Source organism: Arenibacter sp. S6351L (assembly GCF_023016025.1).
Lineage (GTDB): Bacteria > Bacteroidota > Bacteroidia > Flavobacteriales > Flavobacteriaceae > Arenibacter > Arenibacter algicola_B.
Genome location: NZ_JALKBB010000031.1, coordinates 1 through 57,671, shown reverse-complemented (window position 1 = coordinate 57,671; position 57,671 = coordinate 1). Strand labels below are relative to the sequence as shown.

At 39.8% G+C, this 57,671-nt stretch carries 48 protein-coding genes (1 of these 48 running past the window's edge); 27 read left to right on the top strand and 21 right to left on the bottom strand.

The features are described from left to right. From MWU82_RS20245 to MWU82_RS20225, 5 genes are all read right to left on the bottom strand, one after another. Positions 1-2,789: the 5' portion of an efflux RND transporter permease subunit gene (locus tag MWU82_RS20245; RefSeq protein ID WP_215949392.1), read on the bottom strand. Its footprint begins 511 nt before the window's first position; only the first 2,789 of its 3,300 coding nucleotides appear in the window; it begins with the start codon at positions 2,787-2,789; the stop codon falls past the left edge of the window. Beyond that, positions 2,789-3,925, bottom strand: a complete 1,137-nt coding sequence (locus tag MWU82_RS20240; RefSeq protein ID WP_247097711.1) for an HlyD family efflux transporter periplasmic adaptor subunit — start codon at positions 3,923-3,925, stop codon at positions 2,789-2,791. The genes MWU82_RS20245 and MWU82_RS20240 overlap by 1 nt, the downstream gene beginning before the upstream one ends. A gap of 156 nt (positions 3,926-4,081) precedes the next feature. Next, positions 4,082-4,987, bottom strand: coding sequence for a hypothetical protein (locus MWU82_RS20235; RefSeq protein ID WP_215949394.1), 906 nt, complete (start codon positions 4,985-4,987; stop codon positions 4,082-4,084). Positions 4,988-4,999: 12 nt separating this feature from the next. Then, complete coding sequence (locus MWU82_RS20230; RefSeq protein WP_247097710.1) at positions 5,000-5,878, bottom strand: hypothetical protein; 879 nt, start codon at positions 5,876-5,878, stop codon at positions 5,000-5,002. 166 nt (positions 5,879-6,044) lie between these two features. Continuing rightward, on the bottom strand, positions 6,045-7,961 hold the full coding sequence (locus MWU82_RS20225; protein ID WP_247097709.1) for an ABC-F family ATP-binding cassette domain-containing protein: 1,917 nt from the start codon (positions 7,959-7,961) through the stop codon (positions 6,045-6,047). A 65-nt stretch (positions 7,962-8,026) separates the two neighbouring features. On the opposite strand from MWU82_RS20225, the gene MWU82_RS20220 reads away from it, so the two are divergent. Continuing rightward, on the top strand, positions 8,027-8,419 hold the full coding sequence (locus MWU82_RS20220) for a DUF983 domain-containing protein (RefSeq protein ID WP_215949397.1): 393 nt from the start codon (positions 8,027-8,029) through the stop codon (positions 8,417-8,419). Here the strand turns inward: MWU82_RS20220 and MWU82_RS20215 are convergent. The 8 genes from MWU82_RS20215 to MWU82_RS20180 all read right to left on the bottom strand — a co-directional run bounded on the left by MWU82_RS20215 (position 8,409) and on the right by MWU82_RS20180 (position 19,514). Further along, positions 8,409-9,464, bottom strand: coding sequence for an FAD-dependent oxidoreductase (locus MWU82_RS20215; protein WP_247097708.1), 1,056 nt, complete (start codon positions 9,462-9,464; stop codon positions 8,409-8,411). The genes MWU82_RS20220 and MWU82_RS20215 overlap by 11 nt on opposite strands. Positions 9,465-9,650: 186 nt before the next feature. Further along, positions 9,651-10,553 (bottom strand): gliding motility protein GldN, encoded by a 903-nt coding sequence (gene gldN / locus MWU82_RS20210; protein WP_215949399.1) that lies wholly within the window; start codon positions 10,551-10,553, stop codon positions 9,651-9,653. A 106-nt stretch (positions 10,554-10,659) separates the two neighbouring features. Further along, positions 10,660-12,228, bottom strand: coding sequence for a gliding motility protein GldM (gldM, locus tag MWU82_RS20205; protein WP_247097707.1), 1,569 nt, complete (start codon positions 12,226-12,228; stop codon positions 10,660-10,662). 58 nt (positions 12,229-12,286) lie between these two features. Beyond that, positions 12,287-12,937 (bottom strand): gliding motility protein GldL, encoded by a 651-nt coding sequence (gldL, locus tag MWU82_RS20200; RefSeq protein WP_215949401.1) that lies wholly within the window; start codon positions 12,935-12,937, stop codon positions 12,287-12,289. Between the two features lie 85 nt (positions 12,938-13,022). Further along, positions 13,023-14,378: a gliding motility lipoprotein GldK gene (gene gldK, locus MWU82_RS20195; protein ID WP_247097706.1), complete on the bottom strand. Its 1,356-nt coding sequence runs from the start codon at positions 14,376-14,378 to the stop codon at positions 13,023-13,025. 116 nt (positions 14,379-14,494) lie between these two features. Continuing rightward, the gene (locus tag MWU82_RS20190) at positions 14,495-15,652 is read right to left on the bottom strand and encodes a formimidoylglutamase (protein ID WP_215949403.1); all 1,158 of its coding nucleotides are present in this window, start codon (positions 15,650-15,652) and stop codon (positions 14,495-14,497) included. A gap of 1 nt (position 15,653) precedes the next feature. Further along, positions 15,654-18,149, bottom strand: a complete 2,496-nt coding sequence (topA, locus tag MWU82_RS20185) for a type I DNA topoisomerase (RefSeq protein WP_247097705.1) — start codon at positions 18,147-18,149, stop codon at positions 15,654-15,656. Between the two features lie 117 nt (positions 18,150-18,266). Continuing rightward, entirely contained in the window at positions 18,267-19,514 is a 1,248-nt protein-coding gene (locus MWU82_RS20180) for a hypothetical protein (protein ID WP_247097704.1), read from the bottom strand. 156 nt (positions 19,515-19,670) lie between these two features. Between MWU82_RS20180 and miaB the strand changes: the two genes are divergently transcribed. The 7 genes from miaB to groL all read left to right on the top strand — a co-directional run bounded on the left by miaB (position 19,671) and on the right by groL (position 26,397). After that, entirely contained in the window at positions 19,671-21,116 is a 1,446-nt protein-coding gene (gene miaB / locus MWU82_RS20175; RefSeq protein ID WP_215949759.1) for a tRNA (N6-isopentenyl adenosine(37)-C2)-methylthiotransferase MiaB, read from the top strand. Between the two features lie 3 nt (positions 21,117-21,119). Then, positions 21,120-22,388: a sigma-54 dependent transcriptional regulator gene (locus MWU82_RS20170; RefSeq protein WP_247097703.1), complete on the top strand. Its 1,269-nt coding sequence runs from the start codon at positions 21,120-21,122 to the stop codon at positions 22,386-22,388. 32 nt (positions 22,389-22,420) lie between these two features. Continuing rightward, positions 22,421-22,939, top strand: coding sequence for an LptE family protein (locus MWU82_RS20165; RefSeq protein WP_215949407.1), 519 nt, complete (start codon positions 22,421-22,423; stop codon positions 22,937-22,939). Between the two features lie 3 nt (positions 22,940-22,942). Further along, positions 22,943-23,872, top strand: a complete 930-nt coding sequence (locus MWU82_RS20160; RefSeq protein WP_215949408.1) for a hypothetical protein — start codon at positions 22,943-22,945, stop codon at positions 23,870-23,872. A 3-nt stretch (positions 23,873-23,875) separates the two neighbouring features. Continuing rightward, the gene (gene secG / locus MWU82_RS20155) at positions 23,876-24,244 is read left to right on the top strand and encodes a preprotein translocase subunit SecG (RefSeq protein ID WP_215949409.1); all 369 of its coding nucleotides are present in this window, start codon (positions 23,876-23,878) and stop codon (positions 24,242-24,244) included. Between the two features lie 142 nt (positions 24,245-24,386). Further along, on the top strand, positions 24,387-24,665 hold the full coding sequence (locus tag MWU82_RS20150; RefSeq protein ID WP_072860635.1) for a co-chaperone GroES: 279 nt from the start codon (positions 24,387-24,389) through the stop codon (positions 24,663-24,665). A 103-nt stretch (positions 24,666-24,768) separates the two neighbouring features. Next, positions 24,769-26,397, top strand: a complete 1,629-nt coding sequence (gene groL, locus MWU82_RS20145; RefSeq protein WP_215949410.1) for a chaperonin GroEL — start codon at positions 24,769-24,771, stop codon at positions 26,395-26,397. Positions 26,398-26,488: 91 nt separating this feature from the next. Here the strand turns inward: groL and MWU82_RS20140 are convergent, their stop codons facing one another. The 3 genes from MWU82_RS20140 to MWU82_RS20130 form a co-directional block, all read right to left on the bottom strand. Continuing rightward, entirely contained in the window at positions 26,489-26,845 is a 357-nt protein-coding gene (locus MWU82_RS20140) for a metal transporter (RefSeq protein ID WP_215949411.1), read from the bottom strand. Between the two features lie 40 nt (positions 26,846-26,885). After that, positions 26,886-29,087 (bottom strand): TonB-dependent receptor, encoded by a 2,202-nt coding sequence (locus MWU82_RS20135; protein WP_247097717.1) that lies wholly within the window; start codon positions 29,085-29,087, stop codon positions 26,886-26,888. Between the two features lie 120 nt (positions 29,088-29,207). Further along, positions 29,208-29,624 carry a hypothetical protein gene (locus MWU82_RS20130; protein WP_247097702.1) on the bottom strand — a complete coding sequence of 139 codons (417 nt, stop codon included), beginning with the start codon at positions 29,622-29,624 and terminating at the stop codon, positions 29,208-29,210. A 161-nt stretch (positions 29,625-29,785) separates the two neighbouring features. Here MWU82_RS20130 and MWU82_RS20125 point away from each other — a divergent pair, with 161 nt between their 5' ends. From MWU82_RS20125 to rodA, 7 genes are all read left to right on the top strand, one after another. After that, complete coding sequence (locus MWU82_RS20125; RefSeq protein ID WP_215949412.1) at positions 29,786-30,238, top strand: GAF domain-containing protein; 453 nt, start codon at positions 29,786-29,788, stop codon at positions 30,236-30,238. Between the two features lie 93 nt (positions 30,239-30,331). Next, positions 30,332-31,864, top strand: a complete 1,533-nt coding sequence (purH, locus tag MWU82_RS20120; protein ID WP_247097701.1) for a bifunctional phosphoribosylaminoimidazolecarboxamide formyltransferase/IMP cyclohydrolase — start codon at positions 30,332-30,334, stop codon at positions 31,862-31,864. 55 nt (positions 31,865-31,919) lie between these two features. Beyond that, positions 31,920-32,948, top strand: coding sequence for a rod shape-determining protein (locus tag MWU82_RS20115; RefSeq protein ID WP_069858480.1), 1,029 nt, complete (start codon positions 31,920-31,922; stop codon positions 32,946-32,948). Positions 32,949-33,064: 116 nt separating this feature from the next. Beyond that, positions 33,065-33,886, top strand: a complete 822-nt coding sequence (mreC, locus tag MWU82_RS20110; RefSeq protein ID WP_215949414.1) for a rod shape-determining protein MreC — start codon at positions 33,065-33,067, stop codon at positions 33,884-33,886. Beyond that, a complete protein-coding gene (gene mreD / locus MWU82_RS20105; RefSeq protein WP_215949415.1) occupies positions 33,873-34,382 on the top strand; it encodes a rod shape-determining protein MreD in 510 nt (169 codons plus the stop codon). Before mreC ends, mreD begins: the two co-directional genes overlap by 14 nt. Then, positions 34,379-36,247: a penicillin-binding transpeptidase domain-containing protein gene (locus MWU82_RS20100; protein WP_215949416.1), complete on the top strand. Its 1,869-nt coding sequence runs from the start codon at positions 34,379-34,381 to the stop codon at positions 36,245-36,247. The genes mreD and MWU82_RS20100 overlap by 4 nt, the downstream gene beginning before the upstream one ends. Then, a complete protein-coding gene (rodA, locus tag MWU82_RS20095; protein ID WP_215949762.1) occupies positions 36,237-37,520 on the top strand; it encodes a rod shape-determining protein RodA in 1,284 nt (427 codons plus the stop codon). The genes MWU82_RS20100 and rodA overlap by 11 nt, the downstream gene beginning before the upstream one ends. Here the strand turns inward: rodA and MWU82_RS20090 are convergent. Continuing rightward, positions 37,517-38,329 (bottom strand): DNA/RNA non-specific endonuclease, encoded by an 813-nt coding sequence (locus MWU82_RS20090; protein WP_247097700.1) that lies wholly within the window; start codon positions 38,327-38,329, stop codon positions 37,517-37,519. The two genes, rodA and MWU82_RS20090, sit on opposite strands and share 4 nt — an antisense overlap. Positions 38,330-38,524: 195 nt before the next feature. Between MWU82_RS20090 and msrB the strand changes: the two genes are divergently transcribed. From msrB to MWU82_RS20065, 5 genes are all read left to right on the top strand, one after another. After that, positions 38,525-38,989 (top strand): peptide-methionine (R)-S-oxide reductase MsrB, encoded by a 465-nt coding sequence (gene msrB / locus MWU82_RS20085; protein WP_247097699.1) that lies wholly within the window; start codon positions 38,525-38,527, stop codon positions 38,987-38,989. Further along, positions 38,979-39,530 carry a peptide-methionine (S)-S-oxide reductase MsrA gene (gene msrA, locus MWU82_RS20080; protein ID WP_215949419.1) on the top strand — a complete coding sequence of 184 codons (552 nt, stop codon included), beginning with the start codon at positions 38,979-38,981 and terminating at the stop codon, positions 39,528-39,530. The genes msrB and msrA overlap by 11 nt, the downstream gene beginning before the upstream one ends. 195 nt (positions 39,531-39,725) lie before the next feature. Then, complete coding sequence (locus MWU82_RS20075; protein ID WP_247097698.1) at positions 39,726-40,022, top strand: GNAT family N-acetyltransferase; 297 nt, start codon at positions 39,726-39,728, stop codon at positions 40,020-40,022. 7 nt (positions 40,023-40,029) lie between these two features. Beyond that, positions 40,030-41,598 (top strand): protein adenylyltransferase SelO, encoded by a 1,569-nt coding sequence (locus MWU82_RS20070; RefSeq protein ID WP_247097697.1) that lies wholly within the window; start codon positions 40,030-40,032, stop codon positions 41,596-41,598. Positions 41,599-41,625: 27 nt separating this feature from the next. Then, positions 41,626-41,877 carry a peptide methionine sulfoxide reductase gene (locus MWU82_RS20065; protein WP_215949421.1) on the top strand — a complete coding sequence of 84 codons (252 nt, stop codon included), beginning with the start codon at positions 41,626-41,628 and terminating at the stop codon, positions 41,875-41,877. 70 nt (positions 41,878-41,947) lie between these two features. Here MWU82_RS20065 and MWU82_RS20060 read toward each other — a convergent pair whose 3' ends face one another. Further along, entirely contained in the window at positions 41,948-44,116 is a 2,169-nt protein-coding gene (locus MWU82_RS20060; RefSeq protein WP_215949422.1) for a carboxy terminal-processing peptidase, read from the bottom strand. Positions 44,117-44,471: 355 nt separating this feature from the next. Between MWU82_RS20060 and surE the strand changes: the two genes are divergently transcribed. The 5 genes from surE (at position 44,472) to MWU82_RS20035 (ending at position 49,494) form a co-directional block, all read left to right on the top strand. After that, positions 44,472-45,251, top strand: coding sequence for a 5'/3'-nucleotidase SurE (gene surE, locus MWU82_RS20055; protein WP_247097696.1), 780 nt, complete (start codon positions 44,472-44,474; stop codon positions 45,249-45,251). Continuing rightward, a complete protein-coding gene (locus MWU82_RS20050; protein WP_215949424.1) occupies positions 45,244-45,525 on the top strand; it encodes a hypothetical protein in 282 nt (93 codons plus the stop codon). Before surE ends, MWU82_RS20050 begins: the two co-directional genes overlap by 8 nt. Before the next feature lie 67 nt (positions 45,526-45,592). After that, the gene (gene lpxB / locus MWU82_RS20045; protein WP_215949425.1) at positions 45,593-46,717 is read left to right on the top strand and encodes a lipid-A-disaccharide synthase; all 1,125 of its coding nucleotides are present in this window, start codon (positions 45,593-45,595) and stop codon (positions 46,715-46,717) included. A gap of 190 nt (positions 46,718-46,907) precedes the next feature. Further along, positions 46,908-47,468, top strand: a complete 561-nt coding sequence (locus MWU82_RS20040) for a C40 family peptidase (protein WP_215949426.1) — start codon at positions 46,908-46,910, stop codon at positions 47,466-47,468. Continuing rightward, positions 47,437-49,494 carry a ComEC/Rec2 family competence protein gene (locus tag MWU82_RS20035; protein WP_247097695.1) on the top strand — a complete coding sequence of 686 codons (2,058 nt, stop codon included), beginning with the start codon at positions 47,437-47,439 and terminating at the stop codon, positions 49,492-49,494. Before MWU82_RS20040 ends, MWU82_RS20035 begins: the two co-directional genes overlap by 32 nt. On the opposite strand, the gene MWU82_RS20030 is transcribed toward MWU82_RS20035, so the two are convergent. From MWU82_RS20030 to MWU82_RS20020, 3 genes are all read right to left on the bottom strand, one after another. Then, on the bottom strand, positions 49,495-51,279 hold the full coding sequence (locus MWU82_RS20030; protein WP_247097694.1) for a peptide MFS transporter: 1,785 nt from the start codon (positions 51,277-51,279) through the stop codon (positions 49,495-49,497). Positions 51,280-51,409: 130 nt separating this feature from the next. Continuing rightward, a complete protein-coding gene (locus MWU82_RS20025; protein WP_247097693.1) occupies positions 51,410-52,768 on the bottom strand; it encodes a peptide MFS transporter in 1,359 nt (452 codons plus the stop codon). 16 nt (positions 52,769-52,784) lie between these two features. Continuing rightward, positions 52,785-54,890, bottom strand: coding sequence for a S9 family peptidase (locus MWU82_RS20020; protein WP_247097692.1), 2,106 nt, complete (start codon positions 54,888-54,890; stop codon positions 52,785-52,787). A gap of 280 nt (positions 54,891-55,170) precedes the next feature. Between MWU82_RS20020 and MWU82_RS20015 the strand changes: the two genes are divergently transcribed. Both MWU82_RS20015 and MWU82_RS20010 read left to right on the top strand, forming a co-directional pair. Further along, the gene (locus tag MWU82_RS20015) at positions 55,171-56,493 is read left to right on the top strand and encodes a hydroxymethylglutaryl-CoA reductase, degradative (RefSeq protein WP_247097691.1); all 1,323 of its coding nucleotides are present in this window, start codon (positions 55,171-55,173) and stop codon (positions 56,491-56,493) included. Further along, positions 56,490-57,413 (top strand): GYDIA family GHMP kinase, encoded by a 924-nt coding sequence (locus MWU82_RS20010; protein ID WP_247097690.1) that lies wholly within the window; start codon positions 56,490-56,492, stop codon positions 57,411-57,413. The genes MWU82_RS20015 and MWU82_RS20010 overlap by 4 nt, the downstream gene beginning before the upstream one ends. The last annotated feature ends 258 nt before the right edge of the window (positions 57,414-57,671 follow it).

The window sequence follows — 57,671 nt, the reverse complement described above, 5'->3', positions numbered from 1 at the left end:
AAAACGTTGATAGGAAAATCATGGATCCAGTGACCCCAGGCCACAGCGGTAATACTAAACGGCACTAAAATAATCAACATAAGGGGTTGACTAAAACTCCTGAAGGTAAAGGCTATGGTAATATAGATCAACAGCAAAACGGATAGGCCCACAAATTTTAAAGATCCAAAAAGCTTGGCGGTCTCCCTGTTCTGACCTTCATAGGATGCAGTTACCGTGGGATATCTAGAATGGATATCCGGCATTATAACCGTCCTTATTTCGTTCATAATATCGGTAGCACTAGTGGTCTTATCATCCTTAATATCTGCCGAAACCTGAATTTCGCGCTGACCTTCCAAATGGTTAATGGCAACATCCCCCCGTACTATTACGTAACTTGCAATTTCCTTTAACGGAACCTTACTCCCACTGGGAGTGCTGATCCTCATATCGTCCAAATCGTTGATAGACGATCGGTCAGAGCGGTCGTAACGCACCCACACCCTAATTTCATCCTGCCCACGTTGAAAGCGCTGAGCCTGGGCCCCAAAAAATCCGGCCCGCACCTGATTCATAACACTTCTTAAGTCCAATCCCATTAAATAGGCATTCTCCTTCAGCTCCAATCGTATTTCCTTGATTCCCGCCGGATCATTGTCCGCGACATCCTTTAAAAGGGCATTATTCTGCAAAATGGCCTTAAGCTCTTTTTTTGCTTCTTTTAATTCCACTATATTATTACCCAATAGGGAAACCGAAACGGGGCTACCCCCAAAATTGCCACCCGAACCATAGATCAGACTTTCAACCCCAATAACCGGACCTACCAATTCCTGCAATCTATTGGTAATCAAATCCGACCGTATTGCGTCTGGTCTTTCTTCCCCAGGTAAGAGGTTAATATCCAGCGAGGCCGTGGAGGAACCAGGTCCCACTTTCCTTATCATGTTTTCAAAAAGCTTTTTACCAGTCCCCTTTAAGTACTTTTCCGTTAGCTCCTGGTCCACAATTTTGGCCTTTTCCTCAATTAAACTAATAATGGAATCGGTTACCCTTTCATGTGTCCCATTAGGCATTAGCAAGTCTACGGACACCCGGTCACTTGCCACCCGTGGAAAAAACGCAGTTCTGATAATTCCGCCCCCTATGGAACCGAAACTCAAAAACAATAACATTACGAATATAGAAAACATCAGAATTTTATAGCGGAGCGAAAAGCGCAGAACCGGCCCATATAATTTATCGCGCATCCATACCATAAAGCTATCGCCCCATTCATTGATGACCCTTAATTTCGCAAACAACTTGGCTATTCCCGTTTTAGGTTTGTTGTCCAATGGCTGAAGGGCTTTGGAATGGGCCAAATGCGCTGGTAAGATAATTAAGGCCTCGATCAAGGACACCACCAAGGTTAAAATTACAATTACCGAAACTTCCCCAAAAAATTCCCCTATCCTACTATCCAAAAATAGGAATATGGAAAATGCCAATATCGTAGTGATGATGGCCGAAATAATAGGAGGCAGTACCTCCATAACACCATCTACCGCTGCTTGTATGGGGGGCTTACCCTTTTCGTAGTTCTGATAAATATTTTCGGCTATTACAATACCATCATCCACCAAAATACCGATTACGATAATCATTCCAAAAAGGGACAATACGTTTATGGTTACGTCAAAGAATCCTGCAAACACAAACATTCCCAAAAATGCAACAGGTAAGCCGAAGGCCACCCAGAACGCCAATCTGGTATTAAGAAACAGTGAAAGGAAGATGAGTACCAAAATCATCCCCATAATGGCATTTTCTGTCAACAATTGCGTGCGTTGCGTGAGTGTTACGGACTGATCGCTGACCACACTCAACTTTACGTTGTTATGCTTTTGATTATACTCTTCTATATATTCCTTTACCTTTTCGGATGATGTTATTAAATCTTCGGTATTGGTACTTGTAATGGCTATATTTACGGCTAGATTTCCATTAAAATAAGTAGCATTGGGCGTTTCTGAAAACCTATCCCTAATAACTGCCACATCCTTTAGCCGTACCGTTTGCCCGGAAGCATTTGCCCTAACGATTACATTTGATAATTCATTTCCATAATACGACCTATTGTTGGCCCTGATTAGAAATTCCTCAGCGCTAGTCTTAATATTACCCCCGGTAACCAAAATATTGGCATTAGAAACGGCTTGGGCTACCTCCTCAAATGACACATTATAAGCCAAAAGGCTATTCTCGTTCACGGCAATCTCTATTTCTTCGGCAGGATATCCGGTAATACTGATCTGGGAGATGCCCTCCATAGCCCTGATATCGTTCTCCACCTGCCTGCCTATCTGCTTCAAAGCAGACAAACTTATATTTTCACCACTAATAGCAAAACTAATGGTTTGCCGTACCGCCTCCAACTTGGAGACCACCAAAGGCTCCATACCCGTTGGGAACGAAGGCACCCTGTCTACGGCATTTTTAACTTCCAAGAGCATAAAGTCTATATCCCTGCCCTTCTCTATCTCCACATTTATAATACCGCTGTTTTCCCTTGAAGTGGAAGTAACCCGGTCCACACCCTCCAAACCTTTTAGGTTATCCTCTATCTTAAGTACAATGCCCTCCTCCACTTCTTGGGGGGAAGCACCTGGATAGGTAACATTTATAGTAATGTTTTTAGAGTCGGTTAGTGGAAAATACGAGGATTTTAATGATAAGGCCCCTACGATACCAAAAATAAGGAAAGCCACAATTATGACATTTACGGCCACGTGGTACTTTATAAAATAGGCTATAATATTCCTCATTATTCCTGGTTGTTGGTTACTTGGTCATTAAATACTTTTACCAACATTCCAGCATAGGCTCCCATAACCGGTTTTGATAGAATTGTTATTCCGTCTGGCACATCCTTTAAAACCACCCTGTTATCCGAAAAATAAACCGGCTTCACCGGTATTAAATCCAATACAGAGTCCCTGACCACAAATATTTCTTCGGTTTCCAGCAATAAACTCCTATTTATCTCAATAGCATTTGGCTCTTCCTTGGCTTTAAGATGGGCCTCAAGGTACATCCCCTCCCTAAGGTCCGGATCCTTTACCTCTATAAAGGCGGTAATGGTCTGGGAAGCCAAATCTACACGGCCATTTATCCTTGTAACTTTCCCTTGGTAGGTTTTGTTTCTATCTATACTTTTTAGTTCCACCACCTCGCCAACATTCAGTAGATCGCTGTAGGTTTTGCTAATGGCAACCTCCAGTTCATAATCGTTGGTATTGATAAATTCGCCCAATTTTTGACCAGACCTGACCAAGGTACCCTCTGTGACCAATGCTTCGGTCAAGACCCCATTAAAAGGTGCCGCTATAGTGTATTTGGCCAATCTTTGCTCTAAATTTTTTATGGTGTAGTAATTGGTCAAAATTCCTCGCCCGGAAATAAAATATTTTTCCTTGTCCATAGACATTTCAGGAAGGGGAGGAATATTTTTGTTTATATCAAAATTGGCCAGAAATGTTTGCCATTTATCAAACACCTCCGGATAGTCCAACCGAAGGTCCGGCATTATGGAAGTGATTAAATTGTATAAATTACTTTTGGAAGATTGAACGTTGGCATAATATTCGGCAGCATCTATTCTTATAAGTATTTCGCCTGCCCTATATTCCTGCCCGGGTTTAAATAATTTGTTTCCAGCTTTAAAAACACCTTGGACCTCCGCGTATAGCTCCACCCTTCTTTTGGCCACAAGATTTCCGTTTGCAGGAACAATAATTGGCACATTACCATTCTTGACCTTCTCTACAACAACTGTCTTTACTACTTTTTCTGGTCGTGGTTTTGGAGTGGTCTTACTATTGATAATATATTTTGCACCAAAAAAGGAGCCTATTATTAGGAGACCCCCAATAATAGATAATGCAATTTTTCTAGAGTTCATAAAGGGTCTATAAGTTGGTTTGACTGCAAAACTATCTATTAGTTTAAGGGATTCTTGTTAAATGTATCTTAAAGTTCCTAAATACGATGATAATCAAAAAAAAAGGAATACAAATTGTATTCCTTCTAACCAAACCAACTTATTTTTAAGTAATTACTATTCCTCCATTTCATCCTCAAACTTCGTATCTGCCATTCTTGTTTTAATGACATCAAAATCCTTATACTTATTTTCTTTTTCTACTTCTACCTTATCATAATCAAAGACAAGGAATTGACCAGAATTCATGCTTTCCATATTATCAAAAGAGAAAATATTGTTATTCTGAATTTGAAGGACTTTTAGGCTTGACAATTGTCCAAACTCCTTGGGAATTTCCCCACCAAGTTCATTGTTCGCCAGCACCAACTCCTTTAATTCACCCAATTTCCCCAATTCTCCAGGAATAGAACCGAACAATTTATTTTCAAAAAGTCCCAAACTCTCCAACTTAGAAAGCTCTCCCAATGAATTTGGTATACGCCCCGTAAGATTATTGCTGGATAAATTAAGTTCTTTTAGGGTTTGAATGTTTCCAAGACTTTCGGGTATTCTTCCGCTTAGGAAATTATTAAAAGCAGAAAGTTTTACCAACGATTTCATATCCCCTATTTCTGAAGGTATTTCGCCTTCCAACCTATTCATCTCCAGTTTCAACACCTCCAATTTACTTAACTGGGCCATACTTTTCGGAATTTCCCCACTTATGACATTGAAAGCAAGGTTTAGATTCACCAAGTGTTTCAAATCCCCTATACTTTCCGGTAGGCTACCTACAAGGTTATTCCTAAAAAGGTTTATTTCCACCACATGCCCGTTTTGGACCGTCACCCCAAACCAAGTATCAACAGGGGCATTAACATCCCATGTAGTATTCCATTTTTGGCCTTGGGTACTTTTGTAAAGTTCCAATAGTACGTTTTTTTCGCTCTTTGGAACCATGGCATTCACCGCCGTGGTAAATACCAAACAAAATACAATCACCCCAAAAACGTAAGCTCTATGTAATTTTTGTTGTATCATATACATATTCTTTTAATTAAAACTATCTTCAAATCTGGTATCGGCCGTTCTAACGTCCTTATCACTATTTATTTTATTAAGATCAAAGTTCCTGTGATTACTTCCATCAAAATCAAAAAGGGCAAACTTATTTTTACCAGCATCGTTACTGAAATCATTTTCGCCAAATCTATTATTTTGAAGTTGTACCAATTTTAGATTAGGAAGGCTCAAGATATCCTCCGGAAATTCCCCCCTGAATCGGTTTTCCGCCAAAACAAGCATTTTAAGCTTGGTCAGGTTTTCCAGACTATCCGGCACTACCCCACTAAAATTATTATCGCCCAACTCCAAACGCTCTAAATCTTTTAAATTTCCAAAGGTTAAAGGAATAGAACCACTTAATCCGTTATGGGAAAGTAAGATTACCCTTAAACTTTTGATCTCACCCATGCTTAGAGGCAATTCTCCAGAAAGGTGGTTATAAAATAGATCCAACACAAGAAGCCTTTCAAGGCTTCCAATATTTTTAGGAATCATCCCTGTTATCTTATTTTTACCCAACCTTAGTACAACCAATTTTTTTAATTCCGTTATACTTTCTGGGATACTCCCACCAATATTATTCAAGGCAAGGTTCAATACTTTTAAATTCTTTAGGTCCCCTATTGAATTTGGTATGCTCCCCCTAAGGTTGTTATTCATTAAATTAATGGAAACCACCTTATTGTTCTCCAGGGTTACACCCTCCCAGGTAGAAACCGGGGCATTTAGATCCCAACTTTTAGTCCAGGTATCACCCTTTGCACTGTTATAGAGGTCTATAAGTACATTTTTTTCCAGACCGGTAACCTGCCCTGACAAAAATTGCCCAATTAAAACCACAAATAGCATAAGTATGCTTTTTTTCATATATTTCACTTTTATCCTAAATAACGAATAAGAATTGTCCTACAAAATAAGATTATTGTTCGTTAAACAGCAAAAATATTCGATGAAATAAGCCCGAAAGGCCCATATTTGTTGTGAAAGTGCAAAAAGTTGTGGTGAAAGAAATTTGTCCTCCTAGTTTTTTTTCCTACAAAGAGAATTCTTCAAGTTCCAAAGTGATATTTTCCCACGTTTTCATTAGGTTTTCCAGGTTCTTTTTTTTCTTCTGATAAGTGTCGAAAAAATTGGCCTTTGCAATTGTTGCGTCGTAATTCATGAGTAGGTCATGATCAATTCCCGCTATCTCCTTTTCTAAACGGGCAATATCACTTTCCGTTGAACTTAACCTATTTTTTAGGGATTTTATCTTTTTTTGATCTTCGAAATCGATGTGTTTCTCCTGGGATTTTTCTTTCTTTTGGACTACTGTTTGTTTCTTTTCTATTGCCCGGAAATCCTCAACTTTTCTCTGTTCCAAATAGAAATCGATATCCCCAAGATATTCCTTAATACTACCATCTTTAAATTCATAAACCTTGTTGGTAAGTCCCTGTAAAAAATCCCGATCGTGACTCACTAATATCAAGGTTCCATCAAAATTCTGAAGGGCCTGCTTTAGGACATTCTTGGATTTAATGTCTAAATGGTTTGTCGGCTCATCCATAACCAACACATTAAAAGGCTGTAGCAACATTTTTGCGAGGGCCAATCTGTTCCGCTCACCTCCGGATAGTACTTTTACATATTTCTCCACCTCATCGCCCCTAAATAAAAAAGACCCCAATATATCCCTTACTTTACTTCTGTTCTTTTCATTTGCCGCATCTATCATGGTATCCAAAATAGTCTTTTCCCCATCCAAATATTCTGCCTGATTTTGTGCGAAATAGCCAATTTGAACATTATGCCCTAATTTTAGATGCCCCTTATGGTCCAAATCTCCCACCATTATTTTTGCCAGAGTGGATTTCCCTTGGCCATTTTGTCCAACAAAGGCGGTCTTGGAGTCACGCTCTATCAACAGGTCTATTTTCTTTAGTACATGGTTATCCCCATAGCTCTTGGACAAGCCTTCTATTTCCGTTACAACTTTACCAGGGGTAACGGAAATTTGAAATCTCAAGTTCATTACACTATTGTCATCCTCATCAACCTCTATCCGCTCCATTTTATCGAGCTTCTTGATCAATGACTGTGCCATGGAAGCCTTTGTGGATTTGGCCCTGAACTTTTCAATCAATCTTTCTGCCTGCTGTATTTCCTTCTCTTGATTCTTCTGGGCATTTAATTGCTGTTGCTTTATTTCGTTCCGAAGCACCAAATATTTGGAATAGGGCTTATTGTAATCATATATTCTTCCCAAGGAAATTTCAATGGTCCTATTGGTAACATTATCCAAAAACATCTTATCGTGAGAGACTATCATTACACCCCCCGCATAATTCTTCAGGAAATTCTCCAACCAAATTATTGATTCTATATCCAAGTGGTTTGTTGGCTCATCCAACAAAAGCACGTCATTACTCTGTAATAAAAGCTTGGCCAATTCTATCCGCATCCGCCAACCTCCGGAAAAGGTTTCCGTTTTACGATCAAAATCTTCACGTTTGAAACCAAGGCCCAACAATACCTTTTCCGTTTCGCCCTGATAATTGTAACCTCCCAATATCTCATAGTGGTGGGTTACATCGTTCAAGTCTATAATTAACTGATTATAAGCCTCACTTTCATAGTCCGTACGTTCGGCCAGCTGATGGTTAATTTCATCCAACCTAAGCTCCAAAGCCTTTATCTCCTCAAAGGCCTGATGGGCCTCTTCCTGAACCGTCCTTCCAAGATCAAAATCGATATCCTGCCGTAAGAATCCCATTTTAATATCTTTATCAGAGGCTATAGTTCCAGAATCTATGGGCATATCCTTGGATAAAATTTTCAAAAGCGTAGATTTACCCGCCCCATTTTTTCCTATTAGACCAACTCGATCCCCGGAATTTAAACGGAAAGATATTTCTTCAAACAGATATTCTCCTCCAAAAGAAACGGAGAGATTGTGGATATTAAGCATATTTGGTGACTAATGTTACACTGATTAATGCTACAAAAATGTAATTTTGTAGAAACTTTTTGCAAATGTTAAAAAAAGGAAACAAACTCTACAGCATTTTAACAGGAACTTGTCCTAAATGTCATGAAGAGAGTATGTATCAGGACAAAAACCCATACCATTTGGGCAATATCTTCAAAATGAACGAGCGTTGCTCGCATTGTGGTACCAAATATAAAATAGAACCCTCTTTTTTCTACGGGGCCATGTATGTTAGTTATGGTGTAGGTGTTGCCTTTGCCGTAGCGGCTTTCGTGATTTCCTTTTTATTTTTCAACGCCACCTTGATAAACACCTTTATTGCCATCATTGTTACAATGATCGTATTTATGCCTTTTATTATTAGGGTTTCAAGAAACATATGGATCAATTTTTTTATAAAATACGACCCAAAGGCCAACACCAAGGTCAGTTCCTAAAATGCTTCTTGGTAAAACGGGATAGGTCCATTTCGGGCACCATAGCCTCTTTATTTTCAATTAGAGCATAGAGATGCCTGGACGCCATTGGCGCAATCATGACCCCACGGGAACCTAAACCATTGAGCAAATACATGTTTTCATGTTCCGGATGCCTGCCTACAAGAGGTTTCCTATCACTTACCGTTGGCCTTATTCCAGCTACATGGTCAACAACTTCATATGGACATTTTAGGAAGGTGTCCAACTTTTGCAAAAGCTCCTGTTTGCATTCTTCAGTGGGAGTATTGCTTTTATCTTTCCATTTATAAGTAGCTCCTACCCTATACAGATCCTTGCCCAAGGGAATAATGAAAACAGAGGATTTTATAACCCGCTCCTCTTTTAAAGCCGGCGCCTTAATGGTCAACAATTCACCTTTGGTACCATTGAGCGGCAAATAATTGAAATATGGATTATTTTTTATCCCAAACCCTGTTGCAAAAACTATGTTCTTAGCCTTTGAACCACGGTATTCCACAGATCCACCTTGTAACTTTAGGGCTTCGAAATCAAAGGTTTCCCTAAGCAATAAATTTTTATTCCCCAGATACTGCCCGTAGTGCCTTAATAAAACAGCAGTATCTATCCTACCAGTATGCAATACTTCCCCATAGCCATATGGCGCTTCAATGTTGGGATTATGGTTGGAAAGTATTTTTGGGGCCACAAAATGGCCTAAATTAGGTTTGTCCGAAGCCTCAAACCAAAGGTTCTGTTCATTTATACTGGCAAAACGCCTTAGGATCGGAATCTTGTAATCCAATTGGATCTCTAATTTCTTTTCCAATTCTGAATAGAAAGGTATGGCCAGATCTAACTGTTCTATGGCATTCCAGGCTAATGTAAAACGTTTAAGGGTAACCGGATTATATAGCCCCCCTGCTACCACGGAAGAAGTTTGGGAATCATCACTGATAACTTTAAACGATTTTTTATTTTTCTCCAATACTTCACAAAAGGAAATACCGGCCAAACCCAGACCCACAATTAGATAATCTACCATTTTGCAAAAGTAGAGAAGGAAATCCAAATCTTCATCAAATTGAAATAATAATCATAATCCGCAAAACAAGCACATTTTAATATCTAGTCAAAAATTCAAAATCCTCCTCAAAACAAAACAAAAAAGAAGCGCCACATCTTAGGATGTGGCGCTTAGCTTTATATGTGAATTGGAATATTATTAAGGCTAGTAGGCCCACATATCTTGTTCCCTATCTCGGATAACCTCCTTAATTCGTTTGGATTCCAATAATTGGAACAAGGCATTATCAGCAATATAGTCCTTAACCTCACGGTCTCCATGCACGTTATCTTCTTTATAGATCGTTGCATTGAATCTTCTTGCATTCAGCAACATATCAAAAGAAATAGGCTGCGCGGAATTCCGTTGGTTAAACACTTTGGCCTCATGTAATATTTGTCTTGCACTAGGATACCATACCCAGAACAATGGAACTTTTGCCTCGGCCAAATCCATAGACTCATCATCTATAAAGTTAACATCCGGAGCTACAGGTGCAATACCCAACAATCGGTATTTTAATTCACCCAATCTTTTGTCGAAATACCAGATTCCTTTAATAAGGTACTCTTCCAAATCGGCAGCAGTAAGGTTCCTACGATTGATATATTCAGGAGAAATAGGCTCTCCCGCATTATACTGCTCGTAACCGTAGTCTGTAGTATCCACTTTTTGCAAAGTTGCAGCCAAATCGCTGAACTTTCTTTTTTCTGTAAAATAGGAATCTACATAAACATCTTGCAATTTTCCGTTTTTGATATTTTTGATCAACACATCGTACAAGGACCTTCTGTCCGGACCTATATCAATGGTGTCCAAAGGATAATACAGTGGAAAGTTTACACGCTCGTCCAAGTCGATTACCTCCCAAACGGTTTTGGACCAGAGAATATCCCTGTCGTCCACATAGGCGTAAGGTAAAGGAGCGTCGTTATCCTTAGCAATTTGCGCTTCTGTCTTCTTCCCTATCTCTTCCGGTAATTTGGCATTTAGAATATTTGCCTGGGCGGAAATAGACAATGGTAACAGGACCACTACTCCAATTAATAAAACATTTTTCCAATTCATCTGTTTAAATTTATTGTTTTTAATCTTCAGTCCTACCAAAGTTTGACTGGTGAATTAGCCATGGTAAACATTCTTCATTTGCCATGGCCATTTCACAACATTTTTACTAGTTTGTTATCTCCACAACAACAGGAGATACCTTTTTAAGCTTATAGCCTTTGTTATTTGTAATGTAAGCCTCGATATCGAATATCTGAACGGCATCGCCACGGCTTGCTCTTTTAAGGGCAGACTTGGCTCTAGCATCCAATTTGTTACCGTTTACATCTACAGTTGGCTGTCCTGGAACTTTAAATTTGAATCCACTAACCGCAAGGTTAAGATCAAAATCAAAGTCTTCCAATAAAGCTCCAATAGTAGAGATCTCTAGGTTGTTTTTACCCATTTTAGCGCTTCCGGATTCTCCTCTTACGGATCCTGAAGGTCTTGGAATATCCTTAATCCTAAACTCAGATGAAGTTTTGATCATTTGTCCATCAGGTAATTTACCTGAAGCAGTTATAGAAACGGTTCTTCCTGTACCAGGATTCATAGCGTATTTACTTCCACTCTGCTTACTAAGTCCTGGAGCAGATGCAGTTACGTTGTTATCAGGTATACCAGGTATGGATATGGTTATAGGGTTTGAAACACCACGATAAACAACATTCATCTTATCAGCTGAAATTACAGCGGCATTTGGTTTGGTAATAGTGGCAAATGTAGAGGATACTGGCACTTCTGTACGCTCTCCATCCTGCATAAACACCAAGTTACCTTCAATCTTATGATCACCAGCACTTCCAGCACTTACGGTTAACCTTACCTTACCGTCCTCGATTACATAATCGGAACCTTCATTTAACTTTCTACCATCTAGGGTCAAGTTAACTTCATTAGGTTTTGTAGTGGCATCTTTACGACCCAATACAATATTTCCTGCAAATTTTTCACCTGCATAAAAGGCAGATTTTTCTTGCTCCAACAAAGTGGTATAATTGGTCATGGAAACCTCACTGCTCAATTGTCCTTGAAGCATTGCTTTTAGGGCATCTTCTTCTGTGGCTTTAATATCTGCCTGAAGAGAAGTGATCTTGGTCAATGATGCAACCAAAGGATAACCTTCAAAGTTATAGTTCAACCAATCTTGCTTGGAACCATCCCTTTTTGTAACCTTACCGTTCTCATCTCCAGTTTCGAACCTAGAATTTACGGAAGACTTTACAGACTCCAATTCTTTAGGCATTACTGCAGCAATCTGGGTACGATAGTTCACCAAGCGATCCAAGAACTCTTTACCATCTGCTCCAAGTTGGTCTCCCTGGAAAAAACGTTGATCTAAATAATCGGTCTTGTCCATTACTTGATAATCTTTTGGATCCTCAACATCGGCCATCATCTCCTTTTTCAAGTTTTCCAAGTATAGGTAATACTCTGCGGACAATTCCTTTATTTTCTTGGCGTCCTCCAAAAGAGGGCCAAATTTCTCAGCATTTTCAGATGCTTTGGTTTCAAGACCACTTAGGAAAGCAGTATTGTTTTCCGTGGTTTTTATGTTAGAAGCTTCTAACTTTTCGTTCATAAGACCGAAAGCCGATAGAACTTCTTTTCCCATATTTAGGGCCAACATCGCGATGAAGATCAAGTACATTAGGTTGATCATCTTCTGACGTGGTGTTGCTTTTCCTCCTGCCATTTTTCTAATTAGTTTTAATTATTAATTGATTTGGGTTTGGTTATTGAATTGTAACTAATTAGTTTCTATTCATTGCAGATAACATACCACCGTAAACTCCGTTCAAAGAAGAAAGGTTGGTTGCCAAAGATTCCATTTGCTCTTTAAGGGCACTTGAATTCTGCACCACTTCCTCGTTGATAGATGCTTGTCTGCTTGCGCTTTCCAATTGTACTTTGTAAAGACTGTTCAAAGATTCCATTTGAGCGGCAGCTTGTACCATTTCATCAGAATACTTTTTAGTAGATTCCATAGCATCAACAGTAGGGGCTATACCTTTGGCAGCACCTTCAAAGTTTCTAATGCTAGATCCAAGACTTTCCATAAGGTTGGCATCTACACCGGCTTCTTTTAACAAATCATCCAATTTTTTGGATAAAGAAGCTTCAGCCTCCTTCATTTCAGCATTGGAATTTGATTTCCCTGAGGCAGCACCTCCGTTTAATTCCGGGTATACCAATGACCAATCGTATTCGTCATCTACTGGCTCAAATGCACTGATGGCAAAAATTAATGCTTCGGTAATAAGTCCGATTGCCAATAATAATCCTCCCGTAAGTGGGCCAAATTGCCAGTGAAGGATCTTAAATAATGCTCCTATAATTACTACAGATGCACCAAGGCCGTAGGCCATGTTAAATAATTTCTTAGTTGATTTTGACTGTGCCATAATTTTAAATTTAATTAAGTAATGTTAATAATAAGTATTTGGTTTAACGTTTGATTCAATATAAAGGTCTTCTTTATTTTATATTCTAATTGGTAGAGTCTTCCTCTCCCATGTAATCCTGTACGGTTCTAAAACCGATATAACTACGTGCCGAATCCTGGTATTCGTAATCCCTGGTGCTTACCTGTAGGAAATAAGCAACATCTTTCCAAGATCCACCTCTAATAACTTTTCTTGCATTTTGTGTAGATTCCGCATTTGGGTTCATCGTAGACACATATTCATAGGAATTTGGGTCATAACTACTGTTGGTCCATTCGGAAACGTTACCTGCCATATTATAAAGGTTATAATCATTGGGCTCGTAGGCTTTTGCCTCTACCGTATACAGGGCTTGATCCGCTGCATAATCTCCTCGTTGTGGCTTAAAGTTGGCCATAAAACAACCAGTATCACTGATCACATAAGGTCCACCCCATGGGTATGTTCCTCCTTCTATACCTCCTCTTGCAGCATATTCCCATTCCGCTTCGGTCGGTAGTCTAAAACGGTTGACAAATTGCTTGCCCCTACTTTTTTGATCGTCGTTCTTAAATTTAGTTCTCCAGTTACAAAACGCCTGGGCCTGTTGCCAAGAAACACCCACTACAGGATAATCACTATAGGCATCATGCCAGAAGTAATCGTTGTGCATTGGTTCGTTATAAGAATAGGCAAAATCTTTTATCCATACCGTAGTATCCGGATATATTTCCAATTCTTCTTGTTTTATGAAATTCTTTCTACTTCCCTTTTTGGCACGAGCTGCTGCTTCAATATCCATCCAGGTGTATTTGTATTTCAATTTGGTAACATCTATATGGCGTTGGCCATTATAGGATTCCTCTTGGGAAATATACAGGGAGTCCATTACCTCGGCATAATACTCATCCGGATATTTGGAAGTATCCCAGGTTAAGCTCTGTTTTCTATTCAATGCCCTGCCTTCGTAGCCTGTTTCTCCCATACCGGCATAATTGTTCAGCATGTACTTATCGTAGGCAGACAATTTTGTGGTATCGGCATCCTTGAAGGCGTAGTCCCCTATACCTCCATCTTCTGGCCCCAATCCCAACTCATCGGCCAAGATAGCCAAACGGGTTCTTGCAATGGAGTCTTTTACCCATTCTACAAATTGACGATATTCACTATTCGTGATTTCCGTATCATCCATGTAGAAAGATCGAACAGTTACAGTCTTTGTCGGGGCGTTTAGTACCTTAGCCTGATCTTCCTCACTCTTACCCATGATGAATGCTCCTCTTGGAATCAATTCCATACCATAGGGTTTTTCAGGATACCACTTTTTTCCTTGAGCTCCGACCAGCTCTCCTTTTGTTTTGGACCCACAACTTGAGAGTAAAAAAACAAATGCTATAGATGACAACAATAGCTTCTTCATACGTTAGGTTAAATTTCGATTATGATTATAAATGCAAACACAAGTATTATTCTCTAAAACTTATTTTTAAATAATTTATTGTATAAATATTGTTTTTATACCCTAAATTTATTATTTCAATTAAACCCTTTTTTGTAGGCTTTAAACCACCGCTCAGGAATATTTTGATTACATGCATCCAGATAATCCAATTCAGTGCATGGTAATAACGCGGGTGAATTTGTTTTAGTATGTGAAGTTAAAATTGAAGGTACCTCTACCCACCATCTTTCGCTGAGATGGCTTTTATAAAAGACGAGGGATTCATCCTCGGTAGGTACGGTATACTTGGTGAAGTCGTTACTATTACTATTGGGGGACTCTTGAATCCTAAAGTTTAGGCCCTCTATAAAATACCATATTATTTGGGCAACAAGTTGAAAGGATTGATTGCTATTTTCGCATTCGTAAATCCCAAAAACGGATACGTTGTCGCTAATTCCGGCATATCTTGAAATGGCACAAATTTCCCTTCCGTTAAATCCGTTGGGAGAAAAGTTTCTGGAATACCCCATATCTGCAGCACGTATAGCACGCGCATCCAAACTTACCACATGGGCATTTCTAAGCACGGGCTCCGCCAGGGTTATATTGGAAATTAATTCCCCCAACCTATAGGAATCAAAGAAAAGGCGCTCCATAAGATCCATTTCTTCTTGGGAATTAAAATAACTTTGATAACCAATATTCGAGAAGTTAAAAAGATTGTTGGGCTTGTCGGTAATTATTTTACTCATATAGGAATGGGAAGAAATAAGCTCTTCGTCCATCCCAAAGTCGAACCTACTGTCTATGGACACTAGATTAACCATATTCTTAAGACCGTCAAAAGCCCTATATGTAGGGTAGGTCAGATCTTGGGTTGCGCCAATGACAATGGGAATAATATTTTCTTCCAGCAGCCCGGCAACAATTTCCTTGACTACGAAATAGGTATCCTCTACGGTATCACCTTCCTCTATATCGCCCAAATCTATGATGGAGGAATTCCAGTTCCCCATCATCAAATTATACAACTGAAGTCTAATTTCGGAAATATCCAGGCGCTCCGGTTTTTTCTCAAAAGCATTTCTGGATTCATTGACCCCTAGTATAGCTACACTTACATTTGCCAGCACGGGCAGACCATGCCGCGCAGTGTGCATGTAAATGTGTTTCCCCAATGCTTGGGCCGGAAGTAATTCGCAATGGGCCAATACCCTGTCACTTACGGGTACTAAAAAATCGAATGCCATATTATTTTTTAGCCTTAGGTTTTGCTTTTGCTTTTGTTTTTTTCTTAGGTGTCTTTTTCTCAATTAATTCCTGCGCATCCTTAAGGGAAATCTTGGTAGCATCCACATCTTTGGAAACTTCCACCTTAATCTTACCCTTAATAATGGTATGTCTTCCCCATCTCGCTTTTTCAATTCGGATACCTTCTTCTGGCCATTCTTGGATCAATTTATCGATCTCTTTTTGTTTTTTGGCCTCTATAATCTCTTCAATATCCTGTTTTGAAAGGCTATCAAAATCATATTTCTTACTAACATTAATAAACATTCCGTCCCATTTAATAAATGGACCAAATCTTCCTACCCCTTTGGTAACGTCCTTATCCTCATAAATTGCAATAGGGGCATCGGCCTTTTGTTTTTCTTTGATAAGTTCTACGGCCCTATCCATGTCTATCTCCATAGCATTTTCATCCTTGCCCAGTGAAACAAACTTTTTACCAAACCTTATATAAGGACCAAAGCGACCTACATTGGCCTCTACATCTTCCCCTTCATAAACCCCGAGCTTTCTTGGCAATTTAAACAAGTCCATAGCTTCTTCGTAGCTGATGGTATTTAAGGACTGGTCTGGCAAAAGACTGGCAAACAATGGTTTTTCCTCGTCATCTACGGTACCTACCTGCACCATAGGCCCAAAACGGCCCAATCTAACCGAAACCTGTCTTCCAGTTTTTGGGTCTGTACCCAAAACGCGTTCACCACTTGCCCTATCCGCATTTTCCTCAACATCCAAGACCTTGGGGTGAAAATCCCCATAAAAATTCTTCAATACTTTTTGCCAATCCTCATTACCTGAAGCAATCTCATCAAAATCCTCTTCCACTTTGGCGGTGAAATGATAATCCAAAATTGTTTCGAAATGTCCTACCAAAAAGTCGGTTACTATTATTCCTATATCCGTAGGCACCATTTTCCCTTTGTCGGAACCTACATTTTCCTTTAAATCTTTAGTAGTAAGCTTATCGGATTTCAGCAGCAGCTGTACATAATTTCTTTCCGTGCCCTCTATGGTTCCCTTTTCTACATAGCCCCTATTTTGAATAGTGGAAATTGTAGGCGCATAGGTAGAAGGTCTTCCTATTCCAAGCTCTTCCAGTTTTTTAACCAAAGAAGCTTCTGTAAATCTATAGGGTGCCCTGGAAAAACGCTCTGTTGCTGTTATATAATTATTAAGGAGTTTTTCACCTTCTTTCATTGCCGGAAGCATTCCTTCCTGCTCTTCACTTATATCCTCCTCATCGGTACCTTCCAAATAGACCTTCAGGAACCCATCGAATTTAATTACCTCTCCGTTGGCAGAAAATTCTTCCTTATGGGTATTGGCCTTTATTTTAACATTGGTACGCTCCAATTCTGCATCACTCATTTGTGAGGCCAAGGTACGCTTCCATATAAGCTCGTATAATTTGGACTGATCCCTTTCCAAAGAAGGGGACTGATTGGTCATCTCCGTAGGGCGGATAGCCTCATGAGCCTCCTGGGCTCCTTTGGATTTCCCTGTAAAATTCCTGACCTTACTGTATTCCTTACCATAATTACTTATAATGGCATCCTTTGCGGCATCTATAGCATCCTGGGATAGGTTAACGCTATCCGTTCTCATATAGGTTATCAAACCAGCCTCGTACAGACGTTGTGCCACCTGCATAGTCCTTGATACCGAAAAATATAATTTCCTTGAAGCTTCCTGCTGCAATGTTGAAGTTGTAAATGGTGCTGCGGGCGATTTTTTGGCCGGTTTCTTATCCAGATTGGCAATCGAAAAATTTGCTCCAATATTTTCCTTTAGGAAAGCTTCCGCCTCTTTCTGGCTGGCATAGGTCTTATTTAACTTGGCCGTAAAAATACTTCCCTCGTTAGTTTTAAACTCGGCAGATATCCTAAAAGCTGCTTCAGGATTAAAAGCTTCTATTTCCCGTTCCCTTTCTACAATTAATCTCACCGCAACGGATTGAACCCTACCTGCAGATAATCCCGGCTTAATTTTTTTCCACAAGACCGGAGAAAGTTCGTATCCCACCAATCTATCCAGAACCCGCCTTGCCTGTTGGGCGTTCACCAAATCGTAATTAATTTCCCTGGGATTTTCAATGGCCTTCTGAATGGCCGATTTGGTAATGGAGTTAAAAACTATCCGCTTCGTTTTATCCTTGTCCAATTTCAACTCCTCTGCCAAGTGCCAGGAAATTGCCTCCCCTTCACGGTCCTCATCACTGGCCAGCCATATGGTATCCGCTTTGTCCGCCAAATCCTTAAGCTTTTTAACAAGGGCCTTTTTATCCTTGTCAACAATATATTTAGGAGCAAAATTATTATCCACATCCACTCCCAATTCTTTGGAAGGCAAATCGGCAATATGTCCAAAACTGGACTCTACCTTATAATCCTTTCCTAAAAATTTTTCAATTGTTTTTGCTTTAGCCGGAGACTCTACGATTACTAAATTCTTTGCCATTAACTAGTTTTTGGTGACACAAAAGTATATCAATTTTTTTATTTAATGGATTTTCATTTGTGCCACCATAAAAAAACACCCCTATTTTAAGGGGTGTTTTAATGTATTTCGAAAGAATTAATTAAGTTTAAATGTGCTGATAAGCTTGATTTTATTCCCCAGATATTCATATTGATAAAGAACTTCTTCCCCGATCATCAATAAATTATCCTCCATGGGAATAACATCAAAGGTATCTATATCCTTAAAATGGTTAAGTTGTACCAAATTCTGAACATTGGTCTTATCATAAACTTTAAGTCCTGAAGCCCCATCGCACACAAATAGTTTTTCATCTTTTACTCCCAGACCATAAGGACCGTCCATGGGATAGGTCTTTACCAATTGAGGGTTGGTGATATCCGAAATATCTACGATAAAGAGGCCACTCTCCGTAGCACCGCACATATTACCGCCCCTTAAGGTTACATAGGCATAATCACCATCAACTACCACAGGATCACAGGCCGTACCGTGTTCAAATTCGGAAATCAAGCTAGGCGTGGCCGGAGATGAGATGTCATAGATATACATACCGCGCATACTGCCTAAAAACAATTGATCTCCCCTGTTAAAAATGGTTTCAATATCAAAACCGGCATAGACGTCATCCAGATCCTTGGGGTTTTCCAGATCTTCAATGTTGAATACATTAATATTATGACTGTCCACGGCATATAAATAATCATTTACGATCTTAAAGCGTGCCAAGGACCCTCCCTGACCTGTTGGGGCGGAATTTTGGGCGGCATTGGACAGCATTACATCAAACTCACGTGAAAAATCTATCTGCTCTTCTTCTATCAACCTTCTCTCCTTTACGGTTTCCCATCCAATCACAATATCATTGTCATAATCTATATCCTGCCACTCATAAATATCTACCTCAAAAGGAAAAATCACGTTGTCCCTCAGAACATTTTCCAAGCGGTTGACCATTTTAATATTATTGATGTCCGATATATCCATTACGATCAAATCCGTAATACTATCGGCATATAGGTAATTGCCCTTTACAGAAACATCTACGTTGCCCGGTATTTTAATAAAGGCTATTTTTTTGGGAGCTCTGGGGTCGGAATTATCAATGACATGAACCCCTTTATATTTCTCATTTACAAATATATAATCATCATAAACATAAATTTTACCGGATTCATCCAAGGGAATAGGAGCTATGACATCTATAGCCGTTTTAAAATCGGCCTTACTCATCTTTAACGGTTTGGCCACCACGTACTCCGCATATTTACCGTCATCCTCGTCATTACAGGAAACAAACCCAAGGGAAGTCAGCATAAACAAAAGTAGAATTGTTCTTCTCATACCAATATAATATTACGGGGTCACCTTTAGAGAGATGCCCCTTAACCCAAAAAGTTGCGTTCATTTTTGATAAATATTTAACTGTCAATATGTCATATTTAGCCATATAATACTATCTTTGCACACTCTTAAAGATGAGGTTGAATGCACAATAAAATGGAGAAGATTATAGATGAATCGGTACAAGGAACTGCCATAACCCTTGCGGAAAACGAAAATAGCACCAGAAAACTATACATAGAAAGCTATGGCTGTGCCATGAATTTTTCGGATAGTGAAATTGTTGCCTCCATACTGTCCAATGAAGGCTTTAGTACCACCCAAGAGTTGGAGGATGCCGACTTGGTTTTGGTCAATACCTGTTCTATTCGAGAAAAGGCAGAGCTTACCATTCGCAAGAGATTGGAAAAATTTAATGCCGTAAAACGGCACAGGCCACATATGAAGGTGGGGGTACTTGGATGTATGGCCGAAAGGCTAAAAACCAAATTGCTGGAAGAAGAGAAAATTGTGGATATGGTGGTTGGCCCGGACGCCTACAAGGACTTGCCCAATCTTATCCAAGAGGTGGACGATGGCAGAAATGCAGTAAACGTAATCCTATCCAAAGATGAGACCTATGGGGATATATCGCCGGTACGCCTCAACACCAACGGCGTAACCGCCTTTGTATCCATTACCCGTGGTTGTGACAATATGTGCACCTTTTGCGTAGTACCCTTTACACGGGGACGGGAACGCAGCAGAGACCCACAATCCATACTGGAAGAAGTAAACGACCTAGCCCATAAAGGATTTAAGGAAATTACCCTGTTGGGACAAAATGTGGACAGCTACCTTTGGTACGGTGGCGGATTAAAAAAAGGGTTCGAAAAAGCGTCCGAAATGCAAAAAGCCACCGCTGTAAATTTCTCGAACCTATTGGAGATGGTAGCTTTGGCGCAACCAAAATTACGTATCCGCTTTTCCACTTCCAATCCGCAGGATATGAGCTTGGATGCGGTTCGGGTCGTAGCAAAATATCCAAACATCTGTAACTATATTCATTTACCGGTGCAAAGTGGCAGTGATAGGATCCTAAAGGAAATGAACAGATTGCACACCAGGGAGGAGTATCTTGAACTGGTAAGGAATATCAAGGAAATAATTCCAGATTGCACCGTTTCACAGGACATGATCACGGGATTTCCGACCGAAACAGAAGAAGATCATCAGGATACTCTTTCCTTAATGAAAGAGATCAAGTATGATTATGGTTATATGTATGCCTATTCCGAAAGGCCCGGGACGGCTGCAGCAAGGAACATGAAAGATGATGTGCCTCAAGAGGTCAAAAACAGAAGACTAACGGAAATCATTGCCCTTCAAAGGGAGCACAGCCATTTTAGGAGTAAGCAGCAGCTCGGAAAAACAGTTGAAGTTCTGATCGAGGGATCCTCCAAAAAATCGGATTTGGATTGGATGGGCAGGAACTCCCAAAGTTTTGTAGTGGTATTTCCGAAGGAAAACTACAAAATAGGCGACTTTGTGAATGTCGAAATTACCGATTGCACCTCCGGCACCTTAATAGGTAGGCCGTTGGGGCTATCCAATAACAATTAAATAATGGAATCGATTCAATCAATAAAACAACGCTTTGAAATCATTGGCAATGATGTAAAACTTAATCGTGCCATTGAAAAGGCCATTCAAGTGGCACCTACGGACATCTCTGTGTTGGTTACCGGGGAAAGTGGCGTTGGTAAGGAGGCCATTCCAAAAATTATACACTCGCTTTCCCATAGAAAACATGCCAAATACATTGCGGTCAACTGTGGAGCCATCCCCGAAGGCACCATAGACAGTGAACTTTTTGGTCACGAAAAAGGGGCTTTTACAGGAGCAACAGCCACTAGAAGCGGATATTTTGAGGTAGCCGATGGCGGTACCATATTTTTGGATGAAGTTGGAGAACTCCCCCTAACCACCCAAGTACGTCTTTTAAGGGTTTTGGAAAATGGGGAATTTTTAAAAGTAGGATCTTCCCAGGTCCAAAAAACAGATGTGAGAATAGTGGCCGCTACCAATGTTAATATGTTCGAGGCCATACAGAAGGAAAAATTCAGGGAGGACCTGTATTATCGACTAAGCACTGTAGAAATCAACATTCCCCCATTGCGTGAACGCAAGGAGGACATCCACTTACTATTTCGCAAGTTTGCATCGGATTTTGGGCAGAAATATAAAATGCCCACGATTCGCCTGGATGACGATGCCGTGCAATTGCTTTTAAAGTACAGATGGCCTGGAAACATTAGGCAGTTGAGAAACATTGCAGAACAGGTTTCCGTCTTGGAGGAAAGCAGGCTTATTTCCCTTGCCACCTTAAACGGTTACCTTCCCAGTTCCGGAAATACCAATCTCCCCGCCATTGTAGGCAAGGAAAAAAAAGAGGGCGACTTTAGCACGGAAAGGGAGATATTGTACAAGGTCCTTTTTGATATGAAAGGTGATCTGAACGATTTAAAGAAATTAACACTGGAATTGCTTAAACACAACGACAGCGAGAAAGTACAGGAAGAAAACGAAAATCTTATCCGAAAAATCTACGGGGATGACGAGGAGGAATATACGGAACAAGAGGAAAGCCCTAGCAAAATTTTGCAGCTTCCCGAGCCTTATATAGAAAAACCAATAGTTAAAACACCGCAAGAGGACAAGTATCACTTTGCGGAAGAAATAGAAGAGGAAGAAACCCTATCTTTACAGGACAAGGAAATAGAGCTCATAAAAAAATCCTTGGAACGAAATAAGGGTAAAAGAAAAGCTGCTTCTGCAGAATTGGGCATCTCGGAACGCACCCTGTACAGGAAAATAAAACAGTACGACCTTTAACAGTAGTCAGTAAAAAATACAAAAAGAAATTAATGATCAAGAGTAAACATATTATTTTAATGCTTGTACTAGTGGTAAGCATTTCTGGATGTGGTATCTATAACTTTACCGGGGGCGATGTGGGAACCGCCAAAACCTTTCAGGTCAATTATTTTCAGAACTACGCTTCCCAGAATCCAGGATCTACCTTTGAACCGGGAATGGACAGGGATTTTACACTGGCCCTACAGGATCTGATATTGAACCAGACCAGTTTGGATCTAGTTAAATCCAATGGGGATTTATTGTACGAAGGTGAAATTGTGGAGTACAGAATTTCACCTATGACGGCCACCTCCCAACAAACTGCGGCGCAAAACAGGCTAAGCATAGGGGTTAATGTAAGGTTCTTTAACAACACCAAGGAGGATGTAGATTTTGAACAACGATTTTCCTTCTTCTACGATTATCCGGCCAATTCCCAATTGGCGAGTGTTAAGGATGAGGCCCATCAGGTAATATTTGAACGTATTACCCAGGACATATTTAATAAATCATTGGCAGATTGGTAATTTATGAATGTACAGGACTTTACATATTTATTACAAAACCCTGATGAGGTGGTTTCCCCTGTGCAGACCAATCAACTGGAGGATGTATTGGCAGAGTACCCCTATTTCCAAGCAGCAAGGGCCATGCATCTAAAAGGCCTTAAGAACCTCAACAGTTTTAAATACAACAATGCCCTTAAACTAACCGCCGCTTATACTGCGGACAGGGATATTCTTTTCGATTTTATTACCTCCATAGATTTTCTGCAAAATACTATCGCCGATTCTATTTTGGGCAAATCCACCACCTTAAATGATACGCCAACAATTTCCGAAGAGATCGTATCCGAATTTAAAAAGGAAAGTGCACTTATAGAAGAATCGGATGACGAGCCCCTACCAAGGACAGTAAAGGATGCAGATGATATTTTGGATCCCTCCCTTTTTTCCTCCAAAGACCCGAAAATAGACAAGTCTATTTCGGACAATAAAAAAAAAGCTGAAGAGACACTGGAAATCGGGAAACCTTTAAATTTTACCAAAAAAGAAAAATATTCCTTTGGGGAATGGCTTCAATTAACCTCACATAAGCCAAAAAAGCTAAAATCCGAACCCAATACCACAAAAAAAGGAGTTGCCAAAACCAAGGTAGAACCCATTGCAAAGGTGGATAAACTAAAAAAGAAAAAATTTGATCTGATCGACAAATTCATTGAAACAAACCCCAAAATTGTACCCAAAGAAAATACCGTAAAAGTAGCAATCAAGGACTCCCTGAGCTTTGATAAAAATGAATTGATGACGGCCACTTTGGCCAAAGTATATTTGGAACAAAAGAAGTATAAAAAGGCTATTCAGGCCTACAAAATTTTAAGTTTGAAATATCCAGAAAAAAGTAGTTTCTTTGCAGACCGAATTAAAGCGGTAGAAAAGATACAACAAGAAAATAATTAAATAATGAATACAACATTTACAATATTCTTGGTCCTGATCATCCTAGTTTGCATCCTATTGATGCTCGTAATTATGGTGCAAAACCCTAAAGGTGGCGGATTGTCCTCATCCTTTGGCGGAAGTGGCAACCAAGTTGTAGGAGGCGTAAAGAAAACTGGAGACTTTTTGGATAAGAGTACCTGGACATTGGCAACCATATTGGTTGTCTTAATTTTACTTTCCAATGTAGCAATAAAGGGCAGTTTCAGTGATTCCGATTCAAAATTGCTTAACGGCGACCCAATTGAAACAACTGCACCGGATGCTTTGCCAGAAACTCCAATCCCTGCACCTGCCACTAATGGCACAAGCACCCCTGACAGTGCTGAATAATAAGAGAAAACACATTTAAAATATAAAAAATGCCAGCTTAAGTGACAAGCTGGCATTTTTGTTTAACAAAGTGTCAGTTTTTAGGCAATGGCATAATTTCTGCCTATTAAAATCAAACTTAAAAACATAAAATCTAAATAATATGGCTAAAGTTAGCATTAAACCATTAGCAGATAGAGTTCTAATAGAACCTATGGCTGCTGAAACAAAGACTGCATCTGGTCTTTACATCCCTGATACCGCAAAGGAAAAACCACAAAAAGGCAAGGTAGTTGCCGTTGGCCCTGGTACAAAAGATGAAAAAGTGACAGTTAAAGTTGGAGATACGGTGCTATATGGCAAGTATGCCGGTACTGAGCTAAAGCTTGAAGGTACCGAATATCTTATGATGCGCGAGAGCGACATATTAGCAATTATATAAAATTGCTCTTGTTCCCTGCACGCTGGGAAAATTCCAAACAACAAACTAAAGAGTATAACTAATTTCATTCCGTTTTATTTGGAATGATAAATGAAATTAAATTATGGCAAAAGATATAAAATTTGATATCGATGCAAGAGACGGCCTAAAAAGAGGTGTCGATGCATTGGCTAACGCAGTAAAAGTAACTTTGGGACCTAAAGGTAGAAATGTAATCATCAGTAAATCGTTTGGAGCTCCAAACATTACTAAGGATGGTGTTACCGTGGCCAAAGAAATTGAATTAGCGGACCCTCTTGAAAATATGGGCGCCCAAATGGTAAAGGAAGTTGCTTCCAAAACCAATGATTTGGCGGGTGATGGTACCACCACTGCGACCGTTCTTGCACAAGCTATCGTAAAAGAAGGTTTAAAGAACGTAGCTGCAGGTGCCAATCCAATGGACCTAAAAAGAGGTATCGACAAAGCAGTAGAGGCTATTGTTGAAGATTTGGCCAAGCAGACCAAAAAAGTAGGCGACTCTTCTGAAAAAATCAAACAAGTAGCAGCAATTTCTTCCAATAACGATGAAACTATTGGTGACCTTATTGCCCAAGCTTTCGGAAAAGTTGGTAAAGAAGGAGTAATTACTGTAGAGGAGGCCAAAGGAACTGATACTTACGTTGATGTTGTAGAAGGTATGCAATTCGACAGAGGATACCTTTCTCCATACTTTGTTACCGATTCTGAAAAAATGACAGCCGATTTGGAGAATCCTTACATATTATTATATGATAAGAAGATTTCTTCCATGAAAGATTTGTTGCCTGTATTGGAGCCGGTAGCACAATCCGGAAAACCTCTTTTGATCATTGCAGAGGATGTTGATGGAGAAGCTTTGGCTACATTGGTAGTGAACAAATTAAGGGGATCTTTAAAGATTGCTGCTGTTAAGGCACCAGGATTTGGGGACAGAAGAAAAGCTATGTTGGAGGATATAGCTATCCTTACAGGTGGAACCGTAATAGCCGAGGAAAGAGGCTTTACAATGGAAAATGCCACCTTGGATATGCTTGGTACCTGTGAAAAAATTACCATTGACAAGGACAATACAACCATTGTAAACGGTTCAGGTGTTCCAAAAACTATTAAGACAAGGGTTAACCAGATCAAATCCCAAATAGAGTCTACCACTTCGGATTACGACAAGGAAAAATTACAGGAGCGTTTGGCCAAATTGGCCGGTGGTGTTGCTGTTCTTTATGTTGGTGCTGCTTCTGAAGTAGAAATGAAAGAGAAAAAAGACAGGGTAGATGATGCCCTTCACGCTACAAGAGCTGCAGTTGAAGAAGGAATCGTTGCCGGTGGTGGTGTTGCTTTGGTAAGAGCAAAATCTGTACTTGCCAAAATCAAGACTGAAAATGCCGATGAGGAAACAGGTGTACAAATCGTTGCAAGAGCTATAGAAGCTCCTTTGAGAACCATCGTTGAAAATGCTGGCGGGGAAGGATCTGTAGTAGTTGCCAAAGTTTTGGAAGGCAAAGGCGATTTTGGATATGATGCCAAATCGGAGAAATATGTGGAAATGATCAAAGCGGGTATTATTGACCCTAAGAAAGTAACTAGAATTGCATTGGAAAATGCGGCATCTGTTGCTGGAATGATCTTAACTACAGAATGTGCATTGACCGATATTAAGGAAGATGCTCCTGCAGGTCCACCAATGGGTGGCGGAATGCCAGGAATGATGTAAGTTTTAAAATTTACAACAATAAAAAAACCGCATTTGGAATTCCAAATGCGGTTTTTCGTTTTTTGTTAAGCCCGTAAAAAAAACAATGCTATTAATGATGCTGCCCATCATCGGTATTATCCTCACGATACTTGCAACAAGGATGTACACTTTCATATGCTTCTTCCGTAGCCTTTAATTCCTTGGTATCATGCCCTACCCCGACTATGGCGGATTTTATTTCCATGGAATTTGTTTTTCTCTCATCAATGATCAACGATAATTGATGGGTCGGAATATCCCATAATGCGTATTTAACCCCTTTTACCGCTAAAGCTGCTTCCTCTATTCTCTCTTTGCACATGGCACATTTGCCATTCACCTCGAAACTCATTTTCTTATTTTTCTCTTGGCCGTAGCCAACTGCCGTTAAAAAGACAAACACGGCTCCTAAAACTAAATTTTTCATTGCTATACTCTTTAAGTTGAATAATTGTTTTTATATAAAACTATAATTTATATCTAAATCCTGCATAAAACATCCTGCCCATTATAGGCGCATACACCATGGTGGTATCAAAATTGGTACCAAAAGGGTCTTCGGCACCTACCACAGGGTTATCCTGCATAAAATTAGTCAAATTTTCCCCTCCCACATATATTTCAAAATTATTGTTGAACACTTTGGTAAGCTGCGCGTTCATTAAACTGTAGGATGGCGAATACTCTCCGGAACTATTGGCGGTATATGGCAAACGCTGTCTTCCCAAGGTATGCACCGTATAATCCATGCGCCATTGGGACCCGTTTTCCTTAGGAACAGTAGTATATCCCAGATTGGCAAAAAATCGATGTTGGGCCTGCAACGGTTTTTGAAGGGTGCCGCTTAAGTAATCGGTTTCCACATCATAAAATTTGTAAGCCGTCCTTAACTCAAAATTCTTTAAAGCATTATAATTTATTTCAAATTGAAAGCTTTTGGCCAAACTCTTTCCCTCCAGGTTATAAAATGACACTTCCAAAGGGTTCTCCCAATCCACCACCACTTGATTTTTAAAATTGGTAACGTAATAATCCAAGGTTATGTTACCCGTTTTACCGAACAAATTAAATCCCTGTATATAACTTGCACCATAATTCCAGGCATCTTCGGGATCCAACCCGTAAATACTGCTATTATCCCCTAGAACCCTTATCTGTCTAGAGGAGGCAAATAATTGTTGGTTTTCCGCAAAGATGTTGGCGGCCCGTTTTCCACGGCCAAAAGACCCCCTAAAGCTCCCTCTTTCCCATGGCATATAGCGCACATGCAATCTGGGTGTAACAAAAGTCCCCAAATTATTGTGGCTGTCCACTCTTATGCCAGCAGTTAAACTCCACTCCTTTAAATTGTCATAACTATACTCAAAAAAAGCTCCAATGGATTTGTCCACCCTAGAAAAATCCTGGGTATTCACCATTTCCCCATAACCATCATAGGCAAAGGTAATGCCTGTTTTAAATTTGCTCTTGGTATCCCCAATTATTGAATTGAACAGCAGGTTGGAATAAATACTTTCGTGATCAATATTATATTCATTAAAGCCAAAATAAGAATCCTGTTTGTGGATATTGTAGGCCGTTTGAAAACCAAGACTCTGAAAAGGTAGCTCCGGAAATACATAACCCAATTTTAAAGAAGTATCAAACCTTCTGGTATTTATTTCGCCCCCCCATGAATTGGTAGTGAATTTATCGGTAATAGGATCAAAATTTGTCTGCCCCACCTGTTTTTCATCATTTAGAAAACGAAGATTGATGAAACTCACCCAACCGGTACTTGGGTTTTGGTATTGCCACCTGTTCAAAACGTTTATTTGATTGCCCAAGGGAGCATCCAGAAACCCGTCCCCATTACCATCTTCCTTGGCGTCCCTCCGGTTGGTATGGAGATAAAGCCCTGTACTCCATTTATCCGTCAACTTCTTATTCAAATGGGTATTTAACTCCAACCTGCCATTCAAATTGGCATACCCATTAACAAATAAGGCCTTATCCGTTAGAGGTTTTACCAATTCCGTATTTATCTGACCCGAAATACTTTCGTAGCCATTAACCACACTACCCGCGCCTTTTGTAATCTGTATACTCTCCACCCAAGTTCCCGGGGTAAAGGTTAGCCCATAGGCCTGGGAGGCACCCCTTACCATTGGGATATTCTCTTGTGTTATCAATAAATAAGGACTGGTAAGTCCCAACATCTGTATTTGCTTTGTACCTGTCAGTGCATCCGAAAAGTTGACATCTATAGCCGGATTGGTTTCAAAGCTCTCGGACAGATTGCAACAGGCCGCTTTGAGTAATTCGGCACTATTTATGGTGACCACGTTCTGTGGGCTGAAATAGGATTTCTGTACGGCATCACGCTTCTTTTGAACCACTACCTCGTTTAAGGCATTGGAGGGTTTTAACCAGTGATTTACCATTTTAGGGGAATCAATGAACAAGGTGTCCGACTCAAAGCCCACATAGCTGATGACAAGTTGATTATACTCCTTTTTGAATGGAATTACAAAACTTCCATCCGTCTTGGTAATGGTTCCTGTTTGGGAATTCAACCAATAAACATTGGCTCCCGCTAGACCTAGGTGCTTATTTTCAGGATTGTCCTCCATGACCATACCCTCAATATTGTTCTGGGAGATAGCCAATAACGGAATCCATAAAAACATACTTACAAAAAAATTCTTCACTTATAATATTTTAATATTAGCAGATAATTGAAATCAAAAAAACCATCGGATTATCCAATTTCAAAAAATGGAAAACCGGGGTTACTACCAATAAAAAAATCAAATGAGGAAAACCTGGTCCAAGACATGTATATCTCTGACCAGTACGGGCGGTGGGTAATCGGCATGGGGAACATAGTGCTGCTCCCTTGGCTGAAATAGATTTATATAATAAGAAGCAAAGGCCACCAAAAATTGCTGCTGGCCCAAACTAAGATCATCATTGGAAATACTTAATTCGTCCTGTCCCTGAACAGAAATAATTTCGTCACTGCAGCAACCGTTGGAATCCTTATTCAGGGCTGCATTATCATTTAACAAAGGCATTTCCATACCACAGGTATCCGCTTCATGAAAAAAAGCAATATCCACCAAGGAGCCAAAGCAAAAATGCTTCTCTACTGTCCAGGAAACGGTGGAGACCAGCATAAAAAATGCCATTAACAGGGCCAGTATTTTATGGATCATTACTTTCATCAAGGCAAAAATAATCAAAAGTTATAACTCTATATTTTCCTTCCACAACATTAACTAAAATTTAGGGCAAAAATTGTCCAAATCAACAACAGATTGGAAGTTTAAGGAGGTTATGGCCCAAAGGATTTGGAAATAGCCTTATTTTTGCAAAAAATTATCCTATGCTCAGCACATTAAGACCAAAGGTTTCGGCAATTACAAACAGTACCCAAAAAAGTACAACCGAAAAAATGCAGGCCATATGCGAATTGCTAAAAGAGAATGTTCCCCATTACGATTGGGTAGGTTTCTATTTCAGAAACGGAAATAAAGAAGAGCTTAAATTGGGTCCGTATGCCGGCACCCCCACAGATCACACCATAATTCCGTTTGGCAAAGGAATTTGTGGGCAGGTAGCGGTCTCCAACCAAAACTTTGTAGTTCCCGATGTAATGGCCCAGGACAACTATATAGCATGCAGTATAACCGTTAAAGCGGAAATAGTAATCCCGCTATTTCTAAATGGCGAAAATATTGGCCAAATCGACATCGATTCCAATACTCCGGACCCATTTTCCGAAGAGGATGAGCACTTTTTGGAATACGTAAACCAAGAGGTGTCCAAAATTCTTTAAAACTTTAGGGCGATTGTTAATAAACGTGCTGATTTTTAAGCACAAAAAAATTACTTTTGTGTCCTTATAATCCATAACAACAATCACAACAAAATGAGTACCACTAAAAAAGCTTCCTCAGCCTTAATATCTGTTTTTCATAAAGATGGCCTAGAGCCATTGGTTAAAAAGTTTAATGAATTGGGAATTACCATCTATTCTACAGGCGGTACGGAAACATTCATTAAGGATTTAGGAATTGATGTAGTACCTGTAGAGGACGTTACCAGCTATCCATCCATATTGGGCGGTAGGGTTAAAACATTGCACCCTAAGGTATTTGGTGGTATTTTGAACCGTCAGGACAATAAAAGTGATCAGGAACAATTGAAGGAATTTGAAATTCCCCAATTGGATATCGTCATTGTAGATCTTTATCCTTTTGAAAAAACTGTTGCCAGTGGGGCTTCCGAACAGGATATTATTGAAAAAATAGACATAGGTGGTATATCTTTAATACGTGCGGCCGCCAAGAATTACAAGGATACGCTTTGCGTTTCCTCCATGAACGACTATGATGAAGTTCTGGATATGATTACCAAAGGAAATGGCAGCACTACTTTGGAAGACCGCAGACTTTTTGCGACAAAATCTTTCAATGTGTCATCCCATTATGATTCTGCCATCTTTAATTATTTCAACAAGAACCATGAAGAAGCTGCATTTAAATTAAGTGAAACCAACGGGCAAGTCCTGCGCTATGGTGAAAACCCACATCAAAAAGGTTTTTTCTTTGGTGATTTCGATGCGATGTTCAACAAACTTCACGGAAAGGAACTTTCCTATAACAATTTGTTGGATGTGGATGCCGCAGTCAACCTTATCCAAGAATTTAAGAACGATGCCCCCACCTTCGCCATATTAAAACACAATAATGCCTGTGGCCTTGCAACCAGACCAACAATTCACCAGGCCTATGTTGATGCCTTGGCAGGAGATCCTGTTTCGGCCTTTGGAGGAATATTGATCAGCAACGTTGAAATAGACAAGCCAACAGCCGAAGAAATACACAACCTGTTTTGCGAAGTGGTGATTGCCCCTAGCTACACTCCAGTGGCCCTAGACATCTTAAAAGGCAAGAAAAACAGAATTATTCTGGTACAGAATGAAGTTGACCTTCCAAAAATGACGGTTAGAACATGTTTGAATGGAGTTTTAGTGCAGGAAAAAGATGAAAAGACCGATAAAATTTCCGACCTTACCAATGCTACCAATAAAAAACCTACGGATAGGGAACTGGAAGATCTGATCTTTGCTTCAAAATTGTGTAAACACACCAAAAGTAACACCATTGTTCTTGCTAAAAACAAACAATTGTGCGCCAGCGGAACAGGCCAAACTTCTCGTGTAGATGCCCTAAACCAAGCTATCCACAAAGCCCAGTCTTTCAATTTTGATCTAAATGGAGCTGTATTGGCCAGTGATGCCTTCTTTCCTTTTCCAGATTGTGTAGAGATTGCGCATAAAAGTGGGGTAACCAGCGTTATACAGCCTGGAGGTTCCATTAAGGATCAACTTAGTATCGATTATTGTAATGAAAATGGAATTGCAATGGTAATGACTGGCACACGTCATTTTAAACATTAATTTTATTACTTTTAACGTTCAAACTGACATTTAAACCGAAATATAACAACATATAATGGGATTCTTTGATTTCTTAACCGAGGAGATTGCAATAGACTTAGGTACTGCCAACACCCTCATCATTCACAACGACAAAGTGGTGGTAGATAGTCCATCTATTGTAGCCAGGGACAGAATAAGTGGCAAAATCATTGCCGTTGGCAAGGAAGCCAATATGATGCAAGGAAAGACCCATGAAAATATAAAGACCATACGTCCTTTAAAGGATGGGGTTATTGCCGATTTTGATGCCTCTGAAAAGATGATCAATATGTTCATCAAGAACATACCCGCGCTAAAGAAAAAATGGTTTCCACCAGCCTTGAGAATGGTTATCTGTATCCCTTCGGGAATTACAGAGGTTGAAATGCGTGCCGTTAAGGAGTCCGCTGAACGTGTTAACGGAAAAGAGGTTTACCTTATTCATGAGCCAATGGCAGCTGCTATTGGTATCGGCTTGGATATAATGCAACCCAAAGGGAACATGATTGTTGATATAGGGGGTGGTACAACTGAAATTGCAGTAATTGCCCTGGGCGGAATTGTTTGCGACAAATCGGTGAAGATTGCAGGAGACGTTTTCACAAACGACATTATCTATTACATGCGTACGCAACACAACCTTTATGTTGGAGAGAGTACCGCAGAGAATATAAAGATTACCATTGGATCCGCCACAGAAGATTTACAGACCCCTCCGGACGAGATGTCCGTTCAAGGTAGGGACCTTCTAACCGGTAAACCAAAACAAGTATCCATTTCCTACCGCGAAATAGCCAAGGCCTTGGATAAATCCATTCTAAGGGTAGAGGATGCCGTTATGGAAACCCTATCACAAACGCCTCCCGAACTGGCAGCTGACATCTATAATACAGGTATTTATTTAGCTGGTGGCGGATCTATGCTCCGGGGACTTGACAGACGTTTGTCCCAAAAAACAGATCTACCGGTTTATATAGCGGAAGATCCACTAAGGGCAGTTGTAAGGGGTACTGGTATTGCTTTAAAAAATTTGGAGCGATATAAGAGTATTTTAATTAAATAGTTTATTTAATACCCTACCATCGGCACTACCTTTTTAAAAGGTTACAAATAGCAAACAGGCCTTAATTCCTTACTGGGCAGTTGCCCAAATAAGGTTTTACAAAACAATTTAAGTGAATGCGGCAGATTATCAACTTTATATTAAGATATAAAAATTTCTTGCTCTATCTTTTCCTGTTGATTATATCCTTGGCGCTGACCGTACAATCCCATTCCTATCACCGTTCCAAATACTTTAACTCTTCGAACTGGCTAACTGGAAATATCTATGCGACCACGAGCAATATAACCACCTATTTTGGCCTAGGGGAGGAAAACAAAAAATTAGTAGAGGAAAATAAGCGATTGCGGAACCTTCTTTTTAACCAAAAAAAGGAAGATTCCATGCAATTGGACACAACCAATATTACTTATAGGGTCATTGCTTCCCAAGTAATCAAGAACAGTTATAGCCTGCCTAGAAACTATATTACGATCAAAAAAGGAAGTGCACAGGGGATAAAACCCGATATGGGCGTTATTACTGCCAATGGAATTCTTGGAATAGTGGAAAATACATCCAAAAATTTTGCAACGGTACAGAGCATACTGAATACCAAATCCAGAATCAACGCAAAAATCAAGAACACCAACCATTACGGTTCATTGGTTTGGGATACGAAGGACTATAACACCGTACAACTTGCCGACGTTGAAAGATTGGTACCTGTAAAGATTGGGGACACTATAGTTACGGGTGCGAGTTCCAGCATCTTTCCTGAAAACATTCCCATAGGGATCATCAAGAATTTTGACCTGAACAATTCCCAAAGCTCATATAGTATAGACATTAAGCTCTTTAACAATATGGCCGCGGTTAGAAGCATTTACATAATAGATAACATTCAGCGGGAAGAAATAATAGAATTAGAAGCCAAGACCAATAATGATTCGCAATAGCTACTTTATTAACATAATTAGATTTGTACTATTAATTTTGGTGCAGGTATTGGTTTTTAATAAGCTCAATTTTTTTGGATATATAAACCCAATGGTGTATATTCTATTTCTCTATTGGTATCCCATTAAGGAAAAAAGACAATTGTTTCTACTGTTAAGTTTTCTTCTTGGTTTCTTGATAGATTTATTTTCGGACACCGTTGCCATTCATGCAGCAGCCACCGTTACCATTGCTTATTTGAGACCAACCATAATGCGCTTTTGTTTTGGGGTGAATTATGAATTCCAAAATTTTAAACTAACCAACACCACTAGGGCACAACAAATTACATTTTTAACGTTATTAATTATAATACACCATTTAGTTTTCTTTACCCTAGAAATTTTCAGTTTAGAAAATACACTGTTAATTTTGAAGAAAGTTTTAACTATCAGTATAGCCACTTTAATATTGTGCTTACTATTAAGTTCACTTTTTAGTGTTAAAAAAGAATGAGAAAAATCCTTTTATCCTCCATTATACTACTGGTTGGAATAACTTTTATCGGCAGATTATCCTATCTCCAGATATTTAGTTTTTCCCCCAATCAAATATTGGAAGATCCGGCCATAAAAGCAGTTTATGACTATCCGGAAAGGGGTTATATTTATGATAGAAACGGGAAACTTCTGGTAGCTAACCAGCCGGCCTATGACGTTATGGTCATTCCAAGGGAGGTAAAACCATTGGACACCCTTGAATTTTGCAACCTATTGGGAATAGATAAAGAAAGATTCATATCCCAGTTAAACAAGGCCAGAGTATATTCCCCTAGACTTCCTTCTGTTTTGGTACCTCAGCTATCCAAAGAAGACTATGGAAGGCTACAGGAAAAGATGCGGAGATTTGAAGGGTTCTATATTCAAAAAAGATCGCTACGATACTACGATACCAACAGTGGCGCCAACGTTTTGGGATACATCAGCGAAGTTAACGAATGGGATCTGGAAAGAAACCCATCCTACGCCGCGGGGGAATTAAAAGGAACTACCGGCATTGAAAAGGAATACGAGACCATCCTAAGGGGTCGCAAAGGCGTAAAACACATACAAAAAGACCGATTTAATAGGGATATTGGCCCATATAAGAACGGCACATTGGATACACTTCCTGAACAGGGAAAACAAATAACCGTCACTATAGACAAGATTCTTCAGGAATACGGTGAAAAGTTGATGACAGGGAAACATGGAGGAATAGTAGCTTTAGAACCCGCCTCCGGGGAGATATTGGCATTAATTTCGGGTCCAACCTACGACCCCGCCCTTTTGGTTGGCAGGGAAAGGTCAAGGAACTACAGCAAATTACATTACGACACCATTTCAAAGCCCACCTTTGACCGTTCCATTTTGGCCTCTCAATCCCCGGGATCGCCATTTAAGACCATAAACGCCCTGGTTGCCCTTCAAGAAGGGGCCATTACACCGGAAACTACTATTCATTGCTACAACGGTTTCTACGTTGGTAAAAGAAAAAGAGGCTGCCATTGCGGAGGAGGGACACGGAATTTAAATTCTGGCATATACCTCTCTTGTAACGCCTATTTTGCAGGGGCTTTTCGAAAAATTTACGACCAATTTCCAACTTCTGCTGAAGGCATGGATGTTTGGGAAAAACACGTAAAAAGTTTTGGCCTGGGAACTTTTTTGGGATATGACCTACCCACTGGAAGACCGGGACGAATACCCAACAAAGAATATTACAACAGAATTTATGGGGACAACAGATGGTCCTCTTCAACTATAATATCCAATTCCATAGGTCAAGGAGAAGTAGAGGTTACCCCTATTCAACTGGCCAATATGACCGCTGCCATTGCCAACAGAGGACATTATTTTACACCACATGTACTTAAAAAAATTGGCGGTGACCCAATCAGCATTCCAGAATTCACAGAAGCCAAACATACCACCATCGACAAAAGACATTTTGAACCGGTTGTACAGGGAATGGCCGAAGTATACAAAAAAGGTACGGCGGCCAGGCTCCAAATAGAGGGAATCGAAATTGCCGGTAAAACAGGAACGGTAGAAAACTTTACAAGAATCAATGGGGTTCGTACCCAACTAACGGACAACTCTGTTTTTGTTGCCTTTGCACCCGTAGACAATCCAAAAATAGCCATCGCCGTTTACATTGAGAATGGATACTTTGGATCACGATATGCAGGCCACATTGCCTCCTTAATGATTGAAAAATATCTAAAAGGTGAAATAACCCGGGTAGACTTGGAAAAAAGAATGCTGGAAAAAACATTGGAAGAAGAATATGCAAAGCCTTACAGCGGACAACCCTTTAAAATAAATGAGCGTGTCTGGTAAAAGTGTCCTAAAACGCCTGGATTGGTTTAGCGTTCTAATTTACATTTCCCTAGTTTTTATCGGTTGGATAAATATTTATTCCAGCACCTTTACCGACGACAACCCATCCATATTCAATTTTTCCTCATTACATGGAAAACAATTGTTTTTTATTGGAACAAGTGCCGTGTCCATTATTATTATCCTCGCTTTGGAAGCCAATTTCTACGAACGATTTTCCAGTCTGTTTTACATTGTATCCGTAGTATTGCTCCTGGGTCTTTTTGTATTTGGAAAGACTATTGCCGGGGCAACCTCTTGGTACGACCTTGGTTTTTTCAACCTTCAACCCTCTGAATTTGCCAAAGTTGCCACCGCACTTGCCCTGGCCAAATATTTAAGTGATATACAGACAGATATAAAGCGGCAGAAAGATCAAATGATTGCCATTTTAATTATATTGATACCCGCATTCTTGATCATTCCCCAACCAGACCCAGGAAGTGCCTTGGTCTTCTTTGCCTTGATCTTTGTTATTTTTAGGGAAGGTCTCCCACTCTATTATCTTGGAATAGGGTTTATGGTGATTCTTATTTTTATTTTAACGCTAATGTTCGGTACTATTTGGGTCAGCATAATCCTTGGGCTGTTATTGGCGCTGTTCCTATTATTAAAAAAGCCATCCTTCAAGGTGCCCATAATACCGGTTGCCCTTATTTACGTAGCCATTGTTCTATTCTCCCTTTCGGTCAATTTTGTTTTTAATTCCGTTTTTGAACAAAGGCATAGGGATCGCTTTAGTCTATGGCTTCGATTGGAAAAGGACCCGAAGAAATTGGAAGAGATCCGAAGGGACATCGGTTACAACACCTATCAATCCGAAAAAGCTATTGAATCGGGCGGAAAATACGGGAAAGGATTTTTGGAGGGAACGCGCACCAAAGGGGATTTTGTCCCTGAACAACATACAGATTACATATTTAGCACCGTTGGTGAGGAATGGGGATTTGTAGGCACTGCCACCGTGGTAATTCTATTTACCACCTTACTATTACGGCTGGTATACCTATCCGAACGCCAAAAAAACGACTTTAGTCGTATGTACGGTTATGGCGTAATCTCTATATTGTTTGTACACTATTTCATAAATATAGGTATGGTTATAGGAGTACTGCCTACCATTGGAATACCTCTGCCCTTTTTCAGCTATGGAGGTTCTGGTTTGTTGTTTTTTACGGCACTATTGTTCATTTTCTTAAAATTGGATGCCAATAGATTAAATGAACTGACTTAAAATCTCCAACCGCTGGTACTTAAACCGGCTTCCAAAAAATCCTCTTGTTCATCGGGCAATCCGGCAAAGAAATCGATACCCGTCAATTTTTCAATTGAATCCACTGGGACCACAAATTGATCCAATTTCCCGTTATCTTGCTTATTGGGAAAAAGGAATCCTATGATCTTTAGATTTTCACCCTGTCCCTTAGCTACGATTTTATAAAAATATTTCGGAACGGCCACATCCTCATCCCCTATACTGGACAACCCCCCTTCCAAAACTCCTGCAGTTACAACAAATAATGGTCCATCCTTTTTGGCCCAATACCGCACCTGCTGCTCCAATCTATTCCAGACTCCTGCGTTAAAATCCCTGTCCTGTGGGGTAATATTGCTCGTATAAAAAGTTTCATTATAGGCGTTTTTCGAGAATCTGCGATCCCCAGCCGGACACAAATGGCCCCTATCATAGCCCGAACCTTTGTAGTTCCTCCAATCTGCGGATTTGCTGCTCACCTTAGGGTCCTCAAGAAAAAGAGGTCTTTTCCTATCATCATTGGTTAAATGGGATTTCTCCAAAACATAGGCCACCCACTCCGCCTGTTCATAAGCTTCGTTATAGGACAGGGCAAAATGGGCGTGCTGTACTATTTCACCGGTGGTGGAACTAGGCCATAGCCATTGCGGAATCTCTGTCCTATTTCCCTCCCCTTCTGGTGAGGAATATGGGGCGGGCGTATAAAAATTCTCGAACATCCAAAATAGGACCACACAAACCAGCATCAGGGTGGTATAAATTATCCTATTTTTCCTATATTTATTCATAGTGTAAATATAGATTAAAACTACCATTCGGGAATTTCCACAGGTGTAAGTATTGGTCTTTTTGTACGACCAATTTGCTGTACATAAATGTTTATGACCAAAACATTTTAACACTCCCAATACCAATAAAGAAAGCTATTAATTATTTGCAATACCGATTACTATTTAAACAATAAAAAAGAAAGGAAAATATTCATGCTAACTTGGAAAGACGTTATTAATTACAGTGTTAAGGGAAACCCACAACCTGATAAAAGAGTGGAGAAAACAGAAAAGGAATGGCTGGAACTACTAACTCCTGAACAATTTAGGATTACTAGAAACAAAGGAACCGAAGCGCCACATAGCGGAGCTCTCTGCAGTACCCATGAGGCAGGGAAATACAGTTGCGTATGTTGCGAAACTCCTTTATTCGATTCCACCATAAAATTTAATTCGGGAACCGGCTGGCCCAGTTTTACACAGCCCATAAAAGAAAACGCCATTAAGTACCATAAGGACACTTCCTTTGGTATGGTAAGGGTAGAAGTAATGTGCAATACCTGTGATGCCCATTTGGGGCATGTGTTTCCGGACGGGCCAGAACCCAGTGGCTTGCGGTATTGTATTAATTCAGAATCCATGAAAATAATTAAAGTAAGGGTATCAGATGAACAATAAAAAATTAGAAACCGCTACCGTAGGAGGCGGATGCTTTTGGTGTGTAGAAGCCATTTTTCAGGAAGTGAATGGAGTACAAAAGGTAATTTCGGGATATACTGGCGGAAATGCACCGGGCAGACCCACTTATAGGGAGGTTTGTTCTGGTCTTACCGGCCATGCGGAAGTGGTACAAATAACATTTGACGCCAATATCATCTCCTATGAGGACATCTTGGTCATATTTATGACCAGCCATGACCCAACCACCTTAAATAGACAAGGAGCGGATGTAGGGACACAATATCGATCTGTAATATACTATCACGATAATACCCAAAAAGAAATTGCCGGGTTGGTTCTAAAGGAAGTGGCCCCATATTACGAGCAGGCCATTGTTACAGAAATAAGTCCTTTGGAAACCTTTTACGAAGCCGAAGAATATCACCAGGATTATTATAGGAACAACCAGTCGCAGGGCTACTGCAGTGCCGTTATCTCGCCAAAATTGAGCAAGCTAAGAAAAATGCATGCCGATAAAATTAAAAAAACCAAGGTATAGGAGCATCTAGTATTGCAATAGCCTAGTTTGGGACCAATTAAAAAGGAAAAGTATAAAGCCCATAGCAAAAGTCCAATAGTTGAGTTAATCTTATTAATCTCTGCCCAATCCGTATTTATCCAATACGGTAGGCATTAAAAAGCAATTCCACCTCATGTGGAAATTATGCTCATCAAAATTTAGAGCGAGTAAAAAATGCACAATAACACAAATACAGGTAATTTGACAGTACAACACGAAAAAGACAATAAGAGATTTACCATGGCTATTAATGGCGAAATTGCCAAGGTGGAATACCAGTTACGGGATGATAAAATGTATTTGACCTATTCGGAGATACCTCTTAAACTTAGGGGAAAAGGATATGGCAAGGAACTAGTGGAAGGTACCTTTGAGCAATTAACAAAAGAAGGATATAAGGCAGTAGCTGTATGTTCCTATATAAAGGCCGTTGCTAGAAGAAGTGAAAAATGGAACTCGATAATTGAATAAACACCTTATGAACCTTAATATTAAAGACACCTTTAATACTGAACTCCCCGCCGACCCTGTCCATGAAAATACAAGAAGACAGGTCATGCAGGCATGCTTCTCTTTTGTTACACCAAAAACGACCGCAAAACCCAGTATGATCCATGCTTCGAATGAATTGGCCCAGGATCTGGGGCTGACCGAAGACGATCTCAAGTCCGAGGAGTTCAAAAGTATTTTTAGTGGAAACTCTGTTTTACCTGGCACCAATCCTTATGCCATGTGCTACGGAGGACATCAATTTGGTAATTGGGCCGGACAACTGGGAGATGGCCGTGCTATTAATTTATTTGAAGTTAACCATAATAATAAACAATGGGCACTACAACTAAAGGGCGCCGGGGAGACTCCTTATTCCAGAACTGCCGATGGACTGGCGGTATTGCGTTCCTCTATTAGGGAATACTTGTGCAGTGAAGCCATGTACCACTTGGGAGTACCTACCACCAGGGCACTATCACTGGCGCTCACAGGAGACCAGGTGCTAAGGGATGTGCTATACAATGGCAACCCTGAATACGAAAAGGGAGCCGTGGTGTGCAGGGTGGCACCCTCTTTTATACGCTTTGGAAATTTTGAAATTTTTTCCGCGAGACAGGATAAAAAAACTCTAAAAACAATCACGGATTATACTATAAGGCATTTCTTTCCCCATTTAAAGGAGGGTACCAAGGAAGGGTATCTTCACTTTTTCAGGGAGGTCACCAACAATACCCTTGATATGATCATACACTGGCAACGTGTAGGCTTTGTACATGGGGTAATGAATACCGATAACATGTCCATTCTTGGTCTCACTATAGATTACGGCCCCTATGGCTGGCTGGAAGGTTACGAGGAAGGTTGGACCCCCAATACTACCGACCGACAGTATAAACGCTATAGATATGGGAATCAAATAAACATTGGCCTTTGGAACCTTTATCAATTGGCAAATGCCCTCTTCCCTTTAATTGAGGATGTTAAGGAACTTGAAGACATATTAATGGAATACCGTAATAATTATTCCACAAAATATCTCTCGATGATGAAATCCAAAATTGGTCTTTTTAACTCTGACGAAGATGACGCAGAGCTTTTGGGTAGATTGGAAGACAACTTACAATTGACCGAAACCGATATGACCATATTTTTTAGAAATCTGAGCAGTATTACAAAGGATAGCCCCACAAATGAAGACTTTTTAGCCCCAGTGATGCATGCCTTTTACACACTAGAAGAAGTTAAGGGAGACATCCTTGAAAAATGGAAGCAATGGTTTACTGACTACAAAAATAGATTGCAAAAGGAAAGTATTGGCGACAGTCAAAGAGCGGAAAAAATGAACACTGTAAACCCTAAATATGTCTTGAGAAATTATATGGCGCAACTGGCCATAGATGCTGCGGACAAAGGGGATTACTCCTTGTTGGATGAGTTTTTCCAATTATTAAAAAACCCATATCATGAACAACCGTCAGCCGAAAAATGGTTTGCTAAGCGACCGGAATGGGCCAGGCACAAAGTAGGATGCTCCATGCTCTCCTGTAGTTCGTAGACCAGGAAAACATTATATCCTTGACAAATGCTATTAAAAAAAATAAAAACCATCCCATTGGGCTACTCTACCGTCCTGTGCTATGGCAAAAAATATGCCCTTACCCGAACCGATTTTAATGAAGGAAGGAGTACTAAAGTATATGCCGAGGAATTGGGCGGGAAAGATTTCATCAGTTTTAACTTTTATATTTCGGAAAAGGGAGAGAAATTAAAACCATGTGAAATGTCCCCCGAAAAGGTAATGGACTTTTTAAATAATTACTTCTTATTACAATGAGCACAACAAAATGAATTTCATAAAAAAACCTGCCACAAGAGCAGGTTTTATTTATTATGATTATCTACAATTAACCTTTTACACTGGCCAATTTAGAATTCTTTATATTACTTAATTTAAGATCCTGCAAGACATTAACAGCTTCCTCAACATAAACATCCTTGGCCAAATCTTTATGCCAACGATCACGCTTTTCCCTTAATACCGAATCCTTTACAAACAACTCTTTTTCATATTGCAAAGATTCAAAGGTTAGGTGTGAATCGTAGTCCGAAATGGTTTTGAAATACTTGGCCTTTTCCTTATCCAATTCCAATCCTTTCTTATATTCTTCATATTTCAAAGAAACAACAGTTTCATCCTGCGCTTTTTTGATCCATTGCGCATTTTCTTCAATCAATTTTATTTGATTGTTCTGAGCCATTCTTTTAGTGCTGTTGGCAATAGTGGACTCATAGTCAATATAGCCATCCCAAGGAGTATACTCCGCTGGGGAAATCTTGTCCCAGGTCAAAGGATTTTCCTGATCTCTTTCTCCTAGGTCTATATAACTATAGCGATCTGGAACAACAACATCGCTCTTAACCCCTTCCAATTGGGTAGATCCTCCATTTATTCTATAGAATTTTTGAGTAGTAAGCTTTATAGCCCCAAGATCTCCGTGCTCATTACCTCTTACAATATTCTCCAAGGGGATTACATTTTGAACCGTTCCCTTACCGAAGGTTTGTTTGCTACCAATAACCACCCCTCTTTTATAATCTTGCATGGCCGCAGCCAAAATTTCGGATGCAGAGGCCGATAATTCATTTACCAAAATCACTAAAGGTCCATCCCATTGTATACGTTCGTCCTTATCATTGTAAACTTCTGGTTTTTTATCCGTAGACCTTACCTGGACAATTGGTCCGTCCTTAATAAATAACCCAGCCATTTCCACAACTGTTTTAAGGGATCCACCACCATTATCACGTAGGTCCAGGATTAAGCCCTCGGCTCCGGCTTGTTTTAATCTTTCTACTTCTTGGGCCACGTCCGTAGCGGCGTTTCTTTCATTATAGTCCTCAAAATCTACATAAAATTTGGGTAGATTAATAAGTCCGTATTTTTGATTGCCCTTTATTACGGCCGCAGATTTGGCATAGGACTCTTCCAATTCAACAACATCCCTGGTAAGGGAGATTACCACTAGGGAACCATCCACTTTTCTAACGGTCAAATCAACGATAGTACCTTTGGGACCTTTTATAAACTTAATGGCATCATCCAAACGCATACCAACAATATCCACCGGTGCTTCCCCATTTTGTCCTACTTTTAGTATCTCATCACCCACTTCCAATTGCTGATCTCTCCAAACGGGTCCACCAGATATAATCTCTACTATTTTTGTCTGATCTTTTTTCTTTTGAAGTCGGGCACCAATACCTTCAAATTTACCTGACATACTGGTATCAAATTTTTCTTTGTCGTCCGGAGCAAAATAGAAGGTATGTGGATCAAATACTTCAACAATGGTATTCAAGTATTGTACAAACCAATCCTTACGTTCCAGGTCATCCACAAAATCGAAATAATCATCCAAGGTATTTTTGGTAGATTCCCTTGCAGCCTTTTCAGCCTGCGCTGGGGTCAATGGTCCGGTAGCACTGTTATCCTCTTCAAATACAGCAGGCTCATCCCCATCTGTGCTGGCCTTGGCAGATTCCTTGTTCAAATTCAGTTTGGAATCGTAAGTACCTAAAGTGGCATATTTTAACTGCTTTCTCCAACGCTCTTTCAAATCTTTGCGAGAGTCCACATATCCTTGACCATCGTAATTGATCTCAATAGATTCGTCCACCGAGTAATCAAAAGGTTCATCTAAAACCTCCTTGTAAATTTCCTTGGCGTCCTCCATTCGCTTCAATAGACGCTGGTAGACCATATCAAAAAAAGTTATATCGGTATTCTTTATCTGATCATCCAACTGAAACTTATATTTTTCAAATTCCTGAATGTCGCTTTCCAAAAAATATCTTTTTGTTGGATCCAAAATATCCAAAAAACCTTCAAAAACATTAACGGAAAAATCATCGTCAATATCTTTTGGCTGGTAATGGCCGCGTTCCAAGACATAGGTAATAAGGTCCAACAACAATTTGTCCTTGTCATCAGTTTCAAATGATTTGTTGGTAAAACTGCATGAAGCTACCGCAACAAGCATTACAATCAATGCGTAGGCTAAATTTCTTTTCATCTATTCTTTTTTATTGTTTTTCCACATTTGGAGTAGTTTTTTAAACAGAAACCACCCCTCCATTTTATAATCTTACAATCATCTAAAATTAATCAAACCACCTCTGCAATCCAAGTTTTGCCTTTTAAAAGTGGTCTAATATGCCAATTACTCTAAGATAACGAAAAAATCGTGCCATTTTATGCCTATCTGCCATTAATCTTTTGTTAATATCTCAATTGCCTTGGACACTCACAAAGGTTGGAAGTAAATTGCCATTTCTATAAATTCAGTGTAAAATTTGAGTATCTCCCCTTCATAATTGAAAAAGTGATAATAGATTAAAAACGTATTTTTGCAGCATAAATTATATACCATGGCTAAACCTTTGATCCTTGTCACGAACGACGACGGAATTACAGCTCCCGGCTTAAGGGCGTTAATTCGATTTATGATGGATTTGGGGGAGGTAGTCGTAGTGGCCCCGGACAGCCCACAATCGGGAATGGGACATGCTATAACTATAGACAACACCCTTTATATAAAAAAGATTAAAGTAGATTTGGAAAACGGTGCAAATGAAGAATACAGTTGTAGCGGAACTCCGGCCGACTGTGTTAAACTTGGCCTACAGGAACTCTTGGGAAGAAAACCAGATCTATGTGTGAGCGGTATAAATCATGGATCCAATTCCTCTATCAATGTTATTTACTCTGGAACTATGAGCGCAGCTATTGAAGCCGGCATTGAAGGTATACCCGCCATAGGTTTTTCCCTTTGTGATTATTCCTGGAATGCCAATTTTGAGGCCAGCAAGGAGGCTGTTCAAAAAATAGTGCAGGAGGCCCTAAGCAATGGCATTCCCAATGGGGTTGTGCTCAACGTTAATATTCCCAAAACCGACAACAAGGCACCCAAAGGCATAAAAATTTGCAGACAGGCCCGAGCCAACTGGAAAGAAAAATTTGACAAAAGAACCAACCCCAGCGGAAAGGAATATTACTGGCTTACAGGAGAGTTTGAACTATTGGACAAGGGAGAGGATACGGACGAATATGCCCTGTCCCAAGGCTATGTTTCTGTAGTCCCCACGCAATTTGACCTAACCGCACACCACGCTATTCAACATATTAACAATTGGAAACTAAATGATTAAAAAAGAAATATTAATCGGATTAATAGTTGGTATCATTGCCAATACCATTGGAACTTTACTGTATATATTGATCTTCTCGGACTTTGGTATTGTAGAAACCTACCAAGCCGCCGTTGAACAGGGGCATGTAGGCAGTTTATTGGCGCTAGGGGCCATTCTAAACCTGGTTGCCTTTTTTGGTTTTTTAAAAATTCGGAGGGATTATAGGGCAAGGGGTGTTATGATTGCCACCCTTTTTACGGCTATGTTAATTTTGTATTATAAAGTTTTTTAGCATCGTGCTTGGGGCTATTTATCTCAATAAACGGCAGAACTACTAATGAACCACAGAAACTAAACGGATGAAATATTATATCATCGCTGGCGAGGCATCGGGAGACCTTCATGGGTCCAACCTCATAAAAGCCCTTAAAAAAAAGGATTCGGAAGCCGACATTCGTTGTTGGGGTGGCGATTTAATGAAAGCTGCAGGAGGCAACCTGGTAAAGCATTACAAGGAAATGGCTTTTATGGGCTTCCTGGAAGTGATATCAAACATCAATCAAATTTTCAAAAATATCGCCTTTTGCAAGGAAGATATAAGCGATTTTAATCCAGATGTAATTGTCTTTATAGATTATTCCGGCTTTAATCTTAGAATAGCCTCTTGGGCAAAAAAGAACAAATTTAAGACCAACTACTATATTTCTCCGCAAATATGGGCCTCTAGGGAAGGAAGAATACATAAGATAAAAAGGGATATTGATGCCATGCACGTAATTCTTCCTTTTGAAAAAGAGTTTTATGAAAAAAAACACCACTATCCCGTTAATTTTGTTGGTCATCCACTTATAGACGCCATTGGGGACGTTCCCAGAATTGGCGATAAAAAATTTAGGGAAGAGAATAATCTGGACTTACACAAACCCATTATTGCCCTGTTGCCTGGAAGCAGAAAACAAGAGGTTCAAAAAATGCTTACCCTAATGTTATCGGTCACAAAATCTTTTCCGAAATTTCAATTTGTAATTGCAGGGGCACCTAGTTTGGATCTGGAGTTTTACCAACCCTTTCTAAAATCGTCCCAGGTAAGTCTTATTTCCAACAAGACCTATGATTTATTAAGTCTATCCTATGCCGCCCTAGTGACAAGCGGGACAGCCACCTTGGAAACGGCCCTTTTTAAGATACCCCAAGTGGTCTGTTACCGTGCCAATTGGATCTCCTATCAAATTGCAAAAAGGATCATTACCCTTAAGTTTATTTCCCTAGTGAATCTTATAATGGACAAAGAGGTTGTAAAAGAACTTATCCAAGGAGACTTGAATACCAAAAACCTAACCATGGAGCTCGATAAAATCTTAAACGGGCCCGAAAGAAAGAAGCAGTTTGAAGCCTATTACGAATTGGAAAAAAAACTTGGTGGCAAAGGAGCCAGCGAAAAGGCAGCATCCCTAATTGTTGAAAGTGCCAAATTGGATCATTGAAAAATTTTTGTAGTTCATGGAACACCGGTATATTCCATTTAATCCCACAACGAAACTGATAATCCTGTAGTTAAAAAAAGCAATTATTGGCGATTTAACTTGAGATAATTATAAGGGTTTTCTGAAAAAAATGACGGATTTTAAATTAATTATTTAAATTTGATACCCAAGAGCACTAACTTTTACTTGGATGATTCAAAGATTTCTTTCTTTATTCCTAATTATTTCGCTGGTTGGCTGCGGTGCGGCCAAGAAAAAAAATGTCTCTCGCGAAGAAAGAAAAATAACGGTAGAAGCTTCGGAAAAACCAGCAGAAATAAAAGGTGAGACTCCTTTAAGCGGTGAATCCATAAACAAACCGGCGACCAAAATAACCGAGCAAATCATAAATACTGCCCTAACGTTTTCGGGCACCCGCTATAAGTTTGGAGGCACTACCAATAAAGGTATGGATTGCTCCGGATTGCTGTATGTAGCCTTTGGGGAGCATGATATTCAATTGCCACGAGCTTCTTATCAAATGGCAGAGGAAGCGGAAAAAATAAATTTAAGGGAAGTTAGCAAGGGCGACCTACTTTTTTTTGGAACCTCCAGAAGAAAAAACAATATAAACCATGTTGGCCTGGTAGTTCAGGTAGACGGGGATGAAATAAAATTCATTCATTCCACCTCATCCCGAGGTGTTATAGTTTCCTCTTTGCAGGAGGGTTATTGGAACTATGCCTTTATTAAGGCTGCCCGGATCCTTTAGGATGCGATTGCTGCAGTTTACGACCGTAAAGCTTACTTTATGCCTAATCTGTGGAATTTTAATTGGTTATTACCTACGTCCGTCACTTCCGCTATCTTTTTCCTTAGCCCTGGTTTCATTGATCCTATTGGGAGTTGTATTTGTCTTTTACCGTAAATTACCCACATTCCTTTTTGCACTTTTTACCGGTCTTTTGGCCATAACCATTGGTATATTAAGCTTAACACTAAGTGAGTCCCGCAATTATGGTCGGCATTATAGCCAACAGAATCTTGACAAAAATTGGGGCTATACATTAAAAATTCGCGAAGTATTAAAGCCCAATGGCTATTCGAATAGGTATGTGGCCCATGTTAACAGCATGGACAGTTTAAAGGTCAGCGGTAAAATACTATTGAATATAGCGGTGGATTCTTCAATTGGTCCCCTAATGGTCGATGACGAAATATTAGCCTACACCACCCTCCACCCTATTACACCTCCCTTAAACCCACATCAGTTCAATTACAAAAAATACCTTTCCAATATTGGAATAGAGCATCAGATAAAACTTGCAGCACATGACTACTACATCATGCCCCAGGCCTCCACTACCATCTTTGGAAAAGCCTACAAAATAAGGGACCATATCATCCAAAATTTAAAAAAAGAGGATTTTGGCACTGAAGAATTAGGCGTTATCCAGGCACTTCTTCTTGGGCAGCGAAATGAAATAACGGCGGAAATCGACACCGACTATAAGGATGCAGGAGCCTATCACATCTTGGCATTGTCAGGTTTACATATCGGAATTCTTTTGGGTTTGCTCCATTTTTTATTGAGGCCGTTGGAAATCCTTCCAAAAGGAAGAACCATAAAATTGGTTGTTATTGTCTTACTTTTATGGGTATTTGCCCTATTGGCGGGACTTTCCGCCTCTATTCTCAGGGCAACAACCATGTTTACCTTTGTAGCCTATGCCCTGTACTTGAATAGACCTACAAGTCATTTTAATATCTTGGCTTTGTCACTGTTCTTTATTTTATTGTTATTGGATCCCCTACTATTATTTCAGGTAGGATTTCAATTAAGTTATGCCGCCGTTTTTGCTATAGTCTGGGTATACCCCTTATTACAAAAACTCTGGACTCCCCAATATTGGATTATAAAAAAAGGGTGGGAGTTGCTTTCCGTAAGTATTGCCGCTCAACTGGGAGTATTCCCTATAAGCCTATATTACTTTCATCAATTTCCAGGATTGTTTTTAATTTCAAGTCTATTGATCCTACCTTTTTTGGCCTTTATTTTAGGGTACGGAATATTGGTAATAGTATTGTCCTTGGCCCACAGTTTACCGCCTGTTCTCGTTACTTTCTACGATACTGTAATACATTGGATGAATTCGATTATTGGGATAGTTGCCCAGCAGGAAAGCTTTCTTTTTAGAAATATTTCTTTTGATGCCATTCAATTAATTCTCAGTTATGGTATTATCATAACAATGGTAACGGTCTTTATTAAAACATCCTATAAAAGGGTCGTGGTATTCCTAGCGTTTGTTCTTTGCTTTCAATCCTATGTTTTTATTATTAGGCATAATGCACAGAACAAGGAATCCCTAATGATAGGACATATTGCCCGTAATAGTGCCCTGATCCATCAAACCGGACAAAAGCTTACGATATTTACCACCAATCCCAAAGCCACATTAAAAATGACCAACGATTATGCCGTTGCACAAAACATCGTAGCGTTGCAACATCGACCTATAAAAAACAGTTATCTCATAAGAGGGAAAAGAATGGTTATATTGGACAGTGCCAATATAGCCCTTCCAAAAAATCATGATGTTTCTACCTTAGTACTAACCCAATCCCCTAAAATTAATTTAGAGAGGCTTTTGGATTCGATTGCGCCGAATATTGTTATTGCAGATGGCAGCAATTATAAAAGTTATGTAGAGCGATGGGAAGCTACATGCCACAAAAAAATGCTCCCTTTTCACTATACGGGCGACAAAGGAGCATTTCTCTACACTTGGCAGTAGTTACCTTATGCCGTGCATTAATTTTTTTAAGAGCGGGTTTAAAATGATTGAAATAAGTCCAACGCCCACGGGAACTAGTGTAAAAATTAAAAAGAAGGTACCCATGGAGTATTGTTCGGAAATCCTATCGATCATCCCTCCCATAGTCCCTGCTGCCTTTTGCCCGATAGCAATGGCCAAATACCAGATTCCGAACATAAAACCGATCATACGTGCCGGTACAAGTTTACTTAAATAGGAAAGTCCAACCGGGGAGATGCACAACTCCCCCATGGTATGTAACAAATAGGCCAAAATTAAAAATATCATGCTTACGGAAGCGGTCTGGGCCCCTGAAGGGATCCCCGATGCGCCAAATGACAGTACGGCAAAGCCCAATCCCAATAAGATAAGACCTATTCCGTATTTCATGGCGGCACTTGGGTTATATTTACTTTCCCACCATCTGGAAAAAAATGGTGCCAGGGTAATAATAAAAAATGAATTTAGAATGCCGAACCAAGTGGCATCCACTTGATTGCCCTCTTGGGAAAATTTATCCATTAGTCTATAGATCACTAATATCCAAAGTCCAACGAAAGCGATGGCCAATATAATATTTGACAAGCCAATACGGGTAAAGGTCTTTTTTGCCAATAACACCAATACCCAACTTATTATTGCCAGGGGTACTGTTGTCAACAAGGCATCTACCACCTTAAAGATCATGGCCGACTGACCAACAAGTTCCCTATTGGTATAATCCCTGGCAAAAATGGTCATAGACCCCAAGGATTGTTCAAAAAACGCAAAAAAGAAAACCGTAAAAAACCCGAAAATAGATACAGCTATAATACGATCCCTTACCACAGGTAGATATCTGGCAATTCTGGTAACCAACAAAACCAAAAATAACAACAAGGAACAAAGGATTACCACATTGGTGCCACTCAGATTACCTAGGCTAAATGGCATCAAGTTGGTACCTTGTATTTTTTCAAAGGGATCGTTAAATAAATAAAGCAGCCCACCAATGGACGATAAAACGATCAACATCTTATCAAAAAGGGTAAAGGGATTCAATTTGGTTTCTACCTCATTATTCCCCTGCCTACCTTCTAAACTATCCACTTCATTTGCCGATATGGCTGTTTCCTCTTTTTTAAGGGGTTTAGCACCAATATTTCCGAACAAATCCTTGGCCAACCAAAATTGGAACATACCCAGCATCATAAAAATACCCGCTAATCCAAAGCCCCAGGACCATCCGAAATTTTCGGCCAGATACCCACAAAGCATCATTCCAAAAAAGGCTCCAGCGTTAACACCCATGTAAAATATAGTATATGCACCATCCTTTTTGGATTCCTTACCATGGTACATTTCGGAAATAATGGAAGTAATGTTGGGCTTAAAGAACCCTGTACCAATTACCAAAAGGGCAAGGCCCAAATAGAAAGCAGCGGTAGTTTCGATGGCCATAGCAGCGTGGCCCAAGGTCATAATTAAACACCCTATGACCACTGCCACCCTATAACCCGTTATTTTATCTGCTATCCACCCACCAATAATAGGTGTTAAATACAAAAGGGAGGCATAGGTACCTATTAAGGCCAGAGCGTGTTCCCTTGGCCATTCCCAGCCTGGATTATCACTTATAATGGGCGCCGTTAAAAACAACACCAATAAAATACGCATCCCGTAAAATGAGAAACGCTCCCACATTTCGGTAAAAAACAATACAAATAGTCCTGCTGGATGTCCAAGAACCTTGTCCTTAAATAGATTTTCAATATCGGTATTCATATACAACAGAATTACAAATTATTAATTTTGGGATCAACAACAACTTACTACTGTATTGAACAATACAACAAGTTTTACAGGCTATTCATAAAATCCAATGGACTAATATACAAATTGCCGATTTAAGTTATTAGTGCGCAATTCTCTTCTCATTATCTTCGGCACCATGTGTCAATGCCTTTAATTTTTTCAAGAAGACTCTAATAAGCAATCCAAAAAGAATACAGAAAATGGCAATACCTGTAAATACCGTATACTCTCCGAGATGTGAAGCAGATTCCCCTAATAATCCTGCTAATTTATTTCCAAAACCTGTTGTTGCAAAATATAGGCCCATCATTAAGGAAGCGTATTTGGCCGGAGCCAATTTGGTTACAAACGATAGCGATACTGGAGACAGACTCAACTCGCCCACCGTATGGAACATATACGCCAGCACCAACCAATACATGGCAGAGGACCCAGAGCTTTCAAACTGGGCCGTTGCCGCAGTCATAAATAAAAATCCAGTTCCCATAATAATTAGCCCAACGATCATTTTAAAAAGAGAGGAAGCTTCCTTTCCTTTAAGCTTTCGATTGGCCCAAAAGTTGGCAACCACAGCACCTAGGACAATAATAAAAAAGGCGTTCAGGGATTGGAACCATGAAGCAGGTACCTCCCAACCAATCAACATCCTATTGGTTTTTTCGGAAGCGTAGATATTCATTAATCCACCTGCCTGTTCAAACGCTCCAAAGAAAACGATTACCATTAAGAAGGAGAGGATTAAAACAATTACCCTGTCCTTTTCCATTTTATTAAGTGGTCTCTTTAAAGCCTCCTGATCTTCCACATTCGTAGATTTTCCAAGAAAGTCGCCTACACCCACCAGATATTTCTGGCCAAGAATAAACTGTAAAAGACCTAAAAGCATACAAATACCGGCCAATCCGAATCCATAATGCCAACCATAGACCTCGCCCACATAACCTACAATTAAACTGGAAAGGAATGCTCCTATATTTATACCAATATAAAAAATTGTAAATCCTTTATCCCTTCTGATGTCACCTTTAGGATAAAGTCCACCGACCATAGTGGAAATATTTGGTTTTAACATTCCCACACCGGCAATAATAAAACCAAGGCCTGTATAAAACGCCCACATCTCTTCTATGGCCAATATACTGTGGCCTATTACCAGAAGTATCGCTCCAACGATAACCGCTTTTTTCTGTCCGAGCATCCTATCTGCAATGATACCTCCTGGAATGGAAGCCACGTAAACGAGCATGGTATACCAACCATAGAGTGCCAGAGCCTCTATATTGGTCCAGCCCAAACCAGGGTTCCTATCGGTGGTTTCGGTTATTAGATACAATACCAGAATAGCCCTCATTCCGTAGTAGGAAAATCTTTCCCACATTTCGGTGAAGAATAGTATATAAAGTCCCACTGGGTGGCCAAATAACTCCTTTTGATGCGCTGCTTTAACGGTTGTCTGCATAAGTATGGTTTATGAATTATAGATTTTGTTTTATAAAATTGGTCATTTTGGTGTATAGATGCAGGCGGGTGTTCCCCCCTTTGATACTGTGATTTTTGTCGGGGTAAATAGCCCAGTCGAATTGCTTGTTGGCCTGTACCAATGCTTCCACCATCCGCATTGTATTTTGCAGGTGTACGTTGTCATCTGCCGAACCATGAACCAATAAATAGTTTCCCTTTAAAAGCTCTGGATAATTAAACGGGGAGTTTTCATCGTAACCACTAGGATTTTCCTGAGGTGTACGCATAAAACGCTCGGTATAAATGGAATCATAAAAACGCCATGAGGTCACCGGTGCCACCGCAATTGCCATTTCAAAGGTATCATTCCCCTTTAGCAAACAATTGGTAGACATGAACCCTCCATAACTCCAGCCCCAGATCCCTGTCCTTGATTCGTCGATATAGGGCAAGTCACTTAACTTTTTGGCTGCGGCTATTTGATCTTCCACCTCATATTTCCCCAATTCCTTATAGGTTACCTTTTTAAATTCGGCTCCCTTATATCCGGTACCTCTTCCATCTACACATACCACAATATACCCTTCATTGGCCAACATTTGAAACCAATAATCGTTGGTGTCCATCCAGCTATTGGATACCTTTTGCGAACCTGGCCCGCTATATTGGGTCATAAATAATGGATATTTTTTGGTTGCATCAAAATCTTGTGGCCTTATCATCCACATATTCAAGTCATTGCCATTTATGGCGATAGTAGAAAATTCCTTTGGATGTATCCTATAATTCTTCAATTTAGATATTAGCCCCCGATTATATAAAATATCCTTTACTTTTTTTCCGCTCAAAGAATTATGTAGCGTAAATTCCGGGGGATTGGTTGCACTGGAGTAAGTATTTATGAAATAGGTAAAATCGGCACTAAAATCGGCGGAATTATGCCCTAATTTGTTAGTCAGACACCTTTTATCCTCCCCATTGCTGCCAACACTATAGACATCCCGGTTTATAGATCCTTTTTCCGTGGATTGATAATAAATTAGATCTTCATTTTGGTCATATCCATAAAATTTGGTTACCTCCCAAGGACCTTTGGTAACCTGATTCATTAATCTGCCCTCTACATCATACATATAAATATGCTTAAACCCATCCTTCTCGCTGGTCCAGATAAAGCTGTCATCGGCCAAAAAGGTAAGATCGTCCGTTACACTAACATAAGCAGCATCTATTTCTTCCAATAAAAGACTGCTGGTACTATTTATTGAGTTTACCGAATATAACATTAGTTTGTTCTGGTGACGGTTCAAGGTCTGAACGCTAAGAAAATTGGGGTCGTTCATCCATTTAATTCTAGGGATATAATAAGATTCGTCCAAATCAATCTGGGTAATAGTGTAAGTGTCCACATCTACAATATGAAGGGAAACCTCCGAATTGGCCTCCCCTGCCTTAGGGTATTTAAATATTGTTTGGGTCTGGTAAAGATTGCTGCCATAAACGTCCATGGAAAATTCAGGAACATTGGTTTCATCAAATCGTATGAATGCCAATTTAGAACCATCGGCATTCCACTCAAATGCCCTCACAAAGGCAAATTCTTCCTCGTAGACCCAGTCTGTTATGCCATTGATTATCTTATTTTTTTCCCCGTCCAATGTAAGTTGCTTGGTATCATTGGTGGCTATATCCCAAATAAAAATATTATTGTTCTGCACATAGGCCACCTTGCTGCCATCCGGAGAAAGGGAAGGTTCCTGAATTTTAGAACTTGAAACGGCGGATATTTTTTTTGATTTAAGGTCGTATACATAGAAAAATCCAAGGCTAGAACGTCTGAAGATAGGCTCAATTGCCGTGGCCAACAATAATTTTGATTCATCTTCACTAAACTCGTAGGAAGTAAAATATGGGACCGAATTTGACGAAGAAACTACTGTCTCCAGCTTTTTCTGGGTTTTGTAATCATATTTCAGGATAGCAGAAGTAGCTGTTGCCTTATCCACACTTAAAATGGTGTATTGTTTACCATTTTTCAAGGACTGCAATTTATCCAAACCTTCAACGCTAAAAGTACCATCATAAATCTCTTCCAGAGTCAGCTCCTTATTTTGGGCCATAAGAACTGAAAAATGGCACAAAAAAAATACTATTAGCAATAGCGAGGGGGATATTCTCACAAAAACAAAGGTTTATTAGATTTATTTTTACTGAAATTCAACTATAAGAATTTCAGAATTTTCAAAAAATTATTCAAATCACCAAGTTTACTAAAAAATCCACAAAGAAATAGACTTAACAGCTAAAAAATAACATTTTTTAACCTTTTTAAACCCATTTTAAGATGTACAGTGGATTGGCACCATATTACTATCTTTACACAAAGAAATTTAAAGCCTAATGACCACACCTATAGAAGGATTTTCCAAACTGTCCAAAGAGGACAAAATTAACTGGATTGCCCAACATTATACCCAACACCCCAAAGAAACCATTGCAGTTATAAAGCAGTATTGGAACGAGGATGAAAAATTGCAGAATTTGCATGATGAATTCATTGAAAATACCATCACCAACTTTTATTTACCCCTAGGGATTGCACCCAATTTTCTCATTAACAACAAACTTTACGCCATTCCAATGGCCATTGAAGAAAGTTCTGTGGTTGCAGCAGCCAGTAAGGCTGCAAAATTTTGGCAGACCCGTGGCGGCTTTAAGACCACCATTCTGGGAACTGAAAAAGTAGGTCAGGTACATTTCATGTATCACGGCGATAGCGAAAAACTTACTAAATTTTTCAAGCTTGTGAAGCCGAGATTGATCAACAGTGTAGCACCCATTGTCAAAAACATGGAAAAAAGAGGCGGTGGAATAAAAAATATTGAATTAAGGGATAAAACATCAGATTTGGATGACTATTTCCAACTGCATTGCACATTTGAAACCTTGGATGCCATGGGAGCCAATTTCATAAACTCCTGTTTGGAAGGGTTTGCCCAAAGCCTAAAGGAAGAAGCCCTGTGTTATGAAAAATTTACGGATACGGAGAAAGATATTGAAATAGTCATGAGTATTCTTTCCAATTACATCCCGAACTGCGTGGTAAAGGCAGAGGTAAGCTGTCCCGTTTCCGATTTGAAAGCACACCATGGCATTACTGCCGAGGATTTTGCCAAAAAAATTGTGCGTGCCGTAAATATTGCAAAAGTGGAACCCTACAGGGCAGTTACACACAACAAAGGGATCATGAATGGAATTGATGCTGTAGTTTTGGCTACGGGAAACGATTTTAGGGCCATAGAAGCAGGGGCTCACGCCTATGCATCAAAAGATGGACGCTATACCAGTCTTACACACGCAAATATAGAAAACGGAATATTTAAATTCTGGATAGAGATTCCCTTGGCCCTGGGAACGGTGGGTGGCCTAACCACATTACATCCGCTGGTAAAACTTGCCTTGGAAATTTTACAAAATCCTACCGCAAAAGAACTAATGCAAATTGTAGCCGTAGCCGGACTCGCTCAAAACTTTGGCGCCGTACGTTCTTTGGTAACCACGGGTATCCAACAAGGACATATGAAAATGCATCTATTGAATATCTTGAACCAATTAGGCGCTACGGAAGACGAGAAAATAAGCTTAATAGACTATTTTAAAAAGCATACGGCCTCCCATAGCGCAGTAGTGGAGGCCTTTAAAGAGTTGAGAAACAAAAAATGATAAAACAATATTACAGTAACGGAAAACTATTGATTACCGGGGAGTATCTGGTTTTGGATGGTGCCCAAAGTTTAGCGGTACCCACCCTTTACGGACAATCATTATCTGTAAAAGAAACTCAGGACAAGCTGCTGACATGGAAGAGTTTGGACGAAAAAGGAAAACCGTGGTTTGAAAGTATTTATGAATTGGAGGGTCTTAGCCCGGTTTCCAAAAACACCGTTTCCGAGGAAGCATTGGCTATTTCGGCTACCCTTAAAAAAATTCTTTTCGAAGCCAGAAAATTGAACCCTAGTTTTTTAACCAATTCCCAAGGCTATGAAATTACCACGGCATTAAATTTTCCAAGGGAATGGGGATTGGGGTCATCATCTACCCTGATCAACAACATAGCCCAATGGGCCCATATAGATGCCTATGCCCTACTATGGAACGCGTTTTCAGGTAGTGGGTACGATATTGCCTGTGCACAAAATAATTCTCCGATTACCTACCAATTAAAGAACAACATACCTATTGTACAGCCGGCATCCTTCAACCCCACATTTAAAAACGACCTGTACTTTGTATATCTAAATCAAAAACAGAACAGTAGGGAAGGTATTGCCCTGTATCGTAAAAAAGAATTCAACACCTTTTCCGCCATATCCCAAATTAATAGTATTACCCAAAGAATATTGACCTGTACGCGCTTGTCCCAATTTGACAAACTCATTAAAAAACATGAAACAATTTTAAGCGAGATCCTAGGAATGCCCACGGTTAAAGAACGGTTGTTTCCGGATTACAAGGGAGCTATTAAAAGTCTAGGGGCCTGGGGAGGAGATTTTATACTGGCAACAGGCAACAAAACCACTCCAGATTACTTTAGGGAAAAGGGGTATACCACTGTTATTCCCTATTCAAGAATGGTAAAATAGCCCTAAAGCTTAAAATTACCAGAATGCCTCCATTATAATGAAACCGAGTTACCAAAAACAATAAAGCCTCCCGTTTGGGAGGCTTTATTGTTTTATAAGAAAGTCCCGTCCTAAAATAAGTTGACACAAAATCGACTTATTTATGAAACATTCAAAGATTACTGGTAATAAGCGGACACAACGCGATTACAATCTAGGTTTTAAATTGGCCGTTATTTCCCAAGTTGAAAAAGGCGAAATGACCTATAAGCAGGCACA

Excerpts from the sequence above, each read along its gene's own strand:
- MWU82_RS20240 (WP_247097711.1), bottom strand. The coding sequence starts at position 3,925 with ATGAACTCTAGAAAAATTGCATTATCTATTATTGGGGGTCTCCTAATA.
- MWU82_RS20235 (WP_215949394.1), bottom strand. The coding sequence starts at position 4,987 with ATGATACAACAAAAATTACATAGAGCTTACGTTTTTGGGGTGATTGTA.
- MWU82_RS20230 (WP_247097710.1), bottom strand. The coding sequence starts at position 5,878 with ATGAAAAAAAGCATACTTATGCTATTTGTGGTTTTAATTGGGCAATTT.
- MWU82_RS20225 (WP_247097709.1), bottom strand. The coding sequence starts at position 7,961 with ATGCTTAATATCCACAATCTCTCCGTTTCTTTTGGAGGAGAATATCTG.
- MWU82_RS20220 (WP_215949397.1), top strand. The coding sequence starts at position 8,027 with ATGTTAAAAAAAGGAAACAAACTCTACAGCATTTTAACAGGAACTTGT.
- MWU82_RS20215 (WP_247097708.1), bottom strand. The coding sequence starts at position 9,464 with ATGGTAGATTATCTAATTGTGGGTCTGGGTTTGGCCGGTATTTCCTTT.
- gldN (WP_215949399.1), bottom strand. The coding sequence starts at position 10,553 with ATGAATTGGAAAAATGTTTTATTAATTGGAGTAGTGGTCCTGTTACCA.
- gldM (WP_247097707.1), bottom strand. The coding sequence starts at position 12,228 with ATGGCAGGAGGAAAAGCAACACCACGTCAGAAGATGATCAACCTAATG.
- gldL (WP_215949401.1), bottom strand. The coding sequence starts at position 12,937 with ATGGCACAGTCAAAATCAACTAAGAAATTATTTAACATGGCCTACGGC.
- gldK (WP_247097706.1), bottom strand. The coding sequence starts at position 14,378 with ATGAAGAAGCTATTGTTGTCATCTATAGCATTTGTTTTTTTACTCTCA.
- MWU82_RS20190 (WP_215949403.1), bottom strand. The coding sequence starts at position 15,652 with ATGGCATTCGATTTTTTAGTACCCGTAAGTGACAGGGTATTGGCCCAT.
- topA (WP_247097705.1), bottom strand. The coding sequence starts at position 18,149 with ATGGCAAAGAATTTAGTAATCGTAGAGTCTCCGGCTAAAGCAAAAACA.
- MWU82_RS20180 (WP_247097704.1), bottom strand. The coding sequence starts at position 19,514 with ATGAGAAGAACAATTCTACTTTTGTTTATGCTGACTTCCCTTGGGTTT.
- miaB (WP_215949759.1), top strand. The coding sequence starts at position 19,671 with ATGGAGAAGATTATAGATGAATCGGTACAAGGAACTGCCATAACCCTT.
- MWU82_RS20170 (WP_247097703.1), top strand. The coding sequence starts at position 21,120 with ATGGAATCGATTCAATCAATAAAACAACGCTTTGAAATCATTGGCAAT.
- MWU82_RS20165 (WP_215949407.1), top strand. The coding sequence starts at position 22,421 with ATGATCAAGAGTAAACATATTATTTTAATGCTTGTACTAGTGGTAAGC.
- MWU82_RS20160 (WP_215949408.1), top strand. The coding sequence starts at position 22,943 with ATGAATGTACAGGACTTTACATATTTATTACAAAACCCTGATGAGGTG.
- secG (WP_215949409.1), top strand. The coding sequence starts at position 23,876 with ATGAATACAACATTTACAATATTCTTGGTCCTGATCATCCTAGTTTGC.
- MWU82_RS20150 (WP_072860635.1), top strand. The coding sequence starts at position 24,387 with ATGGCTAAAGTTAGCATTAAACCATTAGCAGATAGAGTTCTAATAGAA.
- groL (WP_215949410.1), top strand. The coding sequence starts at position 24,769 with ATGGCAAAAGATATAAAATTTGATATCGATGCAAGAGACGGCCTAAAA.
- MWU82_RS20140 (WP_215949411.1), bottom strand. The coding sequence starts at position 26,845 with ATGAAAAATTTAGTTTTAGGAGCCGTGTTTGTCTTTTTAACGGCAGTT.
- MWU82_RS20135 (WP_247097717.1), bottom strand. The coding sequence starts at position 29,087 with ATGTTTTTATGGATTCCGTTATTGGCTATCTCCCAGAACAATATTGAG.
- MWU82_RS20130 (WP_247097702.1), bottom strand. The coding sequence starts at position 29,624 with ATGAAAGTAATGATCCATAAAATACTGGCCCTGTTAATGGCATTTTTT.
- MWU82_RS20125 (WP_215949412.1), top strand. The coding sequence starts at position 29,786 with ATGCTCAGCACATTAAGACCAAAGGTTTCGGCAATTACAAACAGTACC.
- purH (WP_247097701.1), top strand. The coding sequence starts at position 30,332 with ATGAGTACCACTAAAAAAGCTTCCTCAGCCTTAATATCTGTTTTTCAT.
- MWU82_RS20115 (WP_069858480.1), top strand. The coding sequence starts at position 31,920 with ATGGGATTCTTTGATTTCTTAACCGAGGAGATTGCAATAGACTTAGGT.
- mreC (WP_215949414.1), top strand. The coding sequence starts at position 33,065 with ATGCGGCAGATTATCAACTTTATATTAAGATATAAAAATTTCTTGCTC.
- mreD (WP_215949415.1), top strand. The coding sequence starts at position 33,873 with ATGATTCGCAATAGCTACTTTATTAACATAATTAGATTTGTACTATTA.
- MWU82_RS20100 (WP_215949416.1), top strand. The coding sequence starts at position 34,379 with ATGAGAAAAATCCTTTTATCCTCCATTATACTACTGGTTGGAATAACT.
- MWU82_RS20090 (WP_247097700.1), bottom strand. The coding sequence starts at position 38,329 with ATGAATAAATATAGGAAAAATAGGATAATTTATACCACCCTGATGCTG.
- msrB (WP_247097699.1), top strand. The coding sequence starts at position 38,525 with ATGCTAACTTGGAAAGACGTTATTAATTACAGTGTTAAGGGAAACCCA.
- msrA (WP_215949419.1), top strand. The coding sequence starts at position 38,979 with ATGAACAATAAAAAATTAGAAACCGCTACCGTAGGAGGCGGATGCTTT.
- MWU82_RS20075 (WP_247097698.1), top strand. The coding sequence starts at position 39,726 with ATGCACAATAACACAAATACAGGTAATTTGACAGTACAACACGAAAAA.
- MWU82_RS20070 (WP_247097697.1), top strand. The coding sequence starts at position 40,030 with ATGAACCTTAATATTAAAGACACCTTTAATACTGAACTCCCCGCCGAC.
- MWU82_RS20065 (WP_215949421.1), top strand. The coding sequence starts at position 41,626 with ATGCTATTAAAAAAAATAAAAACCATCCCATTGGGCTACTCTACCGTC.
- MWU82_RS20060 (WP_215949422.1), bottom strand. The coding sequence starts at position 44,116 with ATGAAAAGAAATTTAGCCTACGCATTGATTGTAATGCTTGTTGCGGTA.
- surE (WP_247097696.1), top strand. The coding sequence starts at position 44,472 with ATGGCTAAACCTTTGATCCTTGTCACGAACGACGACGGAATTACAGCT.
- MWU82_RS20050 (WP_215949424.1), top strand. The coding sequence starts at position 45,244 with ATGATTAAAAAAGAAATATTAATCGGATTAATAGTTGGTATCATTGCC.
- lpxB (WP_215949425.1), top strand. The coding sequence starts at position 45,593 with ATGAAATATTATATCATCGCTGGCGAGGCATCGGGAGACCTTCATGGG.
- MWU82_RS20040 (WP_215949426.1), top strand. The coding sequence starts at position 46,908 with ATGATTCAAAGATTTCTTTCTTTATTCCTAATTATTTCGCTGGTTGGC.
- MWU82_RS20035 (WP_247097695.1), top strand. The coding sequence starts at position 47,437 with ATGCCTTTATTAAGGCTGCCCGGATCCTTTAGGATGCGATTGCTGCAG.
- MWU82_RS20030 (WP_247097694.1), bottom strand. The coding sequence starts at position 51,279 with ATGAATACCGATATTGAAAATCTATTTAAGGACAAGGTTCTTGGACAT.
- MWU82_RS20025 (WP_247097693.1), bottom strand. The coding sequence starts at position 52,768 with ATGCAGACAACCGTTAAAGCAGCGCATCAAAAGGAGTTATTTGGCCAC.
- MWU82_RS20020 (WP_247097692.1), bottom strand. The coding sequence starts at position 54,890 with ATGGCCCAAAATAAGGAGCTGACTCTGGAAGAGATTTATGATGGTACT.
- MWU82_RS20015 (WP_247097691.1), top strand. The coding sequence starts at position 55,171 with ATGACCACACCTATAGAAGGATTTTCCAAACTGTCCAAAGAGGACAAA.
- MWU82_RS20010 (WP_247097690.1), top strand. The coding sequence starts at position 56,490 with ATGATAAAACAATATTACAGTAACGGAAAACTATTGATTACCGGGGAG.